Raw genomic sequence first — 45,034 nt, 5'->3', positions numbered from 1 at the left:
GACTGCTCCGTAGGTGCCCTTTTGACCGGTCAAAAGGGCACCTACGGAGCAGTCGGTCAGGTTTTAGAGCGTCGCGGCGCTGAACGTGTCGCACTGGTTGATGTCGCCGGTCTTGTAGCCCTGGTAGAACCACTTCTGCCGCTGCGCGCTGGACCCGTGCGTCCAGCCTTCGGGGCTGACGCGTCCCGTGGCGGCTTTCTGGATCCGGTCGTCGCCGACGGCGGAGGCGGCCGAGAGGGCGTCGTTCAGGTCCTGCTGCTTGAGCGGCTCCAGGAACGGCTTGCCGGTCTTCGGGTCCTTCTGGGTGGTGGCGTACCGGGTCCAGAGCCCCGCATAGCAGTCGGCCTGCAGCTCCACCCGGACGGCGCCGGAGCCTGCGCCCTGCGGGTCCTGCTGGGCCTTGTCCAGGTCGCCGAGGATGTTCTGGATGTGGTGGCCGAACTCGTGGGCCACCACGTATTCCTGGGCCAGCGGGCCGCCCGAGGAACCGAAGCGGGTCACGAGGTCCTGGAAGAACCCGGGATCGAAGTAGGCGGTGGTGTCCGGCGGGCAGTAGAACGGGCCCACCTCGGACGTGGCCGTGCCGCAGCCGGTGCGCGTGGCACCCTCGAACAGCACAGCCTTCGGCCGCGGGTACTTCACGTTGTAGTCCGCGAGATAGGCCGGCCAGAACGCGTTGAGGCTGTTCACCGTCCCGGCAATCCGGCAGTCGAGGTCCTTGTCCGCGTCGGAACCCAGCTTGCACTGGGTGAGGGGCGTTCCCGTGCTCTGGGCGGGCTGTTCCTGCCCGGTGCCCAGGAGTCCGCCAAGCAGCTGCGGGTTGATGCCGAACAGGGCCGCAAGGAGCAGGACGACGCCGCCCCCGATGCCTCCGCCGATCTTTGTGCCGCGGCCAAGTCCACCGCCGCGGCGGTCTTCCACCTGGGATGGGTCCAGCTCGACCCCGTCATTGAAGCTCATGTTGTCACAATAGTCTTCACCGCAGGGCAGTGGCGGATTCAGCCCGGTAAAGTTGATCCGATGCCTTTTCTCAACAACCTTCAGCGTTGGGCCGATGAACGCCCCGACGACACCGCCGTCGTCGTGGCCGGAAAACGGCTCAGCTGGGCCGGACTGCGCGACGGTGCGCAGGCCGCTGCAGCCGGCACCACGGCTCCAATCACCGTCCTCGCCAAGCCCAATTCCACCCGGTTCGCGGTTGATTTCGCCGCCGCCGTTGCCGGTGACCGTGAATGCGCTGTCCTGGACCCGACCTGGCCCGAAGCCCTTCAGGACGAGATCGTCCAGCGCCTGGGAAGCGGCGTTGACCCTGTTCCCGGGAGCGCCGGCATTGAACTGGCAGACGGCAACCCTGCGGCCTCGTTCCTCATCGGTCTGACCTCCGGGACCACCTCCGTGCCCAAGGCATTTACCCGTTCGCGGCGTTCCTGGCAGGAGTCCTTCGAAGCCTCGATGGAGTTTTTCGGGCTCAGCCAGCAGGACAAAACGCTGGCGCCTGGCCCGCTGGCCGCAAGCCTCAACCTCTACGCCCTGGCCGAGTGCCTCTACGCCGGCTCTGAGTTCCACACCCTTGAATCCTTCGACGTCGGGGACGTCCACGCCGCGATCACCCACGACGGCATCACCCGGCTGGTGCTGGTTCCCACCATGCTGCGTCTGCTCAGCGAACGCGGACTGCTGGGCTGCGTGGACGCGTCGGGTGTCCGGACCATCATCTGTGCGGGCTCGAAGCTGGACGCGCGCACGCTGGAGGCCGCCCGCCGGTGGGCCCCGCATGCCACCATCTTCGAGTACTACGGCGCCTCGGAGCTGAGCTTCGTCTCCGGCGCCGGTCTGGCGGCGGGGGAGCCGTTCGCCGCCGGCAGCACCGCGATCGGCCGGCCGTTCCCGGGCGTCGAGGTGCGGATCCTGGACGACGCCGGCATGGAGCTCCCCGACGGGGCGGCCGGCAACATCAGCGTACAAAGCGGGATGGTCAGCAACGGCTACCTCTGGGGCGACGACGGCCAGGCGCTGCGCTGCTTCGACGGCTGGTTCACCGTGGGGGACCAGGGCTACCTGTCGGACGGGGTGCTGCACATCCTCGGCCGCCGCGCCGACATGATCATCACCGCAGGCAAGAACGTCTACCCGCACGAGGTGGAGCTGGCGCTGTCCTCAGTCCCCGGGGTGGCATCGGCCATTGCCGCCGGAATGGATGATGACCTCCGCGGCCAGCGCGTGGTGGCGGGCATTGTTCCGTCGCATGGCGGGGTCACGGCCACGCAGCTCAAGACCGGACTGGAGGACGTCCTGGCCAAGGACAAGCGGCCTCTGCAGTACTACGCGCTCGACGAACTTCCGGTGACGGACCGCGGCAAGGTCAGCCGCCGCCTGCTGCTCGACTGGATCGCGGCCCGTGACAGCCGGGTCCGGCACCTTGTCTAGCATGTCTTCCGGCGTGGGGCCCGTGCTCCCCGACGAGCGGCAGCCGGTGGTCATCGCCGCGCTGCGCACACCCGTCTGCCGGGCGAACGGCGCGCTGAAGCACCTGCGCTCCCATGAGCTGCTGGCCCCGGTCCTCACGGCGCTGCTTGCCGAAACAGGGGTTGGCGCGGGCGATGTGGCGGACGTGGTCATCGGCAATGCTGTGGGCGCCGGCGGCAATGTCGCGCGGCTTGCGGCCCTCGAGTCCGGTTTGCCCGTCACCGTTCCCGGCCTGACGGTTGACCGGCAATGCGGCTCGGGCCTGGACGCCATCGTCCTCGCGTCGCGGCTCGTCGCGGCCGGTGGCGGCACCTATCTTGCGGGCGGCGTTGAGAGCATCAGCACCGCGCCGCTGCGTGCGCACCGGAACGACGACGGCGAACCTGCCTTCTTCAGCCGCGCCCAGTTTGCGCCGCACGGCCATGGCGATCCGGACATGGGCGTCGCTGCCGAGAATGTGGCGAGGGAGTACGGCATCAGCCGGGTCCGGCAGGACGAATTTGCGCTCTACAGCCACCGCAGGGCGGTGGCCGCGCAGGCCGCAGGCACGTTTGTGCGGGAGACGGTGGCTCTGCCTGGTGCTTCCGGAGCGGTCACGGCGTCAGTGACGGACGACGACGGCCCCCGCCCCAAACTCAGCGAGGCCCTGATGGCCCGGTTTCCCGCGGCGTTCGTGGAGTCCGGGACTGTCACCGCCGGAAACTCGTGCTTCGACGCGGACGGGGCGGCCGCCGTCGTCATCACCTCCCTGGCCAGGGCCCGGGAACTGGGCGCTGCCGACGGGCTGGCCGTGCTGGGCACGGACACAGCCGGGGTGGAACCGCATCTGCTGGGCATCGGTGCCGCAGCCGCCGCCGCACGGTTGCTGGCCGCGCAGGCCGTGGACGCGGCAGACGTGGACTTCGTGGAATTCAACGAGGCGTTCGCCTCGCAGACGCTCGCGTGCCTGGACCACCTGGGCATTGATCCGCTCCGCGCCAACGCCGACGGCGGGGCGCTGGCATTGGGTCACGCGTATGGCGCGTCCGGTGCCGTGCTGGTCACCCGGCTGCTGGCGCAGGCCCGGCAGGAACCTGCCGCGGCCCCTGCGGGAAAGCTGGCCCTGGCCATGATCAGCATCGCCGGCGGCATGGGGACTGCGGCGCTGTTCCGCCACATCCGACTGTAAGCCGCAGGCAGGCGGTCGGCACCGTCAGAGTGTTGCCGGGCAGAAACCTAGCCGGCCTCGATGATTTCTTTGAGGTTCCTGAGCTGGGCGACCTCGGACTCCATGGTCTTCGTCACGAGGGAGTCCAGGACCCGCATGAGGACCGGCAGCTTGAGGTCAAGACTGAAATGGACCCGGGTACCGTCGCCGGTCTCCGTCAGCGCGTACCTGCCGACCGGGCGCGCCGGACCAGCAACCACCTGAAAGCCCAAGAGCCGCCCGGGCTGGGCATCGGTGATCTTGTAGTCGCCCTGCAGGGGCCGTCCCTTCGGCCCGGTCAGAGTCTGGCTGTAGACGGCACCGGATTCACCCGCCACGCCCTCCTTGAGCGCAATGCTTTGCACGCCGGTCCGCCACTTTGGATTGTTCAGTCCGTCAGCCAGGAATGCGAACACCTCCGTAGCGGGCCGGTTGATGGTCACTTCGTTTTCAGCGTGGGCCATGTGGTTCCTCTCGGGGTTGTTCGCGGGTCGCCGCCTCCCTAGTGATCCTATGGGGTGGTCCGGACGGCGACTATGGCCGCGTGCGGGCGATTTTCCGCTTCGCTGCGGGCGTGGATTTCTTGGACTTCAAAGCCGGCGGCGACGAGGTGCTGACTCATGGCGTCCACGGACCAGTAGTACGCGGTGGTGACTGCGTGCGGGAATGATTCGCCAGCCGGCCCGTTGAAGAATCCGAGGAGAATGCTGCCCCCTGTCCTGATGCAACGGGCGAACTCGCCAAGAACGAGAGACAATTCGGCGGACTCGAAATGGATCAACGAATACCAGGCGAGGATGCCTGTCAGATGTCCGTTCGGGACGTCCAATGCGCGGAGTGTGGCCACGCGAAAGTATGTGGCCGGAAACCGCCGTCGAGCTTTTTCGATGAACACCGGAACCAGGTCGACGCCCTCAACGTCCACGCCGTGGTCGGCGAGAAATGCGGTCCAGTGCCCTGGACCGCAACCTGCGTCAACAGCTGGACCACCAAGTGACTGTGACCAGCGCGAAATAAGCAGCCGATCCTGCTCATGGGCTGTGTCAGCCGACCCGAAAAGGGCTGTGTATTCCGCCGCACGATCGGAGTAGGCGGCCTGAACCCGCACGTCTGTCACCACACGAGCCTACCGATCGATCCGGAGAATCGTGTGCGGCCTGGACGCGCGCGCTCCAAGACAGGCAGGTGCCTAGAAGCACGCCGCAACAACCACCGACAGGACTGCAAGAACTCCTACGGCGATCGCAGGTATGTTCCAGCTCGACGTGACTCCATCCGGGCCGCGGGTGATTCCGGCATAGCGGGCGTTATGCCACGCGGCCACAATGGCGTCGCGTCCGGTTACCGTCTCAGGCTGGCTGATCCGTTCGTTGCTCGGCAGGATGGTGTATGGGCGGCTTTTCAAGTCGCTGACATGCTGGAACCCGGACCCAAACGCAGTCGGAGGCGTGGGAGCACCCCAACAGACGTACCTCTTGCCGGATGCACAGATGACCGTAGTGTAGCGGACCTCGATGTCCTCGATCGCCGCGAACGGTATCCGGTGGCAGCGCAAACCGTTGATCACTTCAAACCCGTGGCCGTCAGCGCGCAGGCACGGCCGCCACTGGGCGACATAGGCGAACCACGACACCAGCACCAGCCAGGGCGCTGCGTCGGCTGCGGTTTTGGTGGCTCCGGCAACCAGCAGCCATGCGAGTGTTCCGGCAGCAAACAGCCACAGGGCCACGGCGAGCGGGCGGGCCGACGCGGTCCGGTGCGTTACGGCAGTCCGTTCCACCACATTTCCGACGCCACTGCCCTCAAGCCTCATCGGTTCCCCCATTCCCAATCCGACGCCTGCACCGACCCTACCCTTGCCGCGGTCCATCTCGTAGCCTTGGCTGAATGACAGGGGAGAACGCCGGCCGGGTAAAAGTCCGCGGGGCGGAAATCTATTGGGAGACGTCGGGGAGTCCGGCGGGGATTCCCGTGCTCTTCCTCCATGGCGGCCCCGGCGCTTCTCCGGGCCAGGGCTACCGGACCCGCCATGACGCTTCAAGATTCCGGACCATCGGCCTGCACCAGCGCGGCTGTGGGATGAGCACGCCGGCCGTCCAGGACGACCTGGGCTCCCTGCCGGCCAACACCACCCAGGCCCTGATCGGGGACATCGAGGCCGTACGCCAGCACCTCGGGGTAGAGAAATGGATCGTCACGGGGGTGTCATGGGGCAGCACGCTCGCCCTGGCATATGCGCTTCAGCACCGGAACCGTGTGCATGGGGTCGCGCTGATGGCCGTGACCACGACGAGCCGTGACGAGGTTCAGTGGATCACCGAGGGCGTGGGCCGGATCTTCCCTGAGGCATGGGCGGAGTTCTCAAGCCAGGCCAAGTGCCGGCCCGGGGAACGGGTGGTTGACGCTTACGCCCGCAGGCTGGCGGGCCAAGACCGGGACGACGCCGGGGCTGCAGCCCTGGCATGGGACCGGTGGGAGTCGACGCACATCTCGCTGGATCCGCTGTGGCAGCCCGGCGCGATGTTCGACGACGCCCGCAGGCGCATGACCTTCGCCGTTCTTGTCACCCACTACTGGTCCCAGGACGCTTTTCTCACCGGCGGGCAGGCCATCATGGAAAGGGTCCACCAGCTCAACGGAATTCCCGGCTATCTCATTCACGGCCGGAAAGACGTGAGCGGCCCTGTCATCACGCCATGGAAGCTTCATCAGCGCTGGGAAGGGAGCCGGCTCATCGTCGTCGAGAACGAAGGGCATGGCGGCCCGGAATCAATGGCCGCACTCATCTACGCTGTCGAAGACATCGCGGCTGGTCTGTCCTGACGAGACAGGCAGGGGGTATAACGGAGCCGGACACTGTGCTTTAGGCTTACTCCACATCCCGCGTCCGCAGGTCGCGGGTTGAGCCTGGAGCTGAACAAAGAGAGGCAGTTCCAATGCAGCCAGACCTTGGCCAGCGCGCCGCGAACGAGCACGCCGACGTCGCCCGGTCCTTTCTCTCCGCCGCCGAGCAGGCGCTCTCAGGCGCCGACGTCGACGCCGAACTGCAGATCAGGCTGGCCCAGGCCCACGCCACCCTTGCCCTCGCACTCGAAACGCGCGCCGCGGCATACGACACCCGGACAGCTGCTTACGTCGCATATCTGGCGACGCTGACGCCGGAAGCCCGATCGGACAAGAACCAGCACGCCGCCGTCGTCGCGAAGCTTGTCCGCGACCGCCTCGGCTTCGAAGCCGAGTAGGCGGCGGGCGAGCGACCGTCAGCTCCAGCGCTCCCAGTAATCATCGGCGGCCTGCAGGAATCGGCGCCGTCGGATTTGCTCGCCAAGGAGAGGGTAGCTGTCGGCCCTTCCCAACGGGCCTGAGGCATCGGATACAGGCGCGTAGCTGATGGCGACCAGCACCGCCAGCGCGGGTAGGGAACCAAGGTTGATGGCGGCAAGCGCGAGGCCATACCGCCGCCCTGGCGCCTGACGCCGCCGCGTCCGGAGACGGAAGCCGCCGAGGTAGGTGCCGAGCGTCGTTCCGCGGGAGTAGAGCGCCCAGTTCACTGCACTCGCCACCAGCACGAGAGCGACGGCGGCCGGGACCTGGTGTCCTGGTGCAAGAGAGTACGTGGCGGCCGCCGGCCCCCAGACAACAACAGAATCGGTGAGGAGTGCGAAAAGCAGCGAAGGCCAGTCAACTAAGGGGGCCTCCGGATCATCCATCCGCCGATTCTCGCATGCGGGGCCGGCAGCCAGGCACCGCCAAGCCGTGCCGGTTGTTATCCTTCGATGCCCGTGCTGAGGCCCAGTTCGCGCCACTGGTCCAGCTCCGCGCGCTGCGCGTCTGCGACGGCGGCAAATGCACCGTAGGCGTCCTGGCCGAGAACCAGCAGCGACGGCGGGTTGGGGCTTTCGACGACGGCGATGATCGCCTTCGCTGCCTTGCCCGGGTCCCCGGGCTGCGTGCCATGGACGGTGTCATGTTCCTTGCGGCGCTTGCCGGCCGTCTCCGCGTAGTCCGGAATCGCCGTTACGGACTGCGCAAGCGAACGGCCGGCGAAGTCGGTGCGGAACGCGCCGGGTTCGATGGCGGTGACACTGATGCCGAGCGGCTGAAGTTCCTTGTGCAGCGAACCCGAAAGGCCCTCCAGGGCCGCCTTGGTGGCGGAGTAGTAGCCGGAACCGGCAGGCGAGATGCGCGCGCCGATCGAAGAGATGTTCAGGATCGCCCCCGCCCGCTTTGCACGCATGTCCGGCAGGACTGCTTTGATCATGTCGACGGCGCTGAAAAGGTTCGTGTCGAACAGCTGGCGGATGTCGGCGTCGTCCGCTTCTTCCACGGCGGCACGGTAGCCGTAGCCGGCGTTGTTGACCAGGACGTCGATGCTGCCGAACCGGGACTGCGCCTGCTGCACCGCCGAGCTGATCTGTTCCTTGTCGGTGACATCGAGGGGGAGGGCCAGGGCGGTGTCAGGGAACTCGGCTGCGACGTCCTTCACCGCGTTGACGTTCCGTGCGGTGACCACGGCGTTGTGGCCGTGGGCGAGCACTGCCTGGGCGAGGGCCCGGCCGAGTCCCGTTGAGCAGCCTGTGATGAGCCATGTAGTCATGGGATCTACCTTCCGTTGGTGGACTGTCACCCCTCCAGCTAACCGCACTGCCGGCTGGCGCGGGAGTGGCTGTTGATACGGGTAATGGCAGTACCTCCCGGAGCGGGCAGGACCCTTCCAGAGGTGAGGCGGGACGTCAGGACACGCCGAGCACTGTCAGGACGATCAGCACGCAGTTCAGGCCGACGATGAGCGTGGCGCTGGTCCAGCCGGCGATCTTCAGCGGCGTGGAATCGGTGTGGATGCCCATGACTTCGCGCTTCCCGGTGAGCCGGATCAGCGGAATCAGCGCGAACGGGATACCGAAACTGAGGAGCACCTGGCTCAGGACCAGCGCCAGCGTCGGCTCGATGCCCGCTCCGAGGATCACCAGCGCCGGAATCAGGGTGATCACCCGACGCGTCAGCAGTGGAATTCGGACCTTCAGCAGGCCGCCCATGATGGTGGCGCCGGCGTAGCAGCCGACGGAAGTGGAGGCCAGGCCCGAGGCAAGCAGTCCGATGGCGAACACGACGCCGATCGCCGGGCCCAGTGCCGACGTCACGGCCGCATGCGCGCCGGCGATGGTGTCTGTCCCTTCCACGCCGCGCAGGCTGGACGCTGCCAGCAGCAGCATGGCGATGTTGACGACGCCGGCAAGCAGCAGGGCGCCGGCCACGTCGAACCGGGTGGCGCGGATCAGGCGGGTCCGGACCACAGGGTTCTCGGAGAAGCCGTGCCGGTCACGGGCGAGGGCGGAATGCAGGTAAATGGCGTGGGGCATCACCGTCGCGCCAAGCATGCTCGCGGCGAGCAGGATGGTGTCCGTTCCCTCGAAGCGCGGCACCAGGCCGGTCAGGGCGTTGCCGGCGTCCGGCGGATTCACGAACAGGCCGGACACAAACCCGACGGCGATCACGCCGAGCAGGATCAGGATGGCCACTTCAAACGACTTCTGGCTCCTGTTCGACTGCAGAGACAGCAGCAGCATCGACGCGAGGCCGATGATGATGCCACCGGCCAGCAGGGGAAGTCCAAACAGCAGGTTCAGTGCGACAGCTCCACCAATCACCTCTGCCATATCGGTGGCTCCGGCCACTATTTCCGCCTGGGCCCAATACGCCCGCCGGCGTCGGTTACCCAGCCGCTTGCCCAGGATCTCGGGAAGGCTCATGCCGGTGGCCAGACCCAGCTTGGCGGACTGGTATTGCACCAGCACGGCCATGGCGTTGGCTGCCACGAGCACCCAGACCAGCAGGTAACCGTAGCTCGCCCCGGCCGTCAGGTTCGCCGCCACGTTGCCCGGATCGACGTAGGCGATGGCCGCCACGAACGCCGGACCCAGCAACAGCAGGCGCGACCAGACCCGGGCAGGTGCGGTGCGTTCTGAAAGGGTCGAAACAGCCATCATTCATCCTCGTCATTGGGGGTACCGATAAGACGAGGATAGCCGAGATTTAGGTGTACCGAAAAGTAGGGATTAGGCGGGCAGGGAGATGCTGGTTCCGGTCAGTAGGCGTCCCTCCTGTGCCCTCATGAGGAGAGTGCCCCGCACACCTCGGTGTGAGGACGTGCGGGGCCTTCCTAGCGGCAGTCCCACGAATCTGTGTGGCAACTGGGGACAAGGTTCCAAAGCAATCCTTCGGACAGGCTTGTTAACAGCTGGGAATTCCCTGAGAATCACGCGGGATTGCCTGCCTGCCAGGTGCGCCGGCAGGCGGGCTCCAAGCGGCGGGCGAGCCTAGGCAGGGCCACCTGCGGAAAGCCCCGGCCGGGCCGGCTGTCTGGCGGGGTTGGACCCCCTGATCTGGGGGAGGGCGTGGCCGCCGCGCCGTTGAATCGCCCTAGTAAGCACCGGGCGCAGCCCTCGGCGCCGATGCGAAAGGCGTCCTGACCGGCAAAAACGGCCCAAGGTTTCCGTAAGGCAACGTCCGCAATCTGGCACCGTCCAATGCAACGTTCAATCAGAACGTCCACTCAACAAAATAGGCAGGTGCGTCATGAAAGCGTTCCACCCAATAAAAGCCATCGGAGGTGATCGGACGGCGTCCCGTGGAGCGCCACGGCGCCCGAAGCACGCATATGGGAGCCAGAGGAGCCTCTTCGGCGCCCCCAACCGTGTGGTCGCCGCCGGCGTCGCCATCTCCCTGGTCGCGGCCCTTGGCCAATCAGCGACCATCGCCGCCCAGGCAGTCACCGCCCCGGTTGGCCAGGGCTTCACCGTCACGGCGTCGGACCTCGCCTTCATCCTCAAGCAGATCAAGATCGCCGAGGCCCATGTGGCCAACACGACGTCGGCCACCGGCCCCTGTGGCGCCCTCATCGGTTCGGGTCCCAACCAGATCCCCGATGCGCTGACATCGTACGGTCTCCGTACGGTCGACGGATCCTGCAACAACCTCCTGGCCGGGCGTGAAACCTATGGCGCCGCTGATCAGAAGTTCCCCCGCTACACCACGCCGGTCTTCAACGATGCAGACCCCGTGCCCGCCGGTTTCGGTCCCGCCGGCCCTACCTCTTACAAGCAAAAGAGCGGGAACGTTTTCGACAGCAAGCCGCGCGACATCAGTAACCTGATCGTGGACCAGACCTCCACCAACCCTGCAGCCGTGGCTGCCGCCGGCTTCCCGGTCCGCACCCAGGGCAACGTGGGCGTTCACCCCTGCACCACCGACCCGGATCCGCTGGCCAGCCCGCCGGTGGCTGGTGTTCCGGCCGGCTGCGTGCCGTCGCACAACACGCTGTTCATCCCGAACGTCACCACCGACGTCGGCCTCTCACCACCCTACAACTCGATGTTCACGCTCTTCGGCCAGTTCTTCGACCACGGCGTGGACCAGACCGTCAAGAGCGGCGGCAACGTGTTCGTGCCGCTCCGGGACGATGACCCGCTGGTCGCCGGGCCGGACCACGTCTTCGGCAACGCCGACGACCTGCCCGCCAACCAGCGCTTCATGGTGCTGACCCGCGCACAGAACCAGCCCGGGCCCGACGGCATCATGGGCACGGCCGACGATGAACAGAATGCGACCAACACGGACTCCCCGTACGTGGACCAGTCGCAGACCTACACCTCGCACCCGTCCCACCAGGTCTTCGTCCGCCAGTACGTCAACGACCCCGACGGCAAGCCGGTGTCCACGGGCAAGCTGCTCGGCGGCGAGGCAGGCACCAATGCCGCGAACGGCATGGCAACCTGGGCCACCGTCAAGGAACAGGCAAAGACCCTGCTCGGCATCCAACTGCTGGACAAGGACGTCCTCAACGTGCCGCAGCTCGCAGTCGACCCCTACGGCAAGTTCATCCCCGGTCCCGCCCGCGGGCTGCCGCAGTTCGTAACCGCGACCGGACTCGTTGAAGCCGACCGCGCCGACAACGGCGGCCTCGGCACCCTGGTGCCGGCCAACGTCCGGTACTTCGACACCCCGTTCCTGACGGACATCGCGCACAACGCGGACCCGTCCCCACAGGACACGGACCACAACCCGGCAACCCCGCCGGTCGCGCCGGTGCCCGACGCCGACACTGTGGCCTCGGCTGACTTCGCCAGCCAGCCCCCCGGCACCTACGACGACGAAATGCTGAACGCGCACTTCATCGCCGGTGACGGCCGCGTCAACGAGAACATCGGCCTGACCACCATCCACCAGATTTTCCACTCCGAACACGACCGGCTCGTGGACGACTTCAAGAACACCCTGGCCAACGACACTTCGGTCACCGGCATCGCTGCCCTTGCCGAGTGGAAGCTGGCAGCCGGTGCTGATGGCTGGAACGGCGAACGCCTCTTCCAGGCCGCCCGTTTCGTCACCGAGATGGAATACCAGCACCTCGTCTTCGAGGAGTTTGCCCGCAAGGTCCAGCCGGCCATCCAGCCGTTCCACGTCTACCACACGGACGTCAACGCGGCTATCCACGCAGAGTTCGCCCACGCGGTGTACCGGTTCGGGCACTCGATGCTGACCGAGACCATCGCCCGCACCAACCCGGACGGGACCGACAACTCGATCCCGCTGCTGAACGGCTTCCTGAACCCGCCGTCGTACACCAACGACGGGCATGGCGGCCAGCTCACCTCGGAGCAGGCGGCCGGAGCAGTGGTCATGGGCATGAGTGACCAGTCCGGCAACGAGCTCGATGAGTTTGTTACCGACACGCTCCGCAACAACCTGCTGGGCCTGCCGCTCGACCTGGCGACCATCAACATGACCCGCGCCCGTGAAGCCGGCGTCCCGCCGCTGAACGAGGTACGCCGCCAGATCCACGACGCCAGCGGTGACGGGCAGGTTGCCCCGTACACCAGCTGGGCCGACTACGGGCAGAACATCAAGCACCCGGAGTCGCTGATCAACTTCGTGGCCGCCTACGGCACCTACCCGACGATCGTCAGCGCCACGACGCTGGCGGACAAGCGGGCAGCCGCAAAGGCCATTGTTGATCCGGGTCCGGGCGCCACGCCTCCCACGGCAGACATGATCGACTTCATGAACAGCTCCGGAGCCTGGGCCAACCAGGAAACGGGCCTGAACAAGGTTGACCTGTGGGTCGGCGGCCTGGCGGAGAAGACCAACCTCTTCGGCGGTCTCCTCGGCAGCACGTTCAACTACGTGTTCGAGAACCAGCTCACGGACCTCCAGAACGGCGACCGGCTGTACTACCTGGCCCGCACGCCCGGCATGAACCTGCGCACCCAGCTCGAGGGGAACAGCTTCTCCGAGATGATCATGCGCAACACCGACGGCGTGAACACGCTGAAGGCTGACGTGTTTGCGACGGCGGACTGCAAGTTCCAGCTGGGCAACCTGGCCGGCACGCCGGCCGGCTTCACCGCCTCGGGTCCGACCGTTGCCGACGACATCACCACCACCGACTGCAACGAGAACGCGCTGCTCCTGCGCAAGCCGGACGGCACCATCCAGTACCAGGAAAAGAACACCGTCGATCCCTCGGGCATCAACGGCCAGTCCGTATACAACGGCACTGACGGCGTGGACCGGATCACCGGCGGCAACGACAATGACACGTTCTGGGGCAATGCCGGAAACGACGTCATTGAAGGCCAGGGTGGCGACGACGTGGCGCTTGGCGGCGAAGGCAACGACAGGATCACCGACCTGTCCGGCGCCGACACGCTCAAGGGCGGTCCCGGCAATGACTACATCAATGCCGGCATCGGCGACGACATCATGATGGGCGGCGACGGCCAGGACTTCATGAATGGCGGCGCCAACGACAACGAGACGTTTGCCGGCCCCGGCAACGACTTCATCCGGGCCGGTGACGGTGCGGACGCTGTGTTCGGCGACGGCGGGGACGACTGGATCCAGGGCGGCTCCGGCCAGGACCTGCTCCAGGGCGACCACGGAGCTCCGTTCTTCGATGACCCGGCGCAGACCAAGCCGGGCAACGACATCATGGTCGGCCAGGTCGGCGAGAACGACTACGACGCCGAGGGCGGCGACGACATCATGGCAGCCAACGCAGCGATCGACCGGTTCGCCGGTGCGGCCGGGTTCGACTGGGCCATCCACCAGTACGACACGGTGGGTGCCAACGATGACATGAAGATCAACCAGAACCTGGCTGGTCTGCCGCTCCAGATTGTGGTCAACCGCGACCGCTGGCAGGAAACGGAAGCCAACTCCGGTTCCGCTTTCGATGACGTGATCAAGGGCGACGACGTCGTGCCCAGCGCCGTGGGCGGTGCGGGCTTCAGTGGCTGCGACGTCATCGACCAGACCGGTATCGACAGGATCGCAGGCCTGGGGGACATCCTTCCGGCACCTTCCACCCCGCTGGAACCCATCGCTGCAGCTTCGGCAATGGGAGCCTGCCCGCTCTCGGGCCCGGTCTGGGGCGACGGCAACATCCTGCTCGGCGGCCTCGGCAGCGACCGGCTCGAGGGCCGCGGCGCCAACGATGTCCTTGACGGCGACCGTTACGTCCAGGTCCGGATCAGCGTCCGCACCAACCCGGCGGACCCGGCCACCGAAATCGGCAGCACCGACCTCATGGAGCACACCTACCAGGCTGGCAACACCCACACCCTGGAAGCTGATGTTGCGGCCGGCGTGATCGATCCGGGCAACCTGGTGGCAGTACGCGAAGTCATCACTCCGACGGCGGCACAGACCGCGGGCAACATCGACACTGCGGTGTTCTCCGGACCGGCGGCCAACTACACGGTCACCACCACCGGCGGCGACGGCACCCTCGGCTCAGCCGGTTCCACCACCACGGTGACCGACAACGTCGGCGCCGACGGAACGGACACGCTGCGGAACATCGAGACCCTCGCGTTCTCCGATACCGTGGTCACCAACGCGCCGGCCATCGGCGTCGCGACGGCCGGCAACGCCCGGGCCACCGTTACCTGGACCGCGCCGACCGTCGGTGTCGCCAGCAGCTTCAACGTGAAGGTGCTTGACGTGACGACGAACCCGGCCGGCGTGCAGGTGGGCGCACTGCTCACCGCGGCTGGGACGGACACCAGCCTGGTAGTGACGGGCCTGACCAACGGGAACAAGTACGTGTTCCAGGTGTCGGCAACGAACGCCCAAGGTACGAGCCCGTTCTCGGTAGCATCCAACGTGGTGATTCCGGCCCCGACGGTTGAGCCGCCAGCCCCGGTAGCCCCCGGCGCTCCCACCGCCCTTACGGCGACGGCGGGCAACGCGGCAGCCACGCTGGCTTGGACCGTCCCGGCCTCCGACGGCGGTGCTGCCATCACCGGCTACGAGATCCGCACGTTCGTCGGTGCCGCGACCACCCCGGCCAGGACACTGACCGTCGGAACCGGCACAGGCGCCGTCGTGGACGGGCTGATCAACGCCACCGGCTACACCTTCGATGTGGCTGCGGTCAACTCCGCCGGCACCGGTGCAAGGTCGGCCCGGACGGCAGTTGCCACGCCACGGACGGAGTTCGTCGCCCCGACGATCACCGCACGGACCCCGGCAGCCGCCGCAAAGTCCGTCAGCCAGGCCAACAACCTGACTGTCACCTTCAGTGAACCGGTAGCCAACGTCACCAGCGGAACCGTGGTCCTGCGGCTCGGCAGCACGATTGTCCAGTCGGGTGTGACGTACAACAACGCGACCAGGACAGTTACCGTCAACCCGAACGCCAACCTGCTCGCGGACCGCACGTACAGCCTGGCTGTCTCGTCGATCCGTGACACGGCGGGCAACACGATGGCATCCACGTCCTGGACGTTCACCACCGGACCGGCCCCGACACTGACCTCGGTCAGCCCCGGGATCTCGGCACGGGGCGTGTCCCGGACGGCTAATGTGACCGCCCGCTTCAGCGAAGCGATCACCGGCGCCAGCACGGGAACAGTGGCGCTGCGGCTGGGCACAACGGTCATTCCCGCTGTGGTGAGCTACAACAACGCCACCCGGACAGTGACGCTGAACCCGTCGGTGACGCTGGCGGCAAACCGGACCTACACGATGTCGATCTCGTCAGTAAGTGACCTGGCCGGCAACCCGTTCGTCCCGCGGAGCTGGACCTTCACCACCGGAACGCGGTGATCAGAAGGAGCCACTGATCCGCAGTAACCAAGGAACGGGGACCGTCTGTTGCAGGCGGTCCCCGTTCCTTGTGCTGTGCTGCTGTATGCTCCGCCGGCCATAATGGCAGTGTGGCTTCCTTCTCGCGGTTTCGGGCACTCGCTGCCGTTGCTCCGGCCACCGCAATGGCCATGATGTCCGCTGCGGGCTGCGCACCTTCCCCGGCCGGGGAACCGCCCTGCTTTCCGCCGCCCTATTCGGTGAGGCCTTCAGAAGCCAGGCCGGGGGACAGCGTCACCGTCCAGGCACAGGATGCGGGCTGCAATCCCCGCTACGGCGGGAACGCGCGGATCCAGATCAGCGTGACGGATTCCTCGGGCGCGAAAGTCATCAACGCAACTTCCGCGATGAACGACGGCGGCGGCTTTACTTACACTTTCGTCGTCCCCGCCCGGACCACTAAAGGCCAGGCGGCGGTCACGGCGGTGCCGTACAGCATCGACTGGTGCGACGACACCGGCAGGAACAACCGGGTGGCCGGGGCCGCCGTCGTTCTCCTGCAGCGCGCGTCGTGTGTATTGCCGGTAAAGCCCCTGACCATCAGGCGGTAGCTTGGCTGGCCTAAAGGGTCAAGAGGCCGGCCGATTCACGCACGTTTGCCAGCCGATACCTCGGCAGCTTTGCTTTTCGCCCTGATGAAAGACTGCTCCGCCGCTGAAAGCTGGTGTTCGCCATGCTGGTCCTGGGCGACATGGCCGCCCGAGACCTGGTGAACCACGTTCGCCACGGTCCGCGGAAGAACCACGCAACCGGGGTTGTCGATAAGCCACTTCTTCGTGACTTCATCAAGCCCATCCCACCACTCAACAATCGGCCGTTGGCCCATGAGGTGCTCCTCGGATTTGAGACCCTACATAAATTGACAGCCGCCGCCGGGGGCTCGCGCCCCGGAGCGCCGCATGACGTGCAGAACCCGCCAAACAAACACAGCCTGTGGAATTCACGAATTTCTAAATTGGTAATCAGTAACGAGTTTGGTCCCGATGCCGGGAGGGGTCAAGAGGCATGCGTAACGTCGCGCAACCCGGCAGTGAGGGCCGTCCTTGACGCCCGGACACTATGCGGGGGAAGCGGCCGTGGAGTACCTTTTACACGCCCGAACGGCCCTGCGGGGGCGGCCGGCAGCGGCGCTGTTTCCCGTCAAAAGGAGTCTCGGATGGCACGAAGGATAACCGGCCCCTTGGCTGATTTCGGCAGCAGGGACCTTGCCGCCGCCGGAGGGAAGGGTGCAGCCCTGGGTGAACTGCTGCGGCACGGATTTCCGGTGCCTCCTGGATTCATCGTTACCACGGACGCCTACCGCTCGCTCCTCGCAGAAACGGGGCTCGGGGCGGCCATGGACGGCATGGATCAAAACATGCGCGACGGCGGCGCCCTCCGCGCGCTGTTCGCCCGCTTTGTCATGCCCGCACCTTTGCGGACGGAAATTGGCGAGAAGTATGCGGCCCTGGGAGGAGGCGCCGTTGCAGTCCGTTCCAGCGCCACCGCCGAAGATCTGCCCGGGGCGGCATTCGCCGGCCAGCAGGACACGTTCCTGAATGTCGTCGGCGAGGAGGCTGTGGCCAAGGCGGTTGCTGACTGCTGGGCATCGCTCTGGACCGACCGGGCCATTGCCTACCGGCAGCGGCAGGGGACCGACCCCCGCGGGGTGACTATCGCCGTCGTCGTCCAAAAAATGGTGCCGGCCGACGTCGCAGGCGTCATGTTCACGGCGAACCCGGTCACGGGTGAGCGCGGCGAGATCGTGGTGGACGCCAGCCCGGGCCTGGGGGAGGCGGTGGTCTCGGGGAGGGTGGTGCCCGAACACTATGTGCTGGACCGCACGGGCGTGATCCGCAGCTTCACTCCCGGCGGTGGCGAGGTGGTGATCAGCCCGGACGCAGGCGGCGGCACGGTGGAACAGCCCGGCAGCCGCAGCCCGGTTCCTTCCCTGGCCTCGGACCAACTGCGGGAGCTGGCTGACCTGGGCCGCAGGGCGCAGGAGCATTTCATCCGGCCGCAGGATATCGAGTGGGCGGTGGCCGGTGGCCGGGTCCATGTACTGCAGTCGCGGCCCATGACGGCGCTGCCGCCGCAGCCGCTGCGGCTCAACCAGGTCCAGCGGCGGGTGGGGCCGTTCTTCGTCGAGATGTTCCAGGAACGGCCCTACCCGCTGGATGTGTCCGGCTGGATGGAGCAGGGGATCCTGGCCATGCTGCACCGGATGGCCGGGAGCGTCGGCGTGCGGTTCCCCGGGGTCGGGGAACTGCTGCCGGAGGAAGATGGCGTGGTGGTCCAGCTGGTGCCGCCGGTCCCACGGCTCACCCTCCGCACCCTGGCTGCGCCGCTGACCCTGGCCCGCCGGGCGCGGCAGTTCAAATTAGCCAACTGGAAGAACGATCCCCGGTTCACCACCTTCCTTGAGCAGGTGGACCGGCTCAACGCACGGGACCCCGAACCCATGCGCTGGCCAGAGGTTGTGGGCGTTGCGCGGGAGTCTTTCGCCACGATGCGGGGCATCACCGACCTGCGGAGCTCCTACCTGCCCGGCATCTTCCTGCCCATGCTTCGGCTGCGCCTGATGCTCCTGCTGCTGGGCAGGGTGAGACTGGCCTCCGCCCTGGTCGCGGGTGCGGAAACCATGACGAGCCGGGCGAACCGGTCCCTGGAGCAGCTGGCCGCGATGGTCCGTGCGGATCCCGGGCTGGCTGCCGCCTTTGCATCATCCGACGGAACGGCCTTGCTGCAGCTTGTGGAACAGGACCCGTCGCACGCCGCCTTCCGTGCGGCGTTCGCCGGGTTCCTGCGCGAATACGGGAACCGTGAGACGGTCAGTGTGGTCCTGAGCAGCTCGCCCACCTGGTCCGACGCCCCCGACGTTGTGCTGGGTCTGGTCAAGGTGCTCCTGGGCCAGCGGCCGGCCACGGCCGACCAGACCGGGGCGGCGCTGGCGGAGCTGAAGCGCCATCCGCTCCTTCGGTTCGGTCCTGTCCGGCGGCAGGTGATGGCCGCCGTCGACGACGCCCGGGCAGGCATGGCGTTCCGCGAGGACAGCCACTTCTACGCCACCAAGGTCATTCCGCCCATGCGCCGCGCGTACCGTGAGCTTGGCCGGCGCCTCGTTGCGGCCGGCGTGATAGACGACGTCAAGGACGTCTACCAACTGCGGTTCGGGGAGCTGGAGGCAATAGCGGACGACGGCGGCGCGCTGCCGGCTTCCGTCCTGCACCGTTACCGGCCGCTCGTGCAGGCCAGGGTGGCCAGGCGCCGCGAGCTCGAGGGGATTCCGCTGCTGGACACGGCGCTGCTGTTCAAGGACCGCCGCAGTGCTGCCGGCGTTCTGGTCGCCGGCACCCCGGCCAGCCGCGGCCGTGCCGAGGGACCGGTACGGATCATCAGGGGACCGGACGAGTTCGGCCGGCTCCACAGCGGAGACGTCCTCGTTTGTCCGTACACGAATCCTTCCTGGACGCCGCTGTTCCAGCGCGCGGCCGCCGTCGTCGTCGACATGGGCGGGCTCGGCTCCCACGCGGCGATTGTGGCGAGGGAGTACGGAATCCCCGCCGTCATGGGAACCGGCACAGGCACGGGCATCCTGGCCGAGGGACAGCGCGTGGTTGTGGACGGCAGTGCGGGTACCGTCGTGGCGGCAGATTAGGGGCCGGAGGAAGTGCTTTTCGAAGTGTGGCGGGAAGCCGGCCGTTGGTGGGCCGCCGGCCACCATGATGGCAAGAGCCTGATCCTGGAAGGAACGACGGAACTGGACCTCAGCGCCGTCTCACAGCGACGCGTCTCTGACATCGAGCCGTATTTGCAGGGCCGCCGGGCACAGGTCCGTGCGGCCCGCGGTGAGCTGTAGCCGACTCGGCATTGCGGACATCGGTGGTGCGGTAGTGTCGGCGTCATGCGTGAATCCGGGGCAGGGTTGAGGAGTGCGCGGAACGGTTTCTGGCGAATTGCCACGCTTCTGCTGGCACTCGCGATTCTGTTGGCACTCTCCACGGCGTCCTGCGCCCCGGACCCAAGCCAGCCAGATATGGCAACACGCGAGGCATTCGCCCGAAGCGTCGTGGCGGCTGCCGCCTCCGGGTCCGTCGAACAGGTCGAGAAGCTCGTGCCGGAGGTCTTCGTCAACGTCCGACCGGACTCGCAACGTCTGGTCGATACCGTCCGGGGCTGGGACCCGGAGAGAGTTGAGCTCAGGTTCAGCAACGACTTCCCGGAATTCGCAACGGTCGAGGCAGCGAAACCGGGTCTGACGGCGGGTGCAGAATTTACGATCTCGTGGGCCGATGGGCACTGGACTCTGGTCATGGGGACGTCAAGCTACAAGCCAAGCGGCAATGCAGAGCCTGGCACTCCCGGCACGTGAACGACCGCTACCCGGGCACTCGGGCTGGTGCTCCCTAAAGCTGACCCCCTCAGGGACTACTGCTCACGCCTGATCCGAGTGGCCGAGATTGACTGCCCCAATTGCGATCACCCGAAGTGTTAAAGCGCAAGACCATTCCCGCCGCCTTTCCCCTCTAATCTTCCGGAAATGACCGGATGATTCCTGATGGAAATGCTTCGAGCAGTTTTCTCCTGAGCTTTTTGCTGGCCTTCCATTCATCCATGTTGAGCTCCGAGCTTCTGCCTCTTCGGTCCATCAGTGAGACGCAGCCGCAACTGCGGTCACCAACGACGGCGACATCGGCCAAGGAGACCGTCGTCGCTTTACCCGAAGCGCGCCGGATCAAACGTGTTGGAGAAAGCGTCAACGTGGCCCCGGAAGACTTGTGGCGCCACGTTGGATGCCCACCGTCACTTTCCTCGGCCGGGTGGTCAGCTTCGGTGTCCTTGAGTGGCTGCCAGATCTCGTAGCCATCTATCGCGAGTCCAAGCTTTGCAGCGTCCGTCTTGCGAAGCTTCACGGACTTATCGAGAGCGATGATCAGCGAGCCCGAGCTGTTTCTCAGCATCTTCGTGAGTTCGGCAGCGCTCATGATTGTCGCCCGGTCGAGCAATTCCTGCCGGTCCGGAGTGCTCCGCCCGAGCAGTCCGTCAATTGCCAGTTGATCCAGGTAGTCCTGGGGAACGTACTCGTCCCACCCCAGCTCAGATACCAATGCATTACGGGCGGACTGGGCGGCGTCCTTGCTGAATCCTGCTTCGGCGATGCCGCGGAGGGTCAGTACGCCTTCCTGCAAGGCCGGGACGGTGTTTGCCTGGACGGGATCAAGAATGAGATCGAGTTGACTCAGGCGGTCATCGATCGGGGTTGTGAAGTTCTCAACGGAGTAGATCAGTCCGCGTGAATGCCGGAGCCGGGCCAGCAATTCATACCGCAGAGCTTCGCAGAGGAGACCGGCATCGCGGGAGGGCACCAGTAGCGACACTGCGATACCCCGCTTCCGGGACTTGATCAGGGTCGGAGCCGTGACGAGCGGTGGATCCTGGTGGTGTCTGACGGGCACACCCGTGGGCAGGCGGATGTCCAGCGAGGCGGGCAGGGGACCGGTGAACGTAACGGCGGCGTTCCCGGCGGTGAGCCACCGGCCGGCCCATTCGATGGTTTCAGCTTTGGTAAGGCCGGCGGTGGCAGGCGCCCCGAAGTGCGCGGCACCCACTCCGTTCGTTCCGAACCGGTAGGTGAGCAGGCCGCTGGAGACAGTACTGAACTTGTGCGGGTCCTCGGCCTCGAGAACGGACTTTTCGAGCGTGAGGTCCTCCTCCGTGACGGCTTCGAGTGTCAAGGCGGCAGCCGCGATCGCGTTGAGGAAACCGGCGACGTCCTCTGGCCGGCCCGAGGCATAGAACTGAAGAGAATCCGTGGTCACCGTGCCGCCGTGCAGTACTGTGACCGGTTGGACCATGCGGAGCAGCAAATGCTCAACCAGGTGGGTGATCCCAGCCAGTGCGGGCGGCTCATCGCGCATTCCGACACCGAATATCAAGGTGCCAGTGCAAAGGCCCTTCCTGTCCAGCCAGTAAGAGGGCATCCCGTTGTGGGAGGTTGTATTCACCGACTGCATCATGGGCGACAGTCTTGCAGACTGTGAGCCGGGCTGACCGATGCTTGGCACGGATGTTTAGGGCAGACTGGTGGCGTGAGCGGAATCCGGTGGGTGCTGCACGTCGATCTCGACCAGTTCATCGCGGCGGTCGAAGTGCTCCGCCGGCCAGAGCTTGCGGGCAGGCCGATCATTGTGGGCGGCCGGGGCGACCCCACGGAACGGGCTGTGGTGTCGACGGCGTCCTACGAAGCCCGGGCGTTCGGCGTGGGTTCCGGAATGCCACTGCGCATTGCGGCCCGGAAAGTACCAGACGCTGTGATCCTGCCCGTCGATCATGAGGCTTACCTCACGGCGTCTGAAACGGTGATGGCTACCCTGCGCGCACAGCCCGGCGCCACCGTGCAGGTGTTGGGTTGGGATGAAGCCTTTGTAGGCACTGAGACAGAGAGTCCGGAAGCCTACGCCCGGCAGGTGCAGGCAGCCGTACTGGAGCGAACGCAGCTGCATTGCAGCGTGGGCATCGGCGACACCCTGGTCCGGGCCAAGGTGGCCACCGGTTTCGGTAAGCCGGCCGGCGTCTTCCGTCTCACCGCCGGGAACTGGCTAGACGTCATGGGGAGTCGCCCCACCAGGGACCTGTGGGGCGTCGGAACCAAGGTGTCGGGCCGGCTGGCCAAACTCGGCATCAACACAGTCGCCGAGCTCGCCGCGTCCGACCCCCAGGACCTGGTCCCGGAGTTTGGCCCCAGGATGGGTCCCTGGTACGCGGAGCTGGGACGCGGGGACGGCACCAGCGTAGTCGACGACACCCCGTGGGTTGCCCGTGGACACAGCCGCGAGACCACCTTCCAGCGCGACCTGACGGAGCCTGCCCAGGTGGACGACGCCGTGCGGGAGCTGACAGCGCACGTCCTTGAGGATGTGGCGGCCGAAGGACGCCCCGTGATTGGGCTGACGCTCAAGGTTCGCTACGCGCCCTTCTTCACCAAGACCCACGCGAAGAAGATTCCCGGGACCTTCGACCGGAAGGAAATCCTCTCGCGTGTCTTGGACCTCGCAGCCGCAATCGAAGCCGGCCGTCCGATCCGGCTCCTGGGCCTGCGGGCCGAAATGGCAATGCCCGACGATGCCCGAACGGGACATACGCCGACCCGCGGTGGATGGTGACGGCTCCTTCCTTATTTTTGAGCTGTCCGGCCCGTTCGCGTGCGGAACCTCCGCCTCGACAGTAGCCTTCTCACTCGGGACAGGTTTCGAAAAAAGGAGAGTCGAATGAGCGAGAAGCTGCGTTGGGGCGTTCTGGGCAGCGCCCGCATCGTCCGCAAGACCATTCCGGCGTTGCAGGAAACGAAAAACGGTGAGGTTGTAGGTATTGCTTCCCGCACCGAGGAAAAGGCGAAGGAATACGCCGACAAGCACGGCATCCCGCAGGCGTTTGGCTCCTATCAGGGGCTGCTCGATTCCCCGGACATCGACGCCGTCTACATTCCACTGCCGAACGCACTGCATCTCGAGTGGATTCTAAAATCCCTGGCCGCAGGCAAGCACGTCCTGTGTGAAAAACCCTTGGCGATGAGTGCCGCCGAGGTTGCGGAGATTGCGCGCAAGGCCGACGAGACCGGGCTGAAAGTCCTCGAAGGCTTCATGTACCGCTTTCACCCGCGTTTCGAGAAGCTGCAAGAGCTGCTCACCGCCGGTGCCGTGGGCAAATTGACGTTTGTCCACGTCGGCCACTCCTTCGACGCGGGCGGGGACGACAACATCCGCTGGTACTCCGCGCTCGGCGGCGGCGCACTTTTCGACACGGGATGCTACTGCGTCAACGTCAGCCGGATGGTCACGTCACAGGAGCCTGCTGAAGTCGCCGCCTTTGGCAACTACCGCGACGCCAACGACGGCGGCCAAATCGACACCAGCATTGCAGGCATGCTGCGCTTTCCCGGCAGCGCCACCGCGCTTTTTGATACCGGAGTGAACCTCGAACGCCGCAACTTTTTGGAACTGACGGGCACCGAGGGCAGGCTCTACCTCGACAATCCGTTTGGGCTCTTGGAGGAGGACTCCGTCCTGGAGGAGCATCACTTCGGGCAGGACACCATCCATCACCAGGTCAAAGGCGAAAACCATTTCGTCCGGATGGCCGAACACTTCGCCGACAGCGCCCTAAACGGTACGCCGCTCCGCTACGACCTCACGGATGCGGCAAACAACGCGCGGGTGTTGGAAGCCCTCGACGCCGCAGCGCGGAAACAAGCGGGCGGTGCCTGATTGTTGCACGCAGTCGTTCAGGAGGCCAAGGATGCCGGAGTCTGGGTGTTCGGCGGCGGCATCGATGAGAGCATCCCGCCCGTGATGGTCGACGGCGACGGGACCGTTAGCGAGGGCACTTACCTGCAGACGAGGCAGCTCGAGGGCGGCTACTCGGTGCTGGAGCTGGCCTCGTACGATGCGGCCGTAGAGTCGGCAGCGAAGATCGCGGTCGCCTGCCGGTGCGCGCAGGAGGTTCGCGCTTTCCATGACGGCCCCGCCGGCGCAAGGGTGTGAGCCCTGCGATCTCGAGCAAGGTCGGCCAGACGATCATGCAGGCTCGGCACTGGAGCTAATCGCTCCGCCTTGGTAGCTTCAACGTATGGCCATCAAACTTGAGAACGTCGGTATCGCCGTCCGCGACCTCGAAGCAACAATCGCCTTTTTCACCGACCTCGGTCTCACGGTCGTCGGCCGTGACACGGTCAGCGGCGAGTGGACCGACACCGCCGTCGGACTTGACGGCAACCACGCCAAGATTGCAATGCTCCAGACCCCGGACGGCCATGGCCAACTGGAGCTCTTCGAATACATCCACCCCAAAGCGATCGAGACGGACCCAACCCGTCCCAACGACATCGGCATGCACCGCGTGGCCTTCTCGGTCGACGACATCGACAAAGCCCTTGAGATTGCTGCGAAGCACGGATGCCGCCCGCTACGCGGCGTGGCGACCTACGAAGACGTCTACAAACTCACGTACCTCCGCGGTCCCAGCGGAATCCTCGTGATGCTCGCCGAGGAACTGAAGAAAGGCTGACGCCCGGATCCGGAACCCGGGTGCCGGGTTTCGCTGGCTGCGCCGTCAACTCTGCTGGCGGTGCTGCCCTAAGACGTCCCGGGCGGTCGTCCATTTCCGGGTGCCGTACCTGTCGTTGTTGGTGTAACGCAGCTTCGCGTCGCCGCTGAACATGCTGGCGAAGTATTGCATGCCCTGCCACGGCGGGAACGGCTCGGTAGAAGCTGGCATGAGGGCTCTGACCGCCCGGCTCATAAGAGTCAGGGAACCCACGCTGCCCGCATAGAGGGGCCGGAACTGTGTGCCCGTCAGGTCGGTCATCGTGGATGCCAGGGTCCTGGCCGTGACTTGGTCCCCGGCGATCTGGAGGACGCGGGGCGCCCGCTCGTCGAGGGCTGCGGCGGCGGTGTAAGTGGCGGTGTCGTCTTTGGTGGTGAAGTCGAGCACCTGGTCGGGGTCGGACCAGAAGAGCACCCGGCGCCGGGAGGACAGGATTATTGGAGCCTGCCCGGTGAGCATGTCGGTGAAGGCGCCGCTGAGGATCGATGTGGCCCGGATTTCGGTCGCGTCCAGTTCCTGTGCGAAGTCTCTGCGGAGCTGCAAGTTCCGGTTGCTTCGGGGCCGGATACCACGGTAATCGATGGAGAAATCGGAAGGGATAAACCGGGGCACACCCGCCGCGGCCGCCGCCTTCAGCAAGCGCGATTGAGCACCCAAGATTGCGCTCTCGGGACCGTTGACCGCGGAGACCACGCAGGCAACATCCGTGCACGCCCTGCGGAGGCCGTCCGGATCGTCATAATCCGTCTGGATCACCTCGACGCCCCTGGCGTGTAGCTGTGCAATCTGCCTTGTGCTGGTCTCTGCTCGTGTCAGGACCCGAACGCTGGCACCTAATGCGACCAGACTCCGCAGGATCCGTCCGCCGAGATCGCCGGTGGCACCGGCAAGAAGGACGGTGCCCGGAGGCGGTGGCGCTGCGGTCATGGTTCACACCCCAAGTGATGTCCGGTTGGAAAATCGATCATCGGCTAAAGACTACCAACGGGCGTATGCGCTTTCCGGGTTGCTCTTCCTGGGGGTCGGCCAAAGATACGACGGAAACCAGCAGCCAGTGATCTTGAGTTGTACTTGCCGCAGGTGAGGTGCTGGGGCGGATCGGCGTCTGCCCGACCAGGGACAGCGATGCGCAAACGCAGCCGGACACCCGATCTTGTGGAACCGTTCGCGGTGGACTTCTTCGCATACCCGCTTAGATCGGTCAACGGCGCAGCCGATAGCGCAGGTGAAGCACCCGGTTGCCCTGAATCACCACGTCAGGATCCTCCAACAGGTGCTGCGCGTGGACCGACCCGAAGTAGCGCTTGCCGGACCCGAGTACGACCGGTACGACGTCCATGCGAACCTCGTCGATAAGGCTCGCGGCAAGAACCTGGCCACCGACGTCGCCAGCAGCGACCTCGACCGTGCGGTCACCCGCAAGCTCGCGCGCCTTGGCCACGGCTGTCTCGACGCCGTCGACGAAGTGAAACGGCGCCTCGGGGTCCCAGCCCTCGGGCTCGGGACGGTGCGTCACGACGATCACGTGGTCGATCCCGCCCGGAGGCTTTCCGTCCCAGCCGTCCGTCATGTCGAAGACGTGGCGGCCGACGACGGTCACCCCGATCTGGTCCCAGTACGGCCGGGTGTAGTCGTAGGATGTCTGCGATACTTTCAACACGCCGCTCTCGTCCAACGGCACGTCACCGCTGGACAACCAGTCGAACAGGGGTCCGGGCTGGTCGTTCTCGTCCGCGATGAAGCCGTCCACCGACACCGAGCCGTACATGACCACCTTGCCCATGGGGCGCTCCTTTGCTTTGAGGTGCCCCCACATTAGCGTGCCGTGAGCTGTCGCTGTTGTAAGAAATCAATCGGCCGGCAGCGGCCAGCTGTCCAGCACGTGGCCGGCATGTCCGCGCGGGAACGCCGTGCGGCACACTTCCTGGATGCTGTGGATTTTTTTCAAGCGCATAAGCGTTGGGCCGAATCTGACCAATCCGTCATGATTTGATCAGACGACGAGGCTAAACGATTATGACGGTCCCACTGTTGCGCTTGCGGAAGGAGGAGCATGGGCGGAATTGAAAACTTGGCTGCCGATTCCGACGACCCGTGGGCAAAAGCCACCAGACGGTCTCAGGGGCTGGTGGATGAAGGCCTCGGCCAGGCTGTCACGGCATACTACGCGCGCTACCTCCCAATTGGATTGTTCCTGCTGGTTGTCGCCGTCGCTTTGGTCGCATTCTTCGTCTCCAGCGGATCTGAAGCGGACTGGTCTCTGTACCTGATAGTTGGCTGTGGCCTCGCCGTGGTTGCTGTATTGACCGGAGGCCTAATCTACAACTCAAAACATGTGGTCCCAGCCGCCGAATACGGCAATGTCGACGTGCTGCTTTCGCTGGAATCTGAAGAGCGAAAACAGATCAGGCAACAGATTGCGGGAAAAATCCCTGCTGAGCAGGATCATCTTGCGGTAGCCCGTGGTGCGGCGGTGCAGATGCGCAAGGGTTTAGCCACGCAGCTTCTGTTCGCTCCGATATATCCGCTTGTCTTCCTTCCTCAGGCGCTTCGACTCGCCATGCGAGGTGATGATTTGTTCGCTTGGTTCATGCTTATGGCCGTCGGTCTACTGGCAATCGGTGTTGCATTCGTCGTCCGGGACTTCCGGCGTGCCGGCCGCTTTCTCACCCGTACGACAGGGCAACCCTTCCCAACGAAGCCAGACGAACGTCGAGCCTGAGGAACCTTCTATGGGGGCGTCGCTGAGGGCACAGACAGCGACTTGGTCCTATCGAGCAGCCACAAGCTCTATTTCGAAGCCGTCTGAGTTCTCGAGATAAGCGGCGTAATGCTCAGACCCGCCGGCGTACGGATATCGCTCAGGGAACAACGAGGTCCAGCCGTGCTCAGTACTGTCTTGCACCAGCCCGTCCACCCTCAACCGGCTGGCCACCACGAAGGCCAGGTGATTCAACCCAGGCGCTGTTCGTTGATGATGCCGGCCACTCAAATCCGGTGATTCTTCTAGAACTATGTACGTAGAGCCTTTCGCCCAACTGATTCCATCTGGCCAGGTCTGATAGGGCGTGTACCCCAAGGTGGTCAATAGCCAGCCCCACTCTCTTGTGGCTCTCTTGAGATCCGGCACCCACAGTTCGATATGGTGCAGTGCACCTTCTGACTCGTCATTCACTTTGTGAGTCTTTCACGCGTCCAATGCAGTGGCTGCTCAAGCACTCTTGCTCGCATCCCAAGTCAGTCCCGGGAACCCTCTACGGTTCCTGCCTGACGAGTTCGAGGGCTTGGGCATAATTTTGTTTGAGTGTGGGAATCGGGGTAGCCATGCGCCGTAGCGCGACTCGGACCACGTCGACGGCCGACTTCCTGGCGATACGAACCAGCGGGTATCCCTCCTCGACTACCTCCCAGTGGGCGCCCGGAACAGTATGCGTGAGGAGATCTCCGTAGAACATCCCGATAGGACGGGCAAGCTCCGCCGGCAAACCAACATTGATGGCTTGGTCAAGAGCGGCGAGGCTTTCTGCTTTGCGTGGCAGTGTTTGACCTTGCTCCTGGAAATAGCTGAGGAGTTCGTCGTATCCGCCGACGTTGGTTGGCGGGGGAACGACGGCATTCGAAGTGACTGGTTTATATTCCGCGTATCTTCGCGGCATTCCCGCTGGCAGTTTCTGCAGAGGTTCGTCGGGATCTTCGGGGATGTTCATGTGGTCATCCTAAGCACAGCCCATTTCGCCCTAATCGGATTACGAGGAGGCGAACTTCTACGTGGCGGCCTCTTCTGCAGGAAGTTCGAATGCTGTACCGGCTACCTATATGGCATCAGTGCCGATCGCACCAGAATGATGTCAGCGCCGTATTTGCGGTCCAGTTCTCGCTGGATCTTGCCGTTGTCGTACGCAACCAATATGACGAGGTAACCATTCTGGATGCCCGATATGAGGATGGGCTGGCCGCCTGCAGATTGAAGATCGTGCTGAATCTGCAGGAGCCGTGCTTTGTTCCCCTTTCCCGGCTTCCCCGTGACGGGCTTTGCAGCGTCGGGGATACCTGTCTCCGTGGGCGAGGCTGGAACCGATTCCCGGGTTCGGACGAATTCGCCGTTGTCCCAGGTTCCCCTCACCGTGTAGGTTCCCCAAGTGACGCCAGCTGCCCTTTCGTATCCGGTCACCGCCGACCAGTCCCAGTTCCTGAGTACGGGACCACCGCACGTTTGTGGGGGATAGGAAGCAGTCATGGCACCCAGGCAAAACACCGGCGGGTCGTCGCCTTTCTGAAGAACCGCCCCACTGCCGGTCAGTTCTCCCGGCGAGGGAGTTTGCACAGCAGGCGTTGTCGGCCCGGCAGCAGGCGGGGCTGGAGAAGCGCATCCGCCCAATAATGCGGCCACTGTTGCAACACCACAGGTCACGCGCCTATTCATAGGGACATGATCTCCCGCTGCTCCTGCTCGGAGAACGACTCGGGCAATATTGACGCGTGCTCGTGACCTATTGCCGGCATTAGCAGCTAAAACTTTACGAGCGGCTAACGGGCATCTGAGGCAATTTGACCAAGACCGAACCGTGACGGGAACACGAACTCCAACCCGACCATTGAGGAACGCCCATCGGGTAATCCGCCGAACCCTCGAGAGGGTTGCGGCGATAATTGCCGTCATGGATGAAAGAAGACGTCAGGCCAGTGCCGGGCCCTCGAACTATCACCTTCGCCCGCAGCCAGTACGACTCCGTCCTGGCGCAGGCGCTCCGCCGCTGGCGGGCGATTGCAGGTCGCCAGAGCATGGACGACTCGTCGCCTGACCTTATTGCCTACCCCGTACTGGCCGTCGACGAGGAAGGAGGAGTGCACTGCTTCGTGGACCGGGATGCCCTTGAAGAACTGGCTGAGATGTTCATACACGGCGAGCTCACTCTTCTCGTTGATGCCCGTGGCTTCGAGTAAATCTACGAACAAGGAGACCTCCCGTACATTGAGTTGAAGAGCACAGACTTGGCCGACGCCGCAGAGCTGACGCAGATTGTCGACGACCGCATGGAATACCTCCGCTCTCGCGGAGCGCTGCATCACGCCACGTCCACGTCAACGGCAGGCGGAGAGCCGGTCAATAGCGAGTTCGAGCCAGCATTCCGACTCGCGCAGACGTACATCCTGGGCTAATCGAAGCGGCTTTTTAGAGACCCGCTACCGACATCCCCATTTCCACCAGGCATTGTCTTGTCCGCGGAGGAACCGTGAGCGGACTAATCCTCCTCGGAGGCATGGTTCCGTTCACCTTGGGCTGTGCCCCTACGAATTTGCCGATCCGCGGCGGAGCACGCGGCGTAGAAACCTGAGCGGTGGCGGTACGAGGGCCTGCTTTCTGTAGTGCTCCCGCAAACCACGCAGAAGTTGCTCGTATTCGTCCCGGTCAAAAGTGAAGGACTGCCCTGTCAATGTCTCTGGCTCGCCGTCTTCGGGGTCGCCCTGCCATCCGATCTTCTGCCATGTAATTGTCTGCGGAGACAGGGCCAATTCCACGCTGACCGCCCCGCACCACAAGTCACCGCAGACCGCACAGACCAACAGCGAAACCCGGCCATCGTCATAGTCCCCGGGCTGTACCCCCAGCAGACGGTCCAGATGGTCCACGACTGCCTTCGGCCGCCAGTCATCGCGCAAGGGCGTGGTTTCGTACAGCGGCTGCTCCCAGTCCTCCGGAACATCCAGCAGGTCCCGCATTTGGCCGATCGTCTACGAGGAAGTCAAGAAATGCTATTGGGCGCTCATGTTGCTGATCGCCCTTGGACTCGACGCAGCTTGAGGCGGAAGGCGCAACCGTGAGTCGGTACAGTCCGTTTTCCATGGATCCAGTATCCCGCCCTCGCTGTGGGGAATCGAAATAATAAAGGCTTCGCCATGTTCGCTGGACTGCTGGTGGCGGCGCTTTCGCTAGTTGGCGCTTTGTGGTGAGCGGAGATATTCCGGCAGAAACGGCATTAGTTACCGCGCTCATTCTTGGTCTGGCAACGTTTCTGGCGACAAACCGAAGCTCCATAAAGAAAGCCAAACAGGCGGACGGTCACCCCCCAATGATGACCGTCCGCCTTGAACTGCACTGGTTTGACTGCCTACGGGGCGGAGTTCACTACTGATGTCCTCACTGAGGACCAACTGGTGACCGTTCCGGCGGGAGAGCCTGGGTAGTCCTTCAGGAGAACGCTTTGTTCGCCTATGACAAGACCGGAAGCCGGGTCGATGATGATGTCGGTCCTTGCCGCGCCGTCTGGTGAGGGGATGCCGATTGCGGTGCCCGTCCTGCCGTCAACGGTTGCTTGCCTGTCACTGAGTGTGACGCCTGGAATGAGGGCGGCGGCCTTGTAGAGGGCTGCGCGAAGCTCGGCTGGAACGGCACCTGTTCGCAGGCCGTCCGCAATGGTCACGAAGGCTTCACTGTCGGGGGTCTTGCCGGCGCCCTTGGTCCGTTCGTAGACGAGGTCCAGCAGAGCACGGGGGTCCTTGGGCAGGTTGCCGGCGTCCTTCAAAGGTGTGCCGATGATGGCCGCCGGTTCGTTTCCGTAGAAGGCACCGCCTGGTGCGCGGACAATGCCAACACTTGACGGCTGCCCTGCAGGTCGATGGCTGTCCCGTTCGGCCATTTCGGCGGCGAGTGCTTTGGCTTCGTCGGTGGATGATTCAAGAGGCACCCGCGGTTCGCGGTTCCAGACCCATTCGCCTTCGCGGTTGGCTGGAATATAGACCTTGCCGCCGGTTGTTTCCTGCCAGTTCACTTCGCGCCCGTCTGTGGTTTGAGCGCCACCGCCAGTGAGTTCTTTCGTCTCAATTTTCAGGTACTGGCCGGCTCCCACCACCGCGTCGGAGGCGTGGAGGGATACGGCGGCAGCGTTGTTCAGGACCTCGGCTGCTTCGGCGGTCGCTCCAGGGGCACCAGGGCGCACGACGTCGGCGACAACGATGCCGCCCACGATCAGAGCGGCGGCCGCCGAGGCGAACAGGAACCGCCGGCGGAAACGGATGGGCGTATCGGTGGCTTTGGGCCGGGTTTCCTCAGCGGTGGAGGATTGACCGATTTTGGCCATGAGCTTTTCGCGTCCGCGGGCCAGGGTTGCCGGAGGCGCGGAGCCGACGTCGCTACGCATTTCGCGGAGCAGCTGCAGGTCGTCCATGGTAGTTCTCCGTTTCGCTAAGTTTTTCGAGGTTGAACTGGGTTCGCAGTGTTTGCCGTGCACGGTTTAGGCGGGATCGAACGGTTCCCACGGGAACGTTCATGGCCAGGGCGATGCCGTCATAGGTCAAATCAGCCCATGCATAGAGCAGCAGCGTTTCCCGGTCGTTGGCAGCCATGCTCTTGAGCGCGTGGGCGATTCGCCCGGTGGCGACTTTGGCGTCGACCTCGGCGGCGATCCGGTCTGAATCGTCGGCCATGGCCTCGCGTGCTGCCGACTTGGCGGCTGCTTTGAGCACCTTGGCTTCGGCCCGGTGATGTTGTCTAAGCAGGTTGGTGGCGATGCCGAACAACCATGGCCGGGCGTCATCCCGGCTGGCGTCGTAGGTGCCCAACTGTTCCCAGGCGACCAGGAAGGTTTCGGAGGTGACGTCGTCGGCCGCGAAGTCACCGGCTCGTCTGGCCGCATATCTATAGATGGCTGAGGCGTGCCTGTCGTATAACTGCCCGAAAACTGCGGGGCTGTCCCGGGACCGCCTGATGATGTCGCTGTCTGTGCTCACACTATGTATTGACCGTTTCCCGCAAAAGAGTTCACGGGTGGCCTTCTTCCTCTCACCGGACCTCGACAAAGCGTATCCGTGCCCGATGGTCAGCAGCCCTGTCCGAACTATTCGTTGCGGCGCCTTTTTGGGAACCGGATCGCTCACGGGAATGGTGGGATCGTCGGGCTATGCCCGTCCACGTCTTCCTGCAGGAGGAAAACTGGGTGGCCGTGACTTGGTGACAAGCGGCTGGCGCTCAGTTGGCCCCGCAGTCGAACCATGTGTCTCAGGACCAGGCCATTTGCCACCTTGGGGAACGCCTATCGGGTCAACTGATGTGCCGGGGGATGGTCGGTGACAAATGGGCAGATCTGGCGAAGCAGGCCGGGCTACCAATCATTGTGAATCCTTATTGAACCCGAAGTTGTATAACTCAGAACATCGCGGTTCCGCTTCTCGCATTTCTGTGACGAGGGCATCAAATCTCTGCTTCGTCATCGGATATTCGGCAGGGAGGCCATCCCGAATTGTCTGCGCCTTTGCCACAATCTGCTGGAGCAGCCCCTGAATGTTGATGTTGGGCCAGAAGGACAGCCCGCCGACAAACTCCTCCTGGATCATGTACATGTCGTCCAAGAGCTGTTCTCCGCCGATCTCATCGGATAGGTAGCCGTCCGGGGTTTCCATGTCGAAGGGCGTTCCCGCATACATGGAGTCCAATGTCACCGATAGTCGTGTGAGCTCCCCAATGCACCTTCTGCGGGCAACAAGCCGCTGGATGGCCGTCGGCAGAATCATGAGCCTCTTTCGCTTGCCCTAGTGATGGACGCCGAGACGACAACGCGCGGCTCGATTTTCCGGAAGTCTACGCTGACTCCGGGGAGCCACCTGTAAAGGCTCATGAGCCCAACCCCGAACGGTGCGGCTTCCAGTTACCAACCGGACCGTCTCTGACTCGCGGCAGTTCGAACTGTCCACCTGGTTGGGCAGCCGGGCGGCTGGTTTGGTGTTCGTAGGTTCAACCTTTGAAACTGGAATCATCGGAGCCGCACTATGTTTCGATCAACAAAGATCAGAGCCGGTCGGAAGGGAGTGGCTTCATGGGGGATGAAGCGGTTTTTCATCAGCTCTTTGTCTCGCGTGTCGCCATGTTTGCGTTCTTTCTGCTGTCCCTGGGCGTTGTGATTAATGAACGATTAGTTCCCTTATCAACCCCGTCGGGCGCGCCGACCGAGGAACTGGTCTTCTGGAGTTGCGCCGGTGTGGTCCTGCTCTGGTTTAGCTGGCGAAACTGGAGGCTCGGGGTCCGGCTCACGTCTACTGAGGTCCACATAAGGGGTTTCTTCCGCGACAGGAAGATCCCGCGGGAGAGCGTTTTGGATGTGACCCCGCTGGGCCAGCTGGTGTGGATAGCCCCGGACAGCGATGTGCGGGCGTCCTGGTTGATCGCATTTACAGATCTCGCTGGCGGGCGCGAGGGAATCGGCCGTGCGCACAACACGCGAGCTCTGGCACGGTTGCGGGAGGAGCTTGTTGGACCACCCGTGGAGCGGCCAGAATCTGCAGCGTATGGAGAGGAGCGGAGTTACGACCCTCCAACGTACCGGCGCCGACGGGACCGGAGCGGGCCGGCGAAGCGCGCAGGCCGAAGGAAATTATTGCAAGATGGTTGGCTCGCTGTTCTCCAACTTCTGGGCTGGAGCCTTTCCGCTGCCCTGGCCAGTTGGCTGGCCATAGAGCCCGCTTTGTGGTTGGGAGGGCACGACGCAGACGTTCTCCGCTCGGCCTTGAGTCTTGGTCCCTACACCCAAAGCAGTGCTATTCAGGCGGTGATTTTCTGGGGCGTCGCTGCAGCGGCGCTTGCGGGAAACACGCTCGGGTTGGCATACCTCATGTTCCGGCCGGAACGACGTTGAAATCCCGTGGTTACAGATGAAGGAACGCTCTATGGGGCTGCACTTCTAGGCAATCTGACCCTTTTCCTCGTCGTTCATTGCCTCAGTGCTGTCATGGGTTACGACATCCTGGGGCCGGAACATTCCTGCAAGCCAACCCCCGATAAGTGCGGGGTAGTACGACACAGAGAAAAACCGGTTGGGGCCCTCCAAAAGGGCGAGAACAAAAGGTATGGCCATTAATACAGTCAGCACCGACAAAGTAACGATGAGCCATCGACCGGGTGCGAATATCAACTGAGAGCCCTTGGCGTGGCCACGCAGAAGGTAAATCGCACCAAGGCCGGCGCCCACAACAACTAAGAGCAGACCGACCCAGCCCACAACATCGCGGTCCCCGTCTTGACCCCCGAATATTGCCAGGGTCAACGAAATCAGTATCAGGACAATGACAATGCATGCAGCCGCCGAACGCTGCCTTCTCTGCCTCACCGTCAACATGGGATCATCGAACGTCAGTGTGCGACCCCTGTCAACGTCCCGGTGAGGGCCAGTCCGCAAATCGTCCCGAAAGCGGGTCACCCACCGGACACTCCGCCAAGTGACCTGCAGCGTTAGGCTCAAGCGGACCAGACCGTCCCACACGACCGGTTCGGTGAAACGTCCGGTGACGGACTGCTATATGGCGCACTGCTACCCCTGAGGCGGACACTCCTGTTCATGGGTGAAATTAAGGTTGGCTACGCAAGGGTTTCCACTGACGAACAAGACCTCACGGTCCAGCGTGATGCCTTGGCTGCCATGGGCGTCGAACCTGATCGTATCTACGTCGATCATGGCCTCACCGGCAGCAACACAAATCGTCCAGGCCTGCGAGAGGCGCTGGCCGCATGCCGAAGCGGCGACACCTTCATGGTGACGAAGCTCGACCGGCTGGCCCGGTCGGTCCGGGACGCGCACCAGATCGCCGACGACCTCGCCGCGCGCGGAGTGAAGCTGAGCATCGGCGGTTCGTTGCATGATCCCGCGGACCCGATCGGCAAGCTACTCTTCAACGTCCTGGCCATGGTCGCTGAGTTCGAGGGCGATCTCATCCGGGCCCGCACCCGCGAAGGCATGAAGATCGCCAAAGCCAAGGGCCGGCTACGTGGGAAACAGCCCAAACTGTCCGCCAAACAGGAAGCACTCCTGCTCCAACTCCATGACGCCGGCGGACACACCATGTATGAGCTCGCCGAACTGTTCTCCGTAGGCCGTTCCACCGTCTACCGTGCGCTCGACCGGGCACGCCAAAAAGCGGAAAAGAAGGCCGGCTCTGGACACTTCCAAAGCTAAACGCACCAAGACTTCACGTTAGCCGGAGCGGACCAGGCCAAAGCCACGACGGCGGTTCACCCCACCGTCGTGCCGGCCCAACCCACCGTCGTACGCGCCCGAATCAGCCCAAGGCAGGCCACTGCCGCCGCGACGGACACCACCGTGACGATGCCGAACGGCAGGGCGTTGTCCGCGCCGGCGATGCCCACCAGCGGTGCTGCCACGCCACCGAAGGCGAACCGCGCCAGGCCGAGCAGCGACGACGCAGTGCCCGCGATGTCCGGATAGCCCCGCAAAGCCAGCGACGTCGCGGACGGGCTCGCGGCCGCCACTCCGCCAACCATCGTGAACAGGGACAGGATCACCGCAATCAGGGGCAGGTGCAGGATAGCGGTGACGAGCAGTCCGACTGAACCGGCAGTAGCCATCGCCAACCCGATGATCAGCATCGCCTTCTCCGACCACCGCTCAGCCAGCCGGCCGCCGAGGAAGCCGAAGATCATGAACCCCAGCGAATTCAGGCCGAAGGCAAGCGAGTAGCCCTGCGGCGACAACCCGTAGATGCCCTGCAGCACGAACGTGGCGCCGCTGAGGTAGGCGAAGATCGCGGAGTACGTAAAGCCCGTGATCAGCACGGCGCCGACAAACACGCGGTCCGCCAGGAGGCGACGGAAGTCCTGCAGGGTATGGGCAAATCCGCCGGCCGCCCGCCGCTGAACAGGGAGTGTCTCCTTGAAGATCATCAGGCACGCCACCAGGATGGCGACGCCGACGCCCGCCAGGAAGAGAAAGACGCCTCGCCAGTCGGTGACGGAGGACAGCTGGCCGCCGATGACCGGACCCACGATCGCCGCCAGTCCGCCCAGCACCGTCAGGCGGCCGTAGTACCGCAAGAGCTTGGCGCCCTCGTACACGTCCCGTCCGGCGGCCTGCGCAATCACGATGCCCACGGCTCCGGCCAGGCCCTGGACGAACCGGGCGGCAATCAGCGTCTCAACGGTCGGGCTGATGGCGCAGAGAACGGACGTGACCGTGTAGGCGGCGACGCCGATCAGCAGGGGACGCCGCCGGCCGAAGCGGTCCGACAGCGGACCTGCAATGACCTGCCCGATGGCCAGGCCGAGCAGGCAGGCAGTGATGGTCAGCTGCGCCGTGGACGTGGAACTCCGCAGCTCTGCGGTCAGGGCCGGCAGCACTGGCAGGTACAGGTCCATGGAAATCGGACCGAAGGTGGTCAGCAGGCCAAGGACAATTGCCAGCGGCCGTCCGACTGCCTGTTCGCGCGTGGTCACCGGAGCGTCGGTCACAGTCACGCTGCCTCCGTTCAAGGGGTAAAGGGCTGCCGCCAGTTCGACGGCGGGTGGTTGGGGATGTGCTCCACCTAACCAGCATTTACAACGCTGTGGGAGTCCCTGCTGGTACCCCTCGCAGCAGGGACTCCCTCCGCGCGGCCTACCCCACGGTTGTGGAAGCGGCCCACCCCGACCGGCCAGCCCGCTCCAGGGCCCCGAGCGGCGAGGCCCAACCCGCCAGGATCTCCCTGGCGGCAGGGATCGGCTCCACGGCGAGCGCCTGCCGGTGGGCCTCGTCGAGCACATCGCCGATGAGCACCCGCTGACCGGTCTGCGAGGATTTCACTGCCGCCTCAACCATCGCCAGGCTGAGCACGTTCGCATGGATCTCACCTGACGGAACCTCACCTGTCCGCAGGCTCCGGACAAACTCAGCCAGCGCCCCGGCGATCTCTTCCGGGCCCTCGGCAACCACAGAAACCGGCGGGGAAGAAGCGGAACCCAACAGCCCGCCGTCGTCCATCACAGCCCCGGCGCCGGCGACCAAGCCGGCAACAAGCTCCGAGGCGGGCGCCGCGGCGCCGTCCCAAACCGCCGAGCCGTGAACTCCGTTCATCCGCCAGCTGCCGTTCCACGAGGTCTCGAGCCCGTCGGCGCACCAGCTCCCGGTGTAGACAAACCGCGTCCCGCCCTCCATTTCGAAGACGGCCGTGGCAGCCGCGTCCCCGGCGTACCAGCTCCAGCCGGGGTTGAACTCCTCGCAGTAGACGGAAACCGGGTTCTGGCCGAGGAGGTACCGCGCGGCGTCGAACGCGTGGATGGCCATGTCCACCAGCAGCACATGCTCCATCTCCTCCCGGAAGCCCCCGAAATGCGGCGCCTTGAAGAAGTCGCAGGTCAGCAGCCCGATCTCCCCGAGCCGGGCACCCTGCCCCTTGAACGCGGAAAGCGTCCGGAAGTAGCGGCGGGACTGGCTGATCATCAGCAGCTGGCCGGTCGCCTCGGCCACCGCGGCCAGAGACAGGGCCTCCGCGACGGTCGGCGCCGCGGGCTTCTCGCACAGCACGGGAAGCCCCAGGAAGTGCGCCTCGACGTTCACCGGATGGTGCGCGGCGGGGACCGTCACGTTGACCACCGCCTGCGCATCCACGGCCGAAGCCAGCTCGGTCAGGCTCGTCCCCACCGGCACGTCATGAAGGCCCAGTTCGGCCAAAGCCTCCCGTGCCGCCTGCGGGTTGAGGTCCACGACGCCGGCCAGTTCGACGTCGGCCGACTCACCCAGCAGCCGCAGCCAGGCCCGGCCCATGCCGCCGGCCCCCACCTGCACCACGCGGACGGGCGCCGTAGGATCGGGCAACGTAACGAAGCGGCTCAATTGGCCATCGCCCCCTCGTAGCTGTGGCCGGTGTAGAACGCCTCGGTTTCGTACCGCAGCAGGACGGGGTCAGTGCGCTCCGGCCGCACGGTGCGGGCCCATTCCACGCCGTTGGCGATGACCCTGCGCACGTCTTTGTGGTGGTAGACGGGGTAGTCCTGGTCGCCGGGGCTGAAGAAGAAGATCTTGCCGTAGCCCCGTTTGAACGTGCACCCGCTGCGGAACACCTCGCCGCCGGAGAAGGTGCTCAGGAAGATCAGTTCGTCGGGGGCGGGGATGTCGAAGTGCTCGCCGTACATCTCCTGCTCCGGAATGATGAACGGATGCGGCACGCCTTGCGCGATCGGATGGGTCGGGTCCACGGTCCAGACAATCTCGCGGTCCCGCTCGGAGCGCCAGCGCAGCGTGCACGTGGTGCCCATCAGCTTGCCGAAGATCTTCGACCAGTGCCCGGAGTGGAGCACCACCAGGCCCATGCCGGCCAGCACGTGCCGGTGGACGCGCTCCACCACCTCGTCCGCCACCTCGCCATGGGCGGCGTGGCCCCACCAGACCAGGACGTCGGTGTTGCGCAGGCGCTCCTCGGTGAGGCCGTGCTCCGGGTCATCGAGGGTGACCGTACCAACCAGGGCCCGCGGGCCAAGGTTCTCCTCAATGCCCTCGCGGATGGTGTTGTGCATGCCGTCCGGGTAGATCCCGGCCACGTGCGGCTGGTGCTGTTCGTGGCGGTTTTCGCCCCATACGGTGACGCGCAGGGGAGTGTGGTTCTCAGTCATGGAAGGGTTCCTTGGGTTCGAAAGAAGTAAGGGCTATTTGACGGCGCCGCCGGTGGCGCCGGCCGCGATGTATTTCTGTGCCAGGACCAGCAGCACGATGGCCGGCAGCGAGGACAGCACCGCCGTCGCCATCACCGCACTCCAGTTGGAAACCTGGGTGCCCAGGTACTGGTAGATGCCCAGCGTCACCGGCCGCACCTCCTCGGTGGTGGTCAGCGTCAGGGCGAACAGGAAGTCGCTCCACGAGAAAAGGAAAGCGAACAGGCCCGCGGTAATGAGGGAGTTGCGGCTGATGGGCAGCACGATCGAGACGAACGCCCGGACCAGCCCGGCGCCGTCCACCCTTGCCGCCTCCACAATGCTGGGCGGAATCCGCATCATGAAGGCACGCATGATGAGGATCACGAACGGGATGGCGTGCGTCGAGTCGGCCAGGATCAGCCCGGGGATCGAGTTGAGCAGGCCGAGGTCGTTGTAGGCCGCATAGAGGGCGTTGGCGATCACGATGCCGGGGATCATCTGCGAGATGAGGATTGCCAGCAGCGCGGCGTTGATCCAGCGGAACCGGAACTGCGCCAACATGTATGCGGCGGGGGCGGCGACGGCCAGGCTGAACACCACCGTTCCGAGCGAGATGGCCAGGCTGGTCAGCAGGTTGGGGCCCTGCTGCGCGATCGCCTTCTCATAGCCCTCGAAGCTGGGGTTCAGCGGCAGGAAGTCCGCTGTGAGGGTGTTGCCGGACGGCTGCAGGGACGCGTTGACCATCCAGTACACCGGGAACAGCATCACCGCGAGGAGTAGAAGTCCGACGGCGGTGTGCCCCAGTTTGGGCCGGTTGGCCCTCCGCGGCCGCAAAACGGCCGGCGTGGAGCGCGCCATGGTTGAATCCAGGGTTGTCATGGTGGTCCTCTTACTCGTCGACCGCACGGCGGTTCATGCGGAGGTAGACCACCGCGAACACCAGGGAGATCAGGATCAGGATGTTGCTGAAGGCTGCGCCGACGCCGAACTGGAAGTTCACGAACGACTCCTGGTAGGAGCGCACGGCCAGGGTCTGGGTGGCGTTCGCCGGTCCGCCGTTGGTAAGGCCGAGGATGATATCCAGGACCTTGAGCGTGTAGACGACGCCGAGGACCAGCACCACGCTGACCACCGGCCGTAGGTTGGGCCAGGTGATGTGCCAGAAGGCCTTCCAGCCGGTGGCGCCGTCCACCGCGCCCGCCTCATACAGCTCCTCGGGAATCTCCTGGAGGCCGCCGTAGAGCAGGGTGACGTTGAAGGGGATTCCCACCCAGACGTTGACCAGGACCACGGCCAGCAGCGCCACAGACGGGCTGGTCAGCCAGGGGACCGGTTCCTGGATGACGCCGAGGTTCCGCAGGAAGGCGTTGAGGATGCCGCTGTCCTGGTCGAGGATGGACCGCCAGGTGGCACTCGACACGATCAGCGGCAGCAGCCACGGCAGCAGCAGCATCGACCGGAGGAACCCGCTGAGCGGGAACCGCCGCTTGAAGAAGCTGGCCAGGGCCAGGCCGATCACAAACTGGCCGGCGATCGATCCCAGCGTGAACAGCGCCGTATTGAGCATCGCCGGGGCGAAAAGGCCGCTTCCGACGGCGGTGGCATAGTTCGCCAGGCCCACCCAGGGCGCTTCTCCGGTGAAGAAGGTCCGGGTGGTGTACTCCTGCAGGCTCATCACCACGTTCTTCGCCACGGGGTAGCCGAAGAACAGCAGGAGGAAGAGCGCGGCCGGTGCCAGGAAGAGAGCCTGGACCAGGCGCTCCCGGCGGTAGCCCCGCCGTCGTCCTTCCCGTCCTGGGGTTACCGCGGTGGCGGGGGAGAGGCCTCCGGGCGCCGGGCTGGTAGTCAGTGTCGGCACGGCTCCGGCTCCTTTCCGCGAGGCGAGTCGGGTGCTTGCGTCATCCCGGCCTACTTCGTTTCGGCCTTGGTGAAGGCCTCCTGCGGGGAGGCCTGGCCGGTCAGCGCCAGCTGGATCGCCGTGTACATCTCCGTCGCCGTCTTGGGCCATTCCTTGCCGAGCTTGCCCGTGCGGGACCGGGCATTGGCTACCTGTTCGGTGAACGCCGCCATTTCCGGAACTGCCTTCACGTACTCACCTGCGAGCGCGGTCTTGGTGGGAACGGTGAAGCGCTCCTTGGCCAGGGCCAGCTGGTTCTCGTCGCTGCTGATGCACTGCACCAGCTCCGCGGACTTGGCCTGCGTGGCCTTGTTGCCCGTCTGCGGCACGGTCCAGACCTCGCCGCCGAGCGGGGCCACCGGAGTCTGCCCCTGTGCGTTGACCGGGACCTGCACTGCCTCCCACTTGATGTTCGGCGTCTTGGCCAGTGAGGGGATCTGCCACGGGCCGTTGATCATCATGGCGGCCTTGCCGGCGGCGAACTGGTCCCGCACGTCAGCCTGGCTCCAGTTCACCACGCTCTTGGACGCCGAGCCCGAGGACACCAGGCCGTCAATGAAGCCCAGCGCCTCCGCCACCTTGGGGCTCTTCAGGTCGGTTTCCTCCCCGCCGTTGGTCCACATGAAGGGCAGGAACTGCCAGCTGCCCTCGTAGGTGGCGATCGCGGAGAACGCCAGGCCGTAACGGTCGCCGGTGGTCAGCTTTGTTGCCGCTGCCTTCAGCTCATCCCAGGTCTTGGGCGGCTGGATGCCGGCCGCGGCGAGCATCTCCTTGTTGTAGAACAGGCCCAGCGTGTTCGCGGTGGGCGCCAAACCGTAGACCTTGCCCTCGTAGGTGGCGGCGTCCAGCATGCCCTGTGCAAAGCCGGAGGTGTCCACGCCGAAGTCGTTCAGCGGGGCCAGCCCGCCGGTTGCGGCGATCTCCTGCACGTCCGGGTTGTCCAGCATCAGCACGTCCGGCAGGGTACGGGAGGACGACCGTTGCAGGACCTTCTGGATGAGGTCCTTGCCGGGGACCGTCTCGCGCTTGAGCGTCACGCCCAGCTGAGAGGCGCACTTGTCCAGCGCACCCTGGATGTGGGTCTTGTCAGGTTCGTTGTTGTAGTAGTCCAGGACGGTCAGCGAGTCGACCTTCCCGTTGGCCGCGGCCTGGCTGCTGCCCCCGCTGCACGCGGTGAGGGCGAGGGGCGCGATGACGGCCATGGCCATCAGGCAGGTGAGTGATGTTTTCTTCATGTGGGGCTCCTTTGCCGTGTTTCGGTGATTCCGGTGCTTCGGTGGTTCCGGGCGCAACGGATCGTCCGGGCGGCCTGCTGCCGCTGCGGTTGGAAATGTGTTGGTGGGTTGGGGTTTGGTGGTTGGTTCCGGAGAACGTACGACGGCGGGCTACGAGCCGGCCGCCACTGCCTGCCACTGGGCGTTGTTGGCAGCGCTGGTTTCCGCGGCGTGGAGAAGGCGCTGGATCTGCAGCCCCTCCGCAAACGAGGGTTCGGGCTGTTGGCCGCTGGCGATGCACCGGGCGAAATCAGCCGCCTGGTGGACGAAAGCGTGGTCGTAGCCGAGCCCGTGTCCGGGCGGCCACCATGCTCCCGCATAGGGGTGCTGGGGCTCAGTGACGAGGATCCGGCGGAAACCCGCCGACTCAGCCGGCTCGGTGTGGTCGTGGAACCAGAGCTCGTTGAGGTCTTCGAAGTCGAAGGCCACGGAACCGAGGGAACCGTTGACCTCGAGCCGGATGGCGTTCTTGCGGCCGGTGGCGAAGCGGGTTGCCTCGAACGTGGCCAGCGCCCCTTCGGCGGTCCGGCCGATAATGACGGCTGCATCATCCACGGTCACCGCGCCGCGGCCGGTCCCCGTGTCCCCGCTGGCCCGGAGTCCGGACGACGATGCTGGCAGCGGCCGGGTCTTCACGAAGGTCTCCGTCAGCGCGCTGATCCCTGCGAGGCGGTGTCCCGTGACGTACTGCGCGAGGTCCAGGATGTGGGCGCCGATGTCGCCAAGGGCACCGGATCCGGCTTTGTCCTTCTCCAGGCGCCAGACCAGCGGAAAGCTCTCGTCGGCGATCCAGTCCTGCAGATACGAGGCGCGGATATGCCGGATCGTGCCGAGCCTGCCGTCCCGGACCAATTCGCGGGCGTAGGCAAGCGCCGGTGTCCTGCGGTAGCTGAAACCCACCATGGCCAGGGCGCCCTGGGCCTTCCCCTCCTCCGCGGCGAGCGCCATCTTCTCGGCTTCCGCCAGGGTATTGGCGAGGGGCTTTTCGCAGAGGACGTGCTTGCCGGCCTGAAGCGCTGCGATCGCAATCTCGGCGTGCAGGTTTCCGGGAACGCAGATGTCGACGGCGTCGATCTCCGGGTCCTCCACCAGGGTCCGCCAGTCGGTTTCCACGCGGCCGATGCCGAACTTATGGGCGAAAAGCTGTACTGCTTCCCGGTCCCGGCCGCAGACTGCTGCCAGGACGGGTTGGACGTCGAGATCGAAGAAGCGGGGCGCCGTCGTCCAGGCCTGGGCATGAATGGAGCCCATGAACGAGTAACCGATGAGGGCCACACGGAGTTTCCGGGGTCCTGGTGTTGCTGGTGTTGTGGACGTCATCGTCCTCCTGTCGAAGGGTGCAGGGAAATTCGGATGGGACGAGAGTTAAGCGGTTAACTTTCGGATCAGAACCGCCCCCGGTGCAATGTGTCGGGGGATGTCGGAACAACTCTGCATGCCGCGGCGCGGGGTTGTCAAGGAAAAAGTTAACCGCTTTACTGGAGACCTGTCCGGATCCCCGAGTCTGAAGTGAAAGAGGCGTGCTGTGCCCACCATGAGAGACGTTGCGAGGCTGGCGGACGTCTCCATCGCCACGGTGTCGTTTGTCATCAATGACACCAAGCCGGTGGCCCCGGCCACCCGCACCAGGGTCGAGGAGGCCATGCAGGAACTCGGCTACCGCCGGAATGCCCTGGGGCGCGCCTTGGCCAGTAAGCGCACCCGGATCATTGCCCTGCTGTACCCGGCGCTGCAGCGGCGGCTGAGCGAAACCGCCGTGAAGTTCTTCACCAGTGCCACGCAGACGGCGAAGGACCTCGGCTACAACCTGGTGCTGTGGCCCATCAGCAACGACGCCGAACAGGTTGAGGAGCTCATCTCCAGCGGTTTCATCGACGGTGTCCTGCTCATGGAAGTGCAGCTGGACGATGCCCGGGTAGAGCGGCTGCAGCGTTCCACCTTGCCCTTCGCCCTGATCGGACGGACGCGGCATCCGGAGGAACTGCCGTACGTGGACGTCGACTTTGAGAATTCCATGATCGAGGCCGTTTCCTACCTGGCGGGGCTGGGCCACCGAAAGTTCTGCTTCGTTGACAGCGGCGGCGCCGAGCATGCCCTCAGCGGCTACGGCCCGGTGGTGCGGAGCCGGGCGACCTTCGCCGCGGAAGTGGAGCGGCGGGGGCTGGAATCTATCCACATCTCGTGCGAGGAATCGCCGATCTCAGGCCAGGGCGCCGCCGAGAGGCTCCTCAAAAAAGCCCCCGAAACGACGGCGGTAATCCTCATGAATGACAGCGCGTCGTTCGGCTTCATCAACGGGCTGGAAAAGCACGGCGTCGATGTTCCCGCCGACATGTCGGTCCTGCTGATCGGCTCAACGCCGGACGGCGCCGCCACGACGGATCCTCGGCTGACCGTCCTCACGCTGCCCAGCACCGAGCTGGGACGCATGGGCGTCGAGACGCTGGTCGATCAGCTCGAGGAACGGGGCGGGCCCATGCGTCAGGCCGTGGTGGTCTGCCGTTTCGAGGAAGGCCAGTCCACCGGTCCTGTCCCGCGGTAAACCCAACTGGGTCGCAGATCAGGGCGTTCCCAGCGCTCAGAACGCCCTGATC

Annotated in this window: 43 protein-coding genes; 18 read left to right on the top strand and 25 right to left on the bottom strand. The window is 64.9% G+C overall.

Features of this window, described 5'->3' with window-relative positions:
- Window positions 1-63 precede the first annotated feature (63 nt).
- Window positions 64-960 (bottom strand): neutral zinc metallopeptidase, encoded by an 897-nt coding sequence (locus tag ACFRAU_RS23290; protein WP_377997678.1) that lies wholly within the window; start codon window positions 958-960, stop codon window positions 64-66.
- A gap of 60 nt (window positions 961-1,020) precedes the next feature.
- Here ACFRAU_RS23290 and ACFRAU_RS23285 point away from each other — a divergent pair, with 60 nt between their 5' ends.
- Together ACFRAU_RS23285 and ACFRAU_RS23280 are read left to right on the top strand one after the other, a co-directional pair.
- Window positions 1,021-2,427: a class I adenylate-forming enzyme family protein gene (locus ACFRAU_RS23285; protein WP_377997677.1), complete on the top strand. Its 1,407-nt coding sequence runs from the start codon at window positions 1,021-1,023 to the stop codon at window positions 2,425-2,427.
- A 1-nt stretch (window position 2,428) separates the two neighbouring features.
- Window positions 2,429-3,634: a thiolase family protein gene (locus tag ACFRAU_RS23280; protein WP_377997676.1), complete on the top strand. Its 1,206-nt coding sequence runs from the start codon at window positions 2,429-2,431 to the stop codon at window positions 3,632-3,634.
- Between the two features lie 47 nt (window positions 3,635-3,681).
- Here the strand turns inward: ACFRAU_RS23280 and ACFRAU_RS23275 are convergent, their stop codons facing one another.
- The 3 genes from ACFRAU_RS23275 to ACFRAU_RS23265 form a co-directional block, all read right to left on the bottom strand.
- Entirely contained in the window at window positions 3,682-4,116 is a 435-nt protein-coding gene (locus ACFRAU_RS23275; RefSeq protein ID WP_378001679.1) for an SRPBCC family protein, read from the bottom strand.
- Window positions 4,117-4,163: 47 nt separating this feature from the next.
- Window positions 4,164-4,769 (bottom strand): class I SAM-dependent DNA methyltransferase, encoded by a 606-nt coding sequence (locus ACFRAU_RS23270; protein ID WP_378001678.1) that lies wholly within the window; start codon window positions 4,767-4,769, stop codon window positions 4,164-4,166.
- Between the two features lie 72 nt (window positions 4,770-4,841).
- Window positions 4,842-5,477, bottom strand: coding sequence for a hypothetical protein (locus ACFRAU_RS23265; RefSeq protein WP_378001677.1), 636 nt, complete (start codon window positions 5,475-5,477; stop codon window positions 4,842-4,844).
- A gap of 62 nt (window positions 5,478-5,539) precedes the next feature.
- Here ACFRAU_RS23265 and ACFRAU_RS23260 point away from each other — a divergent pair, with 62 nt between their 5' ends.
- A complete protein-coding gene (locus tag ACFRAU_RS23260) occupies window positions 5,540-6,475 on the top strand; it encodes an alpha/beta fold hydrolase (RefSeq protein ID WP_377997672.1) in 936 nt (311 codons plus the stop codon).
- Between the two features lie 113 nt (window positions 6,476-6,588).
- A complete protein-coding gene (locus tag ACFRAU_RS23255) occupies window positions 6,589-6,894 on the top strand; it encodes a hypothetical protein (protein WP_377997671.1) in 306 nt (101 codons plus the stop codon).
- Between the two features lie 18 nt (window positions 6,895-6,912).
- Here the strand turns inward: ACFRAU_RS23255 and ACFRAU_RS23250 are convergent, their stop codons facing one another.
- The 3 genes from ACFRAU_RS23250 to ACFRAU_RS23240 form a co-directional block, all read right to left on the bottom strand.
- Window positions 6,913-7,362, bottom strand: coding sequence for a hypothetical protein (locus ACFRAU_RS23250; protein WP_377997670.1), 450 nt, complete (start codon window positions 7,360-7,362; stop codon window positions 6,913-6,915).
- A gap of 56 nt (window positions 7,363-7,418) precedes the next feature.
- On the bottom strand, window positions 7,419-8,249 hold the full coding sequence (locus tag ACFRAU_RS23245) for an oxidoreductase (RefSeq protein ID WP_377997669.1): 831 nt from the start codon (window positions 8,247-8,249) through the stop codon (window positions 7,419-7,421).
- A 136-nt stretch (window positions 8,250-8,385) separates the two neighbouring features.
- A complete protein-coding gene (locus ACFRAU_RS23240; RefSeq protein ID WP_377997668.1) occupies window positions 8,386-9,636 on the bottom strand; it encodes an Nramp family divalent metal transporter in 1,251 nt (416 codons plus the stop codon).
- A 592-nt stretch (window positions 9,637-10,228) separates the two neighbouring features.
- Here ACFRAU_RS23240 and ACFRAU_RS23235 point away from each other — a divergent pair.
- A complete protein-coding gene (locus ACFRAU_RS23235; protein ID WP_378001676.1) occupies window positions 10,229-15,763 on the top strand; it encodes a peroxidase family protein in 5,535 nt (1,844 codons plus the stop codon).
- 110 nt (window positions 15,764-15,873) lie between these two features.
- Complete coding sequence (locus ACFRAU_RS23230; protein WP_378001675.1) at window positions 15,874-16,353, top strand: hypothetical protein; 480 nt, start codon at window positions 15,874-15,876, stop codon at window positions 16,351-16,353.
- Between the two features lie 35 nt (window positions 16,354-16,388).
- Here ACFRAU_RS23230 and ACFRAU_RS23225 read toward each other — a convergent pair whose 3' ends face one another.
- Window positions 16,389-16,628, bottom strand: a complete 240-nt coding sequence (locus tag ACFRAU_RS23225; RefSeq protein WP_378001674.1) for a hypothetical protein — start codon at window positions 16,626-16,628, stop codon at window positions 16,389-16,391.
- Window positions 16,629-16,958: 330 nt separating this feature from the next.
- On the opposite strand from ACFRAU_RS23225, the gene ACFRAU_RS23220 reads away from it, so the two are divergent.
- The 3 genes from ACFRAU_RS23220 (at window position 16,959) to ACFRAU_RS23210 (ending at window position 20,153) form a co-directional block, all read left to right on the top strand.
- On the top strand, window positions 16,959-19,439 hold the full coding sequence (locus tag ACFRAU_RS23220) for a PEP/pyruvate-binding domain-containing protein (RefSeq protein ID WP_378001673.1): 2,481 nt from the start codon (window positions 16,959-16,961) through the stop codon (window positions 19,437-19,439).
- A gap of 12 nt (window positions 19,440-19,451) precedes the next feature.
- Window positions 19,452-19,640: a hypothetical protein gene (locus ACFRAU_RS23215; protein ID WP_378001672.1), complete on the top strand. Its 189-nt coding sequence runs from the start codon at window positions 19,452-19,454 to the stop codon at window positions 19,638-19,640.
- Window positions 19,641-19,817: 177 nt separating this feature from the next.
- Window positions 19,818-20,153 (top strand): hypothetical protein, encoded by a 336-nt coding sequence (locus ACFRAU_RS23210; protein WP_378001671.1) that lies wholly within the window; start codon window positions 19,818-19,820, stop codon window positions 20,151-20,153.
- A gap of 154 nt (window positions 20,154-20,307) precedes the next feature.
- Here ACFRAU_RS23210 and ACFRAU_RS23205 read toward each other — a convergent pair whose 3' ends face one another.
- Window positions 20,308-21,699: a hypothetical protein gene (locus ACFRAU_RS23205; protein WP_378001670.1), complete on the bottom strand. Its 1,392-nt coding sequence runs from the start codon at window positions 21,697-21,699 to the stop codon at window positions 20,308-20,310.
- Window positions 21,700-21,888: 189 nt separating this feature from the next.
- Here ACFRAU_RS23205 and ACFRAU_RS23200 point away from each other — a divergent pair, with 189 nt between their 5' ends.
- From ACFRAU_RS23200 to ACFRAU_RS23185, 4 genes are all read left to right on the top strand, one after another.
- Entirely contained in the window at window positions 21,889-22,944 is a 1,056-nt protein-coding gene (locus ACFRAU_RS23200; RefSeq protein WP_378001680.1) for a DNA polymerase IV, read from the top strand.
- Between the two features lie 105 nt (window positions 22,945-23,049).
- On the top strand, window positions 23,050-24,045 hold the full coding sequence (locus ACFRAU_RS23195; RefSeq protein ID WP_378001669.1) for a Gfo/Idh/MocA family protein: 996 nt from the start codon (window positions 23,050-23,052) through the stop codon (window positions 24,043-24,045).
- Window positions 24,046-24,321, top strand: coding sequence for a YciI family protein (locus ACFRAU_RS23190; RefSeq protein WP_378001668.1), 276 nt, complete (start codon window positions 24,046-24,048; stop codon window positions 24,319-24,321).
- Between the two features lie 85 nt (window positions 24,322-24,406).
- Entirely contained in the window at window positions 24,407-24,844 is a 438-nt protein-coding gene (locus tag ACFRAU_RS23185; RefSeq protein WP_378001667.1) for a VOC family protein, read from the top strand.
- A gap of 45 nt (window positions 24,845-24,889) precedes the next feature.
- On the opposite strand, the gene ACFRAU_RS23180 is transcribed toward ACFRAU_RS23185, so the two are convergent.
- On the bottom strand, window positions 24,890-25,810 hold the full coding sequence (locus tag ACFRAU_RS23180) for an NmrA family NAD(P)-binding protein (protein WP_378001666.1): 921 nt from the start codon (window positions 25,808-25,810) through the stop codon (window positions 24,890-24,892).
- 274 nt (window positions 25,811-26,084) lie between these two features.
- Window positions 26,085-26,666, bottom strand: coding sequence for a dihydrofolate reductase family protein (locus ACFRAU_RS23175; protein ID WP_378001665.1), 582 nt, complete (start codon window positions 26,664-26,666; stop codon window positions 26,085-26,087).
- A gap of 270 nt (window positions 26,667-26,936) precedes the next feature.
- On the opposite strand from ACFRAU_RS23175, the gene ACFRAU_RS23170 reads away from it, so the two are divergent.
- Window positions 26,937-27,605: a hypothetical protein gene (locus ACFRAU_RS23170; RefSeq protein WP_378001664.1), complete on the top strand. Its 669-nt coding sequence runs from the start codon at window positions 26,937-26,939 to the stop codon at window positions 27,603-27,605.
- A gap of 48 nt (window positions 27,606-27,653) precedes the next feature.
- On the opposite strand, the gene ACFRAU_RS23165 is transcribed toward ACFRAU_RS23170, so the two are convergent.
- The 3 genes from ACFRAU_RS23165 to ACFRAU_RS23155 all read right to left on the bottom strand — a co-directional run bounded on the left by ACFRAU_RS23165 (window position 27,654) and on the right by ACFRAU_RS23155 (window position 29,054).
- Entirely contained in the window at window positions 27,654-28,058 is a 405-nt protein-coding gene (locus tag ACFRAU_RS23165) for a VOC family protein (RefSeq protein ID WP_378001663.1), read from the bottom strand.
- Window positions 28,059-28,137: 79 nt separating this feature from the next.
- Window positions 28,138-28,590, bottom strand: coding sequence for a DUF6278 family protein (locus ACFRAU_RS23160; protein ID WP_378001662.1), 453 nt, complete (start codon window positions 28,588-28,590; stop codon window positions 28,138-28,140).
- Window positions 28,591-28,691: 101 nt separating this feature from the next.
- Entirely contained in the window at window positions 28,692-29,054 is a 363-nt protein-coding gene (locus tag ACFRAU_RS23155; RefSeq protein WP_378001661.1) for a hypothetical protein, read from the bottom strand.
- A 512-nt stretch (window positions 29,055-29,566) separates the two neighbouring features.
- On the opposite strand from ACFRAU_RS23155, the gene ACFRAU_RS23150 reads away from it, so the two are divergent.
- A complete protein-coding gene (locus ACFRAU_RS23150; protein ID WP_378001660.1) occupies window positions 29,567-29,827 on the top strand; it encodes a hypothetical protein in 261 nt (86 codons plus the stop codon).
- 345 nt (window positions 29,828-30,172) lie between these two features.
- Here ACFRAU_RS23150 and ACFRAU_RS23145 read toward each other — a convergent pair whose 3' ends face one another.
- The 4 genes from ACFRAU_RS23145 to ACFRAU_RS23130 form a co-directional block, all read right to left on the bottom strand.
- Window positions 30,173-30,604, bottom strand: a complete 432-nt coding sequence (locus ACFRAU_RS23145) for a hypothetical protein (RefSeq protein WP_378001659.1) — start codon at window positions 30,602-30,604, stop codon at window positions 30,173-30,175.
- 389 nt (window positions 30,605-30,993) lie between these two features.
- Window positions 30,994-32,049: a CU044_5270 family protein gene (locus ACFRAU_RS23140; protein ID WP_378001658.1), complete on the bottom strand. Its 1,056-nt coding sequence runs from the start codon at window positions 32,047-32,049 to the stop codon at window positions 30,994-30,996.
- Complete coding sequence (locus ACFRAU_RS23135; RefSeq protein ID WP_378001657.1) at window positions 32,015-32,611, bottom strand: RNA polymerase sigma factor; 597 nt, start codon at window positions 32,609-32,611, stop codon at window positions 32,015-32,017. Before ACFRAU_RS23135 ends, ACFRAU_RS23140 begins: the two co-directional genes overlap by 35 nt.
- Before the next feature lie 378 nt (window positions 32,612-32,989).
- Window positions 32,990-33,391 carry a hypothetical protein gene (locus ACFRAU_RS23130; protein WP_378001656.1) on the bottom strand — a complete coding sequence of 134 codons (402 nt, stop codon included), beginning with the start codon at window positions 33,389-33,391 and terminating at the stop codon, window positions 32,990-32,992.
- Between the two features lie 227 nt (window positions 33,392-33,618).
- Between ACFRAU_RS23130 and ACFRAU_RS23125 the strand changes: the two genes are divergently transcribed.
- On the top strand, window positions 33,619-34,509 hold the full coding sequence (locus ACFRAU_RS23125) for a hypothetical protein (RefSeq protein ID WP_378001655.1): 891 nt from the start codon (window positions 33,619-33,621) through the stop codon (window positions 34,507-34,509).
- A gap of 699 nt (window positions 34,510-35,208) precedes the next feature.
- Window positions 35,209-35,823 (top strand): recombinase family protein, encoded by a 615-nt coding sequence (locus ACFRAU_RS23120; RefSeq protein ID WP_378001654.1) that lies wholly within the window; start codon window positions 35,209-35,211, stop codon window positions 35,821-35,823.
- 56 nt (window positions 35,824-35,879) lie between these two features.
- Here the strand turns inward: ACFRAU_RS23120 and ACFRAU_RS23115 are convergent, their stop codons facing one another.
- The 7 genes from ACFRAU_RS23115 to ACFRAU_RS23085 form a co-directional block, all read right to left on the bottom strand.
- The gene (locus ACFRAU_RS23115) at window positions 35,880-37,118 is read right to left on the bottom strand and encodes a multidrug effflux MFS transporter (protein ID WP_378001653.1); all 1,239 of its coding nucleotides are present in this window, start codon (window positions 37,116-37,118) and stop codon (window positions 35,880-35,882) included.
- A gap of 139 nt (window positions 37,119-37,257) precedes the next feature.
- On the bottom strand, window positions 37,258-38,472 hold the full coding sequence (locus ACFRAU_RS23110; RefSeq protein ID WP_378001652.1) for a Gfo/Idh/MocA family protein: 1,215 nt from the start codon (window positions 38,470-38,472) through the stop codon (window positions 37,258-37,260).
- A complete protein-coding gene (locus tag ACFRAU_RS23105) occupies window positions 38,469-39,248 on the bottom strand; it encodes a ThuA domain-containing protein (RefSeq protein ID WP_378001651.1) in 780 nt (259 codons plus the stop codon). The genes ACFRAU_RS23110 and ACFRAU_RS23105 overlap by 4 nt, the downstream gene beginning before the upstream one ends.
- A gap of 33 nt (window positions 39,249-39,281) precedes the next feature.
- Window positions 39,282-40,148 (bottom strand): carbohydrate ABC transporter permease, encoded by an 867-nt coding sequence (locus ACFRAU_RS23100; protein ID WP_377997813.1) that lies wholly within the window; start codon window positions 40,146-40,148, stop codon window positions 39,282-39,284.
- A 10-nt stretch (window positions 40,149-40,158) separates the two neighbouring features.
- A complete protein-coding gene (locus ACFRAU_RS23095) occupies window positions 40,159-41,127 on the bottom strand; it encodes a carbohydrate ABC transporter permease (RefSeq protein WP_377997814.1) in 969 nt (322 codons plus the stop codon).
- A 50-nt stretch (window positions 41,128-41,177) separates the two neighbouring features.
- Window positions 41,178-42,401, bottom strand: a complete 1,224-nt coding sequence (locus tag ACFRAU_RS23090) for an extracellular solute-binding protein (protein WP_377997815.1) — start codon at window positions 42,399-42,401, stop codon at window positions 41,178-41,180.
- Window positions 42,402-42,551: 150 nt separating this feature from the next.
- On the bottom strand, window positions 42,552-43,760 hold the full coding sequence (locus ACFRAU_RS23085; RefSeq protein ID WP_377997816.1) for a Gfo/Idh/MocA family protein: 1,209 nt from the start codon (window positions 43,758-43,760) through the stop codon (window positions 42,552-42,554).
- Between the two features lie 214 nt (window positions 43,761-43,974).
- Here ACFRAU_RS23085 and ACFRAU_RS23080 point away from each other — a divergent pair, with 214 nt between their 5' ends.
- Window positions 43,975-44,982: a LacI family DNA-binding transcriptional regulator gene (locus tag ACFRAU_RS23080; protein ID WP_377997817.1), complete on the top strand. Its 1,008-nt coding sequence runs from the start codon at window positions 43,975-43,977 to the stop codon at window positions 44,980-44,982.
- The last annotated feature ends 52 nt before the right edge of the window (window positions 44,983-45,034 follow it).

It is taken from the genome of Arthrobacter sp. NPDC056691 (genome assembly GCF_042791415.1).
In the GTDB taxonomy this organism is placed as follows: Bacteria; Actinomycetota; Actinomycetes; order Actinomycetales; family Micrococcaceae; genus Arthrobacter.
Note: the sequence above shows the minus strand (reverse complement) of the source record. Positions and strands in the feature narration are given on the sequence as shown.

Excerpts from the sequence above, each read along its gene's own strand:
- ACFRAU_RS23160 (WP_378001662.1), bottom strand. The coding sequence starts at position 28,590 with ATGAACATCCCCGAAGATCCCGACGAACCTCTGCAGAAACTGCCAGCG.
- ACFRAU_RS23175 (WP_378001665.1), bottom strand. The coding sequence starts at position 26,666 with ATGGGCAAGGTGGTCATGTACGGCTCGGTGTCGGTGGACGGCTTCATC.
- ACFRAU_RS23120 (WP_378001654.1), top strand. The coding sequence starts at position 35,209 with ATGGGTGAAATTAAGGTTGGCTACGCAAGGGTTTCCACTGACGAACAA.
- ACFRAU_RS23185 (WP_378001667.1), top strand. The coding sequence starts at position 24,407 with ATGGCCATCAAACTTGAGAACGTCGGTATCGCCGTCCGCGACCTCGAA.
- ACFRAU_RS23130 (WP_378001656.1), bottom strand. The coding sequence starts at position 33,391 with ATGATTCTGCCGACGGCCATCCAGCGGCTTGTTGCCCGCAGAAGGTGC.
- ACFRAU_RS23235 (WP_378001676.1), top strand. The coding sequence starts at position 10,229 with ATGAAAGCGTTCCACCCAATAAAAGCCATCGGAGGTGATCGGACGGCG.
- ACFRAU_RS23285 (WP_377997677.1), top strand. The coding sequence starts at position 1,021 with ATGCCTTTTCTCAACAACCTTCAGCGTTGGGCCGATGAACGCCCCGAC.
- ACFRAU_RS23245 (WP_377997669.1), bottom strand. The coding sequence starts at position 8,249 with ATGACTACATGGCTCATCACAGGCTGCTCAACGGGACTCGGCCGGGCC.
- ACFRAU_RS23170 (WP_378001664.1), top strand. The coding sequence starts at position 26,937 with ATGGGCGGAATTGAAAACTTGGCTGCCGATTCCGACGACCCGTGGGCA.
- ACFRAU_RS23255 (WP_377997671.1), top strand. The coding sequence starts at position 6,589 with ATGCAGCCAGACCTTGGCCAGCGCGCCGCGAACGAGCACGCCGACGTC.
- ACFRAU_RS23085 (WP_377997816.1), bottom strand. The coding sequence starts at position 43,760 with ATGACGTCCACAACACCAGCAACACCAGGACCCCGGAAACTCCGTGTG.
- ACFRAU_RS23210 (WP_378001671.1), top strand. The coding sequence starts at position 19,818 with ATGGCAACACGCGAGGCATTCGCCCGAAGCGTCGTGGCGGCTGCCGCC.
- ACFRAU_RS23080 (WP_377997817.1), top strand. The coding sequence starts at position 43,975 with ATGAGAGACGTTGCGAGGCTGGCGGACGTCTCCATCGCCACGGTGTCG.
- ACFRAU_RS23195 (WP_378001669.1), top strand. The coding sequence starts at position 23,050 with ATGAGCGAGAAGCTGCGTTGGGGCGTTCTGGGCAGCGCCCGCATCGTC.
- ACFRAU_RS23290 (WP_377997678.1), bottom strand. The coding sequence starts at position 960 with ATGAGCTTCAATGACGGGGTCGAGCTGGACCCATCCCAGGTGGAAGAC.
- ACFRAU_RS23250 (WP_377997670.1), bottom strand. The coding sequence starts at position 7,362 with ATGGATGATCCGGAGGCCCCCTTAGTTGACTGGCCTTCGCTGCTTTTC.
- ACFRAU_RS23090 (WP_377997815.1), bottom strand. The coding sequence starts at position 42,401 with ATGAAGAAAACATCACTCACCTGCCTGATGGCCATGGCCGTCATCGCG.
- ACFRAU_RS23220 (WP_378001673.1), top strand. The coding sequence starts at position 16,959 with ATGGCACGAAGGATAACCGGCCCCTTGGCTGATTTCGGCAGCAGGGAC.
- ACFRAU_RS23145 (WP_378001659.1), bottom strand. The coding sequence starts at position 30,604 with ATGCGGGACCTGCTGGATGTTCCGGAGGACTGGGAGCAGCCGCTGTAC.
- ACFRAU_RS23105 (WP_378001651.1), bottom strand. The coding sequence starts at position 39,248 with ATGACTGAGAACCACACTCCCCTGCGCGTCACCGTATGGGGCGAAAAC.
- ACFRAU_RS23100 (WP_377997813.1), bottom strand. The coding sequence starts at position 40,148 with ATGACAACCCTGGATTCAACCATGGCGCGCTCCACGCCGGCCGTTTTG.
- ACFRAU_RS23225 (WP_378001674.1), bottom strand. The coding sequence starts at position 16,628 with ATGGGCCAACGGCCGATTGTTGAGTGGTGGGATGGGCTTGATGAAGTC.
- ACFRAU_RS23140 (WP_378001658.1), bottom strand. The coding sequence starts at position 32,049 with ATGGACGACCTGCAGCTGCTCCGCGAAATGCGTAGCGACGTCGGCTCC.
- ACFRAU_RS23265 (WP_378001677.1), bottom strand. The coding sequence starts at position 5,477 with ATGGGGGAACCGATGAGGCTTGAGGGCAGTGGCGTCGGAAATGTGGTG.
- ACFRAU_RS23275 (WP_378001679.1), bottom strand. The coding sequence starts at position 4,116 with ATGGCCCACGCTGAAAACGAAGTGACCATCAACCGGCCCGCTACGGAG.
- ACFRAU_RS23205 (WP_378001670.1), bottom strand. The coding sequence starts at position 21,699 with ATGCGCGATGAGCCGCCCGCACTGGCTGGGATCACCCACCTGGTTGAG.
- ACFRAU_RS23240 (WP_377997668.1), bottom strand. The coding sequence starts at position 9,636 with ATGGCTGTTTCGACCCTTTCAGAACGCACCGCACCTGCCCGGGTCTGG.
- ACFRAU_RS23280 (WP_377997676.1), top strand. The coding sequence starts at position 2,429 with ATGTCTTCCGGCGTGGGGCCCGTGCTCCCCGACGAGCGGCAGCCGGTG.
- ACFRAU_RS23260 (WP_377997672.1), top strand. The coding sequence starts at position 5,540 with ATGACAGGGGAGAACGCCGGCCGGGTAAAAGTCCGCGGGGCGGAAATC.
- ACFRAU_RS23180 (WP_378001666.1), bottom strand. The coding sequence starts at position 25,810 with ATGACCGCAGCGCCACCGCCTCCGGGCACCGTCCTTCTTGCCGGTGCC.